At 64.0% G+C, this 46,322-nt stretch carries 38 protein-coding genes and 1 pseudogene (1 of these 39 cut by a window edge); 27 read left to right on the forward strand and 12 right to left on the reverse strand.

Annotated features, from left to right (window positions below):
• Positions 1–651, forward strand: partial view of a DUF1177 domain-containing protein gene (locus RIT73_RS06625; RefSeq protein ID WP_309131275.1) — the 3' portion only. Its footprint begins 345 nt before the window's first position; 651 of the gene's 996 nt are visible here — the last part of the coding sequence; the start codon falls outside the window, past its left edge; the stop codon is at positions 649–651.
• 110 nt (positions 652–761) lie between these two features.
• Here the strand turns inward: RIT73_RS06625 and RIT73_RS06630 are convergent, their stop codons facing one another.
• The 3 genes from RIT73_RS06630 to RIT73_RS06640 are packed head-to-tail and all read right to left on the reverse strand — an operon-like array spanning position 762 to position 3,599.
• Positions 762–1,511 carry an enoyl-CoA hydratase/isomerase family protein gene (locus RIT73_RS06630; protein ID WP_309131276.1) on the reverse strand — a complete coding sequence of 250 codons (750 nt, stop codon included), beginning with the start codon at positions 1,509–1,511 and terminating at the stop codon, positions 762–764.
• A 41-nt stretch (positions 1,512–1,552) separates the two neighbouring features.
• Positions 1,553–2,368, reverse strand: a complete 816-nt coding sequence (locus RIT73_RS06635; RefSeq protein WP_309131277.1) for an enoyl-CoA hydratase-related protein — start codon at positions 2,366–2,368, stop codon at positions 1,553–1,555.
• Positions 2,361–3,599, reverse strand: a complete 1,239-nt coding sequence (locus RIT73_RS06640) for a CoA transferase (RefSeq protein ID WP_309131278.1) — start codon at positions 3,597–3,599, stop codon at positions 2,361–2,363. The genes RIT73_RS06635 and RIT73_RS06640 overlap by 8 nt, the downstream gene beginning before the upstream one ends.
• Positions 3,600–3,725: 126 nt before the next feature.
• On the opposite strand from RIT73_RS06640, the gene RIT73_RS06645 reads away from it, so the two are divergent.
• The 11 genes from RIT73_RS06645 to RIT73_RS06695 all read left to right on the forward strand — a co-directional run bounded on the left by RIT73_RS06645 (position 3,726) and on the right by RIT73_RS06695 (position 16,760).
• Positions 3,726–4,631, forward strand: a complete 906-nt coding sequence (locus RIT73_RS06645; protein ID WP_309131279.1) for a LysR family transcriptional regulator — start codon at positions 3,726–3,728, stop codon at positions 4,629–4,631.
• A 339-nt stretch (positions 4,632–4,970) separates the two neighbouring features.
• On the forward strand, positions 4,971–6,548 hold the full coding sequence (locus RIT73_RS06650; RefSeq protein ID WP_309131280.1) for an ABC transporter substrate-binding protein: 1,578 nt from the start codon (positions 4,971–4,973) through the stop codon (positions 6,546–6,548).
• 350 nt (positions 6,549–6,898) lie between these two features.
• Positions 6,899–7,825: an ABC transporter permease gene (locus RIT73_RS06655; protein ID WP_309131281.1), complete on the forward strand. Its 927-nt coding sequence runs from the start codon at positions 6,899–6,901 to the stop codon at positions 7,823–7,825.
• A gap of 31 nt (positions 7,826–7,856) precedes the next feature.
• A complete protein-coding gene (locus RIT73_RS06660) occupies positions 7,857–8,831 on the forward strand; it encodes an ABC transporter permease (RefSeq protein ID WP_309131282.1) in 975 nt (324 codons plus the stop codon).
• 28 nt (positions 8,832–8,859) lie between these two features.
• Entirely contained in the window at positions 8,860–9,798 is a 939-nt protein-coding gene (locus RIT73_RS06665) for an ABC transporter ATP-binding protein (RefSeq protein ID WP_309131283.1), read from the forward strand.
• Positions 9,795–10,814 (forward strand): oligopeptide/dipeptide ABC transporter ATP-binding protein, encoded by a 1,020-nt coding sequence (locus tag RIT73_RS06670; protein ID WP_309131284.1) that lies wholly within the window; start codon positions 9,795–9,797, stop codon positions 10,812–10,814. The genes RIT73_RS06665 and RIT73_RS06670 overlap by 4 nt, the downstream gene beginning before the upstream one ends.
• Position 10,815: 1 nt before the next feature.
• Positions 10,816–11,862 (forward strand): serine hydrolase, encoded by a 1,047-nt coding sequence (locus RIT73_RS06675; protein WP_309131285.1) that lies wholly within the window; start codon positions 10,816–10,818, stop codon positions 11,860–11,862.
• The gene (locus RIT73_RS06680) at positions 11,859–13,166 is read left to right on the forward strand and encodes an MmgE/PrpD family protein (protein WP_309131286.1); all 1,308 of its coding nucleotides are present in this window, start codon (positions 11,859–11,861) and stop codon (positions 13,164–13,166) included. The genes RIT73_RS06675 and RIT73_RS06680 overlap by 4 nt, the downstream gene beginning before the upstream one ends.
• Entirely contained in the window at positions 13,163–14,587 is a 1,425-nt protein-coding gene (locus tag RIT73_RS06685; protein ID WP_309131287.1) for an MmgE/PrpD family protein, read from the forward strand. The genes RIT73_RS06680 and RIT73_RS06685 overlap by 4 nt, the downstream gene beginning before the upstream one ends.
• On the forward strand, positions 14,584–15,720 hold the full coding sequence (locus RIT73_RS06690) for a serine hydrolase (protein WP_309131288.1): 1,137 nt from the start codon (positions 14,584–14,586) through the stop codon (positions 15,718–15,720). The genes RIT73_RS06685 and RIT73_RS06690 overlap by 4 nt, the downstream gene beginning before the upstream one ends.
• Positions 15,720–16,760: a serine hydrolase gene (locus RIT73_RS06695; RefSeq protein WP_309131289.1), complete on the forward strand. Its 1,041-nt coding sequence runs from the start codon at positions 15,720–15,722 to the stop codon at positions 16,758–16,760. Before RIT73_RS06690 ends, RIT73_RS06695 begins: the two co-directional genes overlap by 1 nt.
• Before the next feature lie 51 nt (positions 16,761–16,811).
• On the opposite strand, the gene RIT73_RS06700 is transcribed toward RIT73_RS06695, so the two are convergent.
• Positions 16,812–17,711 (reverse strand): LysR family transcriptional regulator, encoded by a 900-nt coding sequence (locus RIT73_RS06700; protein WP_309131290.1) that lies wholly within the window; start codon positions 17,709–17,711, stop codon positions 16,812–16,814.
• 170 nt (positions 17,712–17,881) lie between these two features.
• Between RIT73_RS06700 and RIT73_RS06705 the strand changes: the two genes are divergently transcribed.
• The 3 genes from RIT73_RS06705 (at position 17,882) to RIT73_RS06715 (ending at position 21,889) form a co-directional block, all read left to right on the forward strand.
• Positions 17,882–19,393, forward strand: a complete 1,512-nt coding sequence (locus tag RIT73_RS06705; protein ID WP_309131291.1) for a sodium/proline symporter — start codon at positions 17,882–17,884, stop codon at positions 19,391–19,393.
• 109 nt (positions 19,394–19,502) lie between these two features.
• Complete coding sequence (locus tag RIT73_RS06710; protein ID WP_309131292.1) at positions 19,503–20,264, forward strand: enoyl-CoA hydratase/isomerase family protein; 762 nt, start codon at positions 19,503–19,505, stop codon at positions 20,262–20,264.
• A 59-nt stretch (positions 20,265–20,323) separates the two neighbouring features.
• A complete protein-coding gene (locus RIT73_RS06715) occupies positions 20,324–21,889 on the forward strand; it encodes an AMP-binding protein (protein ID WP_309131293.1) in 1,566 nt (521 codons plus the stop codon).
• Positions 21,890–21,899: 10 nt separating this feature from the next.
• Here RIT73_RS06715 and RIT73_RS06720 read toward each other — a convergent pair whose 3' ends face one another.
• Complete coding sequence (locus RIT73_RS06720; RefSeq protein WP_309131294.1) at positions 21,900–24,923, reverse strand: DEAD/DEAH box helicase; 3,024 nt, start codon at positions 24,921–24,923, stop codon at positions 21,900–21,902.
• A gap of 115 nt (positions 24,924–25,038) precedes the next feature.
• Between RIT73_RS06720 and RIT73_RS06725 the strand changes: the two genes are divergently transcribed.
• Together RIT73_RS06725 and RIT73_RS06730 are read left to right on the forward strand one after the other, a co-directional pair.
• On the forward strand, positions 25,039–25,347 hold the full coding sequence (locus RIT73_RS06725) for a biopolymer transporter Tol (protein ID WP_309131295.1): 309 nt from the start codon (positions 25,039–25,041) through the stop codon (positions 25,345–25,347).
• 48 nt (positions 25,348–25,395) lie between these two features.
• Positions 25,396–26,043: a homing endonuclease associated repeat-containing protein gene (locus tag RIT73_RS06730; protein WP_309131296.1), complete on the forward strand. Its 648-nt coding sequence runs from the start codon at positions 25,396–25,398 to the stop codon at positions 26,041–26,043.
• 26 nt (positions 26,044–26,069) lie between these two features.
• On the opposite strand, the gene RIT73_RS06735 is transcribed toward RIT73_RS06730, so the two are convergent.
• A complete protein-coding gene (locus RIT73_RS06735; RefSeq protein WP_309131297.1) occupies positions 26,070–27,524 on the reverse strand; it encodes an FAD-dependent oxidoreductase in 1,455 nt (484 codons plus the stop codon).
• Positions 27,525–27,704: 180 nt separating this feature from the next.
• Here RIT73_RS06735 and RIT73_RS06740 point away from each other — a divergent pair, with 180 nt between their 5' ends.
• The 5 genes from RIT73_RS06740 (at position 27,705) to RIT73_RS06760 (ending at position 33,511) form a co-directional block, all read left to right on the forward strand.
• Positions 27,705–28,094 carry a cupin domain-containing protein gene (locus tag RIT73_RS06740; RefSeq protein ID WP_309131298.1) on the forward strand — a complete coding sequence of 130 codons (390 nt, stop codon included), beginning with the start codon at positions 27,705–27,707 and terminating at the stop codon, positions 28,092–28,094.
• A gap of 61 nt (positions 28,095–28,155) precedes the next feature.
• Complete coding sequence (locus tag RIT73_RS06745) at positions 28,156–29,073, forward strand: LysR substrate-binding domain-containing protein (protein ID WP_309131299.1); 918 nt, start codon at positions 28,156–28,158, stop codon at positions 29,071–29,073.
• A 159-nt stretch (positions 29,074–29,232) separates the two neighbouring features.
• Positions 29,233–30,534 (forward strand): MFS transporter, encoded by a 1,302-nt coding sequence (locus tag RIT73_RS06750; RefSeq protein ID WP_309131300.1) that lies wholly within the window; start codon positions 29,233–29,235, stop codon positions 30,532–30,534.
• Positions 30,535–30,638: 104 nt separating this feature from the next.
• Positions 30,639–31,985 (forward strand): M20 family metallo-hydrolase, encoded by a 1,347-nt coding sequence (locus RIT73_RS06755; RefSeq protein WP_309131301.1) that lies wholly within the window; start codon positions 30,639–30,641, stop codon positions 31,983–31,985.
• Complete coding sequence (locus tag RIT73_RS06760) at positions 31,982–33,511, forward strand: amidase (protein ID WP_309131302.1); 1,530 nt, start codon at positions 31,982–31,984, stop codon at positions 33,509–33,511. The genes RIT73_RS06755 and RIT73_RS06760 overlap by 4 nt, the downstream gene beginning before the upstream one ends.
• Positions 33,512–33,518: 7 nt before the next feature.
• On the opposite strand, the gene RIT73_RS06765 is transcribed toward RIT73_RS06760, so the two are convergent.
• Positions 33,519–34,244 carry a sulfite exporter TauE/SafE family protein gene (locus RIT73_RS06765; protein ID WP_309131303.1) on the reverse strand — a complete coding sequence of 242 codons (726 nt, stop codon included), beginning with the start codon at positions 34,242–34,244 and terminating at the stop codon, positions 33,519–33,521.
• 260 nt (positions 34,245–34,504) lie between these two features.
• Between RIT73_RS06765 and RIT73_RS06770 the strand changes: the two genes are divergently transcribed.
• Both RIT73_RS06770 and RIT73_RS06775 read left to right on the forward strand, forming a co-directional pair.
• Positions 34,505–35,878, forward strand: coding sequence for an Nramp family divalent metal transporter (locus RIT73_RS06770; RefSeq protein ID WP_309131304.1), 1,374 nt, complete (start codon positions 34,505–34,507; stop codon positions 35,876–35,878).
• A gap of 38 nt (positions 35,879–35,916) precedes the next feature.
• Positions 35,917–37,086, forward strand: a complete 1,170-nt coding sequence (locus RIT73_RS06775) for a sialidase family protein (RefSeq protein WP_309131305.1) — start codon at positions 35,917–35,919, stop codon at positions 37,084–37,086.
• Between the two features lie 10 nt (positions 37,087–37,096).
• Here the strand turns inward: RIT73_RS06775 and RIT73_RS06780 are convergent, their stop codons facing one another.
• A complete protein-coding gene (locus tag RIT73_RS06780) occupies positions 37,097–37,879 on the reverse strand; it encodes a DeoR/GlpR family DNA-binding transcription regulator (protein ID WP_309131306.1) in 783 nt (260 codons plus the stop codon).
• Positions 37,880–38,065: 186 nt separating this feature from the next.
• Complete coding sequence (gene pdxA, locus RIT73_RS06785; RefSeq protein ID WP_309131307.1) at positions 38,066–40,366, reverse strand: 4-hydroxythreonine-4-phosphate dehydrogenase PdxA; 2,301 nt, start codon at positions 40,364–40,366, stop codon at positions 38,066–38,068.
• A gap of 140 nt (positions 40,367–40,506) precedes the next feature.
• Here pdxA and RIT73_RS06790 point away from each other — a divergent pair, with 140 nt between their 5' ends.
• Together RIT73_RS06790 and RIT73_RS06795 are read left to right on the forward strand one after the other, a co-directional pair.
• Positions 40,507–41,487, forward strand: a complete 981-nt coding sequence (locus tag RIT73_RS06790) for an aldo/keto reductase (RefSeq protein ID WP_309131308.1) — start codon at positions 40,507–40,509, stop codon at positions 41,485–41,487.
• 88 nt (positions 41,488–41,575) lie between these two features.
• Positions 41,576–42,469: a dihydrodipicolinate synthase family protein gene (locus RIT73_RS06795; protein ID WP_309131309.1), complete on the forward strand. Its 894-nt coding sequence runs from the start codon at positions 41,576–41,578 to the stop codon at positions 42,467–42,469.
• A 123-nt stretch (positions 42,470–42,592) separates the two neighbouring features.
• Here the strand turns inward: RIT73_RS06795 and RIT73_RS06800 are convergent, their stop codons facing one another.
• Both RIT73_RS06800 and RIT73_RS06805 read right to left on the reverse strand, forming a co-directional pair.
• Entirely contained in the window at positions 42,593–43,537 is a 945-nt protein-coding gene (locus tag RIT73_RS06800) for a phosphoglycerate dehydrogenase (RefSeq protein WP_309131310.1), read from the reverse strand.
• Complete coding sequence (locus tag RIT73_RS06805; protein ID WP_309131311.1) at positions 43,537–44,967, reverse strand: Nramp family divalent metal transporter; 1,431 nt, start codon at positions 44,965–44,967, stop codon at positions 43,537–43,539. Before RIT73_RS06805 ends, RIT73_RS06800 begins: the two co-directional genes overlap by 1 nt.
• A 224-nt stretch (positions 44,968–45,191) precedes the next feature.
• Between RIT73_RS06805 and RIT73_RS06810 the strand changes: the two genes are divergently transcribed.
• The gene (locus RIT73_RS06810; protein WP_309131312.1) at positions 45,192–46,106 is read left to right on the forward strand and encodes a hypothetical protein; all 915 of its coding nucleotides are present in this window, start codon (positions 45,192–45,194) and stop codon (positions 46,104–46,106) included.
• 25 nt (positions 46,107–46,131) lie between these two features.
• Here RIT73_RS06810 and RIT73_RS06815 read toward each other — a convergent pair.
• A pseudogene (locus RIT73_RS06815) lies at positions 46,132–46,322 on the reverse strand (hypothetical protein); the annotation flags it as partial.

Below are 46,322 nucleotides of genomic sequence, written 5' to 3' on the forward strand. Positions count from 1 at the left end.
GTCGGCGACGTCATCGTCGCGACGCACATCGATCCCGATGCCCCGACTCAGCCCCATGATCCGGTGCCATTCATGAACTCCGTGGTGGAGATCGAGGAGATGAATGCCCATGAGGTCAGCTCCGAAATGGACGCGATCGTGTCGATCGACACGACGAAGGGCAACCGGCTGCTCAACCACCGCGGCATCAGCATCACGCCGACGGCGAAGGATGGGTACCTCCTCCGCGTCAGCGAAGACCTCATCGGGGTTCTCGAAACCGTAACGGGGGATCATGCTCGGGTGTTCCCGATCACCCAGCAGGACATCACGCCCTACGGCAATGGGCTGCACCACGTGAACTCGATCATGCAGCCGGCCGTCGCCACCGACGCGCCGGTGGTCGGCGTCGCACTGACCACGGTCACCGCGGTGGCCGGCTGCGCGACGGGTGCCAGCCATGCGGTCGACATCGAGGCCGCCACTCGGTTCGCGATCGAGGTCGCGAAAGGATTCGGCTCTGGAGCGGTCGACTTCTTCGATGAGGTCGAATTCGAGCGGATCGTCGACCTCTACGGTTCGAACTCGCACTTCCGGAGGCAGGGAGGAGCCGGCACATTGTGCTCTTCCTGCGGCGGCAGGATAGCCGACGAAGTCCGCGCGACGCGTTGAGATACATAGGGGTGGTCGCGGGTGAGATGGCAGCTTGGGTGATTAAGAAGGACTGTTGAGCGATCAGCTCAGGCCCGGCCGCCATCACCTCAGGCCGGGCCGCCATCACCTCAAGCCGAGGTGCCGTTGCGCAGGCTCTTCGCCACAGAGTTCACCTGGAGCTTCTTCTGGTTGTTCACCGTATCCGCGAAGGCCTGGAGGAACTCGGAATCAAAGGACTCCGCCAGTCCGATCTTGCTGCCGGCGAATGATTCGGCAGGGACTGCGGCGAACCTCCGGACAGTATCCTTGGCGGTGCTGACGACTGCCGTCGATGGCACCAGGTGAGTGACAAGACCATAATTGTGCGCCTCGTGGCCGAACAGGAGTCGACCGCTGAGGATCATTTCCTTCATCCGGGCGTACCCGACGCACATCTGCAGCAGGCGGGCACCCACTGCGCTTGCCATTCCGCTTCTCACCTCGGGTTGACCCATTCGGGCGTCGGGGTGAGAGACGATGCTGTCGGAGCACAGTGCCACTTGGAATCCGGAACCAGCTGCCACGGCGTTGATCGCCGCAACCACGGGCTTCGGGCAGAAGCGGACTGCATCATAAGTGGTCTTGAGCTCGGCCATCTCCGTCTCGATATCGGTTTCCGACCAGTCGACAGCATCGTCGAGGTCCTGACCTGCGCAGAATGCCTCGGGGGCACCACCGGTGATGACGATGCCTTGGCAGTCGACGGTCCCGTCTCCGCAGTCAGCCAGAATTCTCACGAATTCCCTGCGCATCGCACGGGTCCAGGCATTTCGCTTGCCGACGTTCGTGATCGAGACGATGGCGATCGAGTCCTCGACGGTGACAGTGACTTCTCCCATGGGGATTCCTCTCTTCTCGGCCGGCAGCCGACGTTCAATGATCAGCGACCGGTCCAGACCGGAGGCCGGTGTTCGAGGAAGGCCGTGAGGCCCTCCCGGTAGTCCGCGGATTCGAAAACGGATTGGCGGACGTCGTCGACGGCTCCTTCGGCCAGGCGCTCACGCAGCCTGCGGATCTCGGTCTTCGAGGCCTTCAGCGATAGAGGAGCGCTCGTGCTGATGCGTTCTGTCAGCTTCTTCGTGGCCTCGTCAAGTTCGACTTCGGGCACCACCTCTGCGGCAAGACCTGCAGCCACGATCTCCTGTGCCCTGATCAGGCGCGAACTCAGCAGCATGTCCAGGGCGCGGGGAATTCCCACCTGACTGGCGAGGAGCACGTACGTCGCAGGCGGCAGCGTTCCGCCGGTCGTCCGCGCCATCGGATAGCCCAGCTTCACAGAATCGGCGACAACGCGCAGATCGCAGGCGAGCGCGAGAGTCGCACCCGCGCCGACACATGGCCCAGCGATGGCTGCAACGGTCGGAATCGAGAGATTCTGGATGGCAGAGATGATCTCGCTGATGCCGTCTTCGTAGTCGCGGTAGGTCTCCCAGTCGAGGATGTCGGCGACAGCAGTGATGTCGGATCCCGCGGCGAACGAGCGTCGACTTCCGTCAACTCCGCCGAAGACTAAGGACGTGACGGTTGGATCCGATTCGGCTCTTCTGCATGCCTGCCGAATTCCCTCGTACATGTCCGAAGTCAGCGCATTGAGCGACTCGGGACGGTTGAACGTCACCCACAGACTCGAGCCGACGTGTGTGGTGAAGTAATCCTGGGACCGTGTGTCCAGCGATCTGTCGACTGTTTCATGCATGTGCTGGAACCGCTTCCTGCTCCTGGGCAGTCGGAACCTCGGCCTGAGCGATGACTTCACTCTCCAGCAGCATGTCAATGCGATCGGGTGCATATCCGAGATCACTGAGGACCGAGCGGGTGTGCTCTCCGAGCATCGGCCCGGCGCTGTCCCTTCGAGTCGGAGTCTCCGAGAAGCTCATCGCCGAACCCATCTGCCTGACTCGTCCGGCGGCTGGATGTTCTGAATCCCAGAAGAATTCACGGGCGAGGAGATGCTCGTCGTTGAACGACTGGTCATACGACTGGACGGGAGCGCAGGGCACCCCCGCCTTCTCGAGCTCGGCGACCCAATGCGATGCCGGCTTCGTCGTCGTGGCGGCCTCCAACGCTGCCACGAGTTCGTTCCGATGCGCTCGGCGCGTGTTCTTGTCAACATATCGTTCGTCATCGAGGAGCTCGGTCGTTCCGGTCACCGTGCACAGTGCCTCAAATGCGGAGGGGGTGACGGCGCCCACCGCAAATGAAGAGGAGCCGGCGGCCTTGAGGACTTGGTAGGGGGCGCTGATGGCATGCGCGGTTCCCTGCGGGACCGGAACATCTCCGTTGGCGAAATAGCGAGCGGCCTCCCAGACGGCTAGCGACATTCCTGATTCGAAGAGATTGACGTCGATGTGCTGGCCGAGCCCCGTTTCGTTCCGAGCCTGCAGCGCAGCAACTGCTCCGAGCGCACCGTAGATCCCACATACCAGATCGCAGACCGGAAAACCGACCTTGACGCCTTCCCCGCCTTCTGGGCCCGTCACGCTGATCATCCCGCTGCGCGCCTGAGCCATGATGTCGAGGCCGGGGTGCAATGCCAACGGTCCCGACTGACCCCAGCCAGAGGCTGAGATGTAGATGAGTTCCGGATTGCGGGCATGCATCGCCTCGTAGCCGAGTCCCAGCCTGTTCATTGAGCCGGGGCGAAGGTTCTGGACGAGGATGTCGGCTTCGTCGATGAGCTTACAGGTGGTCTCAATGCCTTCCTCCGTTTTGAGGTCGATGGCCACTGACCGCTTGTTGCGATTGAAGCGCATGAATCCTGAACCCTCACCGTTGATGAAGGGAGCGGACGCACGTTCCTTGTCGCCGCCGTTCGGGGGTTCGACCTTGATCACGTCGGCACCGAGGTCTGCCAACTGCATCGAGCAGAACGGCCCGGCAAGAAAATTGGCGATCTCGACGACTCGTATGTTGCTGAGTGGGTGCATGAGAAATCCTTCATCTGAGAATCGGGGAACTTCGGGCTGGTCGTCAGCCTTTGTTACGACGATAGGGAGCAGAATTCCTCCGGTCTATAGTTGTTTGAGTCCTATTCTTCATGTATTGATATAGCTATGGCTATTGATCCGACGTTCTCGCAACTCAAGGCCTACATCGCGGTGTGCGAAGAGCTGCATTTCGGCAGGGCCGCCGATCGCCTTCACATCACCCAGCCACCGCTGAGCAAGATGATCCGAACGTTGGAGAAGTCTCTCGAGACTCAGCTGCTCGAACGAACCTCCCGTCGAGTGGAGATCACTCCTGCGGGTCAGGCGTTCCTCAAAGATGCGCGTCTGCTCGTCGAGCATCTCGACCGCGCCAAGCGCACGGCACGGGAAGTCAGCCAGGGGTTGGGCGCCACCTATCGAGTTGGTTACATCGAGAGCGCGGGACTCGACATACTCGGCAGTGCTCTGACGGCTTTCAGGCTCCTGCATCCCGATACCCACCTCGAGCTCCACGAAATGCACACCACCGAACAGGTGGAACGGCTGCGGGACCATCATCTCGATCTTGGACAGGTGCGGGCCGGCGCTGTCGGTGAGCCGGGGATCGAACTTGAGGACGCATACGAGGATGAGCTCGTCCTGGCGGTGCCCGACCAGTTCCCGATCGTCGGCGAATCGGTGGAGTTGGCGAGGCTCGCGCTGGAGAAATTCGTCGTCTATCATCCCAGCCTCGGGGGAGGAACTCTCAATGCCACCTTGGAGGCGACGTCCAAGGCGGGATTCACGCCGCGGATCGAACACATGGCCACAAGCACCCCGATGCTGTTCAGCCTCGTTGCGGCCGGCGAAGGTGTTGCGCTCGTGGTCGAGCGGACTGTGCGACCGGGTCGCCCAGGTATTCGCACGGTCAGGGTGACGAACCCTGTCCCGTACATTCAGGTCTACCACGCGTGGCGGAGCGGGGAAGACAATGATGTACTCAGGAGTTTCCGCAACCTCGTCAACAAGTACGGTGCGATGAACTCCCACTGATTGAACCAACGGGAATCAGCCATTCCCTAGAGGCAATCAATGATTGCGAAATGGGACACGGTAAGTCATAGACCTTGGTCCTCGGAACTTCTAGTGTGGAGACACATCAGATGCACCTCGCTGGAAGTGACGTCGATTGCGACCAGGCAGCCGGACACGGTCTGCCGAAGCATTCGAAGTCAGAGCTCGACGCTGAGCAGCCGCTTTCACGTTCTCGACTCAATCACGTTATTCGGACGATCGAGGCACCGCGGGGGCCGGTGGATCCAACCCGCGCGAGGCGACAGCTGATCGAATCGTGAAGAACTACTTCTCCTGCTCTCAATGAAGGGAACCATCATGATCAACCTCAGGAGGCCAGTCCTGCGCTCTCCGGTCAAACGGACCGTCGCGGCGGCCGGGACAGCCGCCCTGGTCGCCGGGCTGGCGGCCTGTGGAGGCTCGTCGTCGGCGACGACCGACCAGAATCCCGAGCAGCTGACCATCGCTGCGAGCACTGAACCGAAGAGCTTGGACCCAGCCGATGCCGCGGACTATGCCAACTATGCCCTCAACGGTCTGATCTACTCGCCCCTGTTCATGAAGGACGAAAAGGGCGAACCGCAGCCGGTGCTCGCCAAGGACTACTCGGTCAGCGAAGACAAGACGAAATGGACGATCAACCTGAAGGAGGGAATCTCCTTCAGCGACGGAACGCCGTTCAACGCCGAAGCCGTCTGCTACAACGTCGATCGGCTCATCGACCCTGAATCCTCATACGGAGCGTCGGCCCGGTGGAATGTCGTGGACGGTTGCGAGACCATCTCGGATTCTCAGGTCGTCCTCGATACGGGTGAGCCGTACGCGCTGCTCATGACCTCGATTCTCTCCCATCCGCCGATGTCGCAGATGGTGTCTCCGTCCATGGAGGAGTTCGGGGATGAGAAAGGCAGCAATCCGGTCGGCACAGGGCCATACAAGATCACGAACTGGGCCAACGGATCCAAGGTCAGCCTGGAGAAGAATCCTGAGTACAACGCGGAGGTGCTGGGAGAAGCGCCCGTCTTCGACACAGTCGAATGGCGGATTGTTGCAGAGGACACCACGCGCGTACTGCAGCTGGAATCCGGAGAGGTCGACTTCGCCTACAACATTCCGTCGACAAGCACGGATCAGCTGGAGTCGAATGGCAATGTCGAACTGATCAAGGTGGCAGGGCGCTTCGCCCAGTACTCTCTCAATGCGACGAAGGAGCCCTTCGACGATGTCAAGGTGCGTCAGGCCGCAAACCATGCGGTGAACAAGGAGCAGATCGCCAAAGAACTTCTCAATGGAGAGGCCAAGGTGGCGACGGGCTCGGCCGGCAGCGCTGCACAGGGCTTCGCGCCGGTCGGGCAGTACGAGTACGATCCGGAGAAAGCGAAGAAGCTTCTTGAGGAGGCCGGTGCGGTCGGCGCAGAAGTCGCGATCACCACACCGGTGGGCCGCTACCCTCAGGACAAGGTGGTTGCTGAGGCAGTGACTCAGCAGCTCAACGAGGTGGGCTTCAAGGCGACGACCAACGCCATCGGCGACTGGCCGACACTGCAGAAGGATATGTTCTCCGACAAGCTCCAAACTGCCTATATGGCTTGGTCTCCGGGAGCGGTCGAAGCACTGTACGAGCAATGGGACGGCTGTACGAAGTCCCAGTGGGCACTCGGTCACCACTGTGTGCCGAAGCTGACTGAGCTGCGAGAAGAGGCGTCAGCAGAATTCGATGAGGGGAAGCGCGCGGCCCTCGAAGAGGAGCTCCAACAGACTGCTTTCGACCAGGCGCTCGGTCTCTATATGTTCGAGATCAACGATGTCAACGGTCAGTCGACGGCGCTGGAAACCATCTATGAGGATCCCATGACCTACGTCAACTTCCTCACCGCGAAGCCGAAGGAAGGGTGATGAGGGCGGGCTTGAACCGAACACCTCACTGACGAATCCGCACGGCCGGCCATCGTCCTTCCGAGGCGTCTTCATCGCTGAGACATCCAGCGATGAAGGCGCTTCGTTTTCGTAAGCTGGACCACTGTCAAGATCGATCTCCCTTCCATTGATCAAGCTTCAATTGATACCTGAATGGATATTGAAGTTATGCAAACAGGACATGCTCTGCCATAGACGGAAGTCTTGGCGTTGCCTAGCCTGGAATCTATGAAGGCACTGCTCCGGCGGTGTCGTGACAGCTCAACTCAAGGACGAGAAATGACTCTTCACTCACCCAGCGAAGCCCACGGTCGGCGAGGTGGCCGACCATGACGACGTACATCGTCAGACGGGTGATGCAGGCGCTGCCGATCATGATCGCTGTCTCGTTCCTCGTATTCATGATGAGCCGACTCATGCCAGGCGACCCTGCTGCAATGATCGCTGGGCCCCAAGCCACACCAGAACTTGTCGAGAACATCCGCCAGGAGCTCGGCCTCGACGAACCGATGCTCACCCAGTACTGGGCATTCCTGACAGGATTGCTGCAGGGAGACCTCGGCAACTCGATCCTCACCAAGGCGCCGGTCACCGCAGAGATCGGCAGCCGCCTCGGTGCTTCGCTCCAGCTCGCCGCTGTTGCTCTCGTGTTCTCATCCGTCATCGGACTCAGCCTCGGACTCATCGCCGGATCGCGTCCGGGAAGCAGATTCGACAAGGCGATCCTGGTCGGCTCGGTGGGGACACTCTCGATTCCGAACTTCTGGCTGGGCCTGACCCTTCTCGTCTACCTGGCAGGACAGCTCGGCTGGTTCCCCGTGGGCGGCAACAATGCGCCCTCGAGCGTGATACTGCCAGCCATCACACTGGCGTTGCCTCCGTCAGTGATGGTCGCGCGACTGACTCGGGCCAGCGTTGCCGGCGAAGTCGGCAAGGCCTACGTCTGGAGCGCAAGGGCGAAAGGCGCTTCGAACCGACGCGTCATGGGCCACCACGTGCTGCGCAACGCCCTCCTGCCGGCGGTCACGATGATCGGTTTGGAGGCGGGATCACTGCTCTCCGGGGTCATCGTCATCGAAACCGTGTTCGCTTGGCCGGGAATCGGCACACTGCTCATCAACTCCCTCATGGTCCGTGACTACCCCGTGATCCAGGGACTCATTCTCTTCTTCTCCTTCGTGTACATCTTCGTCAACCTCGCTGTCGATGTTCTCTACGGCGTGCTCGACCCACGAACTGCGCACGCCTCCTCATGAGCGCAGTGCACTCACAACCGATCGGTATGTCATGACTTCACCCACAGAAGATCACACGCGACCCACTCAGGCGGAAGGGCTCTCGACTCCCGGCTCAACTGTCGAGCCGGTCCCGACAGTCGTCCTCAGAAGGTCGAAGAGCGCGCGGCTCAAAGGCGCCCAGAACGACGAGTCGATCCGCTACGCGTTCGCGAGGATGGTGCGCAAACCACTCCCCGCGCTGTCGCTGATGATACTGACGTTCATGGGAATCATGGTGGTGTTCCCGGATCTGTTCACCCAGTTCAAACCGGGTCAACAGGACCTGTCAGCTGTCATGCAGGACCCCAGCCCAGAGCATTGGCTGGGAACAGATGCGCTCGGACGCGATCTGTGGTCGCGGATAGTCCATGGAGCTCGCTACACGCTGGGGCTGGCTCTGGTGGCCAATATCATCGCATCGGTCGTCGGCGGGCTCCTCGGCACCTTCGCCGGGTACATCGGTGGAATCGTCGATAACGCGCTGATGCGAATCCTCGACGTCTTCCTGTCGTTCCCAGGCATCGTTCTCGCCATCGCCTTCATGGCGGTGGCAGGGTCGGGAACCCCCAGCCTCGTCTTCGGAGTCGTACTCTACACATTCCCGCTCTACGCCCGGGTCGCTCGCGCCGCCACGCTGTCCGTGCGATCCCACGACTTCCTCGCTTCCGCACGGCTCAGCGGAAGGCGCACTTTGACAATCATGTTCGACCATGTGGTCCCCAACATCAGCGCCACGATGACAGCTCTGGCCGTGGTGCGCATGGCCGAGTGCATTCTCACGATCTCCGCGCTCAGCTTCCTTGGAATCGGGCTCGAGCCGGGGGTCCCCGAATGGGGTCAGATGCTCAGCGACGGTCGGCAGTACATGCTGAGTCGACCGGACGCCGTCCTCTATCCGGGGCTGGCGATCATGTTGGCAGTGCTCGCGATCAACGTCCTGGGACAGTACCTCACCGACATCTTCGATCCCTATCAGAAGTCCTGAGCCCGGACACATTCATGAAAGTGAACCGATGAACACTGTGAAACAGCGGCACCTGCCTCGGACTCAGCCGCGCAAGACGAATGACGACTTCGAGGGACCACTTCTTTCCGTGGAGAACCTGACGGTGCGCTACGGCGGCTCCGACTCCTCGACTCAGGCAGTGAAGGGAATCAGCTTCACCGTGGAGAAGGGTGAGACCGTCGCCGTCGTCGGGGAGTCCGGCAGCGGCAAATCCACCGCGGTCCTCGGCAGCGTGGGTCTCATCTCCTGTCCTCCCGACGGGGTCACCGGCCGAGTGACGTTTCAGGGCATCGACCTGCAGAGTCTGTCCGTGCCTGAGCTCAACCGGATCCGCGGTCGCGACTTCGGAGTGGTCTTCCAGGACGCCTTGGGTTCGCCGAACCCCGTGCTCACAGTCGGAGAACAAGTCGCCGAACCACTCATCATCCACGGCTTGGCTTCCAAGAGAGAGGCGAGAGCCCGCGCGATCGAACTTCTCGACTCGGTCGGGATCCCGGACGCGGCCGGCCGCATCGATGACTATCCGCACCAGATGTCGGGCGGGATGCGGCAACGAGTCATGATGGCCACAGCACTGTCGTGCGACCCGACGCTGCTCATCGCCGACGAACCGACCACCGCACTCGACGTGACCGTCCAAGCCGAAATCCTCGCCCTCATCAAGCGTGAACGCCAACGGCGAGGCATGAGTGTGCTCATCGTGTCCCACGATCTCGGAGTGGTGGCCGGATTGGCAGATCGAGTCATCGTCATGTACCAGGGTTCCATCGTCGAGGATGCCGACGTCGACTCCCTGTATCGAGATCCGCAGCACCCGTACACGCGTTCATTGCTGGACTCGATTCCCAAGCCGGACCGGCCGCGCAGATCCCATCTCGAGGTTCCGACGAAGGCCACCATCGAATCGTGGGCGGCTGCTCCGACACCATCCAAGGAGATTCCATGAGCACGCTCGCTCCACCACCAAGCAGGGACGCGGTCCTGGAGATCCGGGACCTCGTCAAGACATTCCGGCGCAGCTCCGGGCTGTTCGGGAAGAAGAAAGCGATCCACGCCGTCCGCGGAGTCAGCCTCGATGTGCGAAGGGGAGAGACCCTCGGCATCGTCGGCGAATCGGGAAGCGGCAAGTCCACCATGGCTCGTATGGCGACTCGACTGCACAAGCCGACGGAAGGAAGCATCTTCTTCAATGGCAGGGATCTCACGTCACTGCGGGGCAGCACCCTGATCGAGGCTCGACGCGGAATGCAGATGGTATTCCAGGACCCACTGGGCTGTCTCGATCCGCGCAAACCTGTGATCAGCCTCGTTGAGGAGCCGCTGCTGGTGACCGGCGCGAGCAAGGCCGAGCGTCGAAGGCGGGTCGCCGAAGTCCTCGGCGCAGTCGGTCTCGATCCGGCCTTCTATCAGCGGCGTGCCCACGAACTCTCGGGAGGCCAACGACAGAGGGTGGCGATCGCCCGTGCCATCGCGCTGGTGCCGGACCTCGTGGTCTGCGACGAACCCACTTCTGCGCTCGATGTGACCTCACAGGCGCATGTTCTCAACCTGTTGCTGGACATGCAGTCGCAGAACGATCTGAGCATGATCTTCATCAGCCACAATCTCGACGTCGTTCGGCACATGGCCGATCGTGTAGCCGTGATGTATCGGGGACAGATCGTGGAACTCGCTCCCGCAGACGATCTCTACGAGCGCACGACGCATCCGTACACGCGGTGTCTCATCTCCGCTATTCCGATCGCCGACCCCGAAGCCGAACGGGCACGGGTGCCCTTGTCAATGAAGGAGCTGGCAGCAGAGCACCCGCCGCTGGGCTCGTGTCCGTTCGATGACCGGGACTGCACGCCGGAGGAACCGTACCTTCACGAAGTCTGGCCTGATCACTGGGTACGATGCTTCCCTGGGCTGGCGCACGCGGCCCAGCAGCGCCCTCACCGTGCGACACCGGTGAGCGGCTGAAATGTCGACATTGATCGAAGCCGGCAAATTCGCGAGCGCTCACCAGGTTCCCTCGCGCGATCTGCGCGCGCTGCACCGGGGCAACATCGAGCACGAACCTCACAACGACGACCTCGGGGAGGTCAAGGCGCTGCGATGCGAAAGCAATGGAGTGATCTGGCACGACGGGGAGATCAGACATGCATGGGGGCCGACCGACGCACCCGACACCTGCATGTCGGTGACCAAGAGCTTCCTCTCCGTCCTCACGGGGGTCGCAGAGCGTACCGGTGTCATTGCGAGCATCGATTCGCAGGTGGCCCATTACGTTGAGAATGTGTCACCGACTGTCTCCGCACTCGAAGGGGTGACATTCAGGCATCTGCTGCAGCAGACGAGCAATTGGCAGGGGTCTCTGTGGGGCAAGCCACACTGGATTGTCGACCTGCTCCCGGGCATCGGAGCCGAGAGACACGACGACGCCGGTGCCGTGCCGCCTGGCCGGATCTGGCAGTACAACGATGTGCGGGTCAACCTCCTCGCCTTCATTCTCACGGCAGCATTCGGCGAGGAGCTTCCTGCGGTTCTGCAGAGAGAGGTCCTCGACCCGATCGGGGTCGGCACGGATTGGGAGTGGGGAGCCTATCGCAATGCACGGCTGACCATCCCCGGAGGGGAGGAGCTGCGCAGCGTCAGCGGCGGAGGCCATTGGGGCGGTGGTCTGGTGATGTCGTCGCTTGATCTGCTCCGTTTCGGTCGCCTGTGCCTCGGCCATGGCACTTGGCACGGCGCCGAGGTGGTGACCCGGGACTACTTCAACGCAGCCGTGACGCCGTGCGACCTCAACCCTGGATACGGGCTGATGTTCTGGCTCAATCCGAATGGGGAACTGCACTCTACAGCGCCCGCGACGGCATTCGCCGCCAGAGGAGGCGGCCGTGCCAGCGGCAGCAACTTCGTCTACGTCGACCCCGACAACGACCTCGTCTTAGTCGTGAGGTGGCTGGTCAACGGTGCGTTCGAGGCGTTTGCCGACCTGGTCTACTCAAGTCTGGACCTGCGACGATGACCGATGGACTGCCGGAGCTCGGTTTGCAGGAGGCAGCCGCGGAATTCTGCGCAGGGTTCGAGCTCAACCCAAGCAGCCCGGATGTCAGTGTCGTGCGGCGTGCATTCTTCGACACCATCGCAGTCGCCGCAGCCGGATCGACCGAGCCGTCGATGTCAGCGCTGCGGGAGAACGTGGACGTTGTCGAAGGACCATGCCTGATCTACGGAACCGACCACCATGCCGACCTCCTCACCGCAGTCCGGCTCAATGCCGCAGCCGCTTCGGTGCTCGACCTCGACGACACCTCGGATGAACTCCGCGGACATCCCAGCGCGGTCATGATTCCGGTCATCGATGCCGCAACTCAGCTGATCGGTGCGGAACCGCTCGAACAGTGCGAAGCCTACGTCGTCGGGTATCGAGTGCAGAGAGTGCTTGCTCGAGCAGTGGACATCGACCTCCACCGAAGTCAGCGGTGGAACACGGCAAGCACGATCGCTCGCCTCGGCGCCGTTGCCGCTCTGTCGAAGCTGTACGGATTCACTGCCGAGGAGATGATGCGGGCCTTCACGGTCGCGGGTTGGACCCCCGGCACGAAACTGCACACCCACGAGGCGATCCCTGCCCAGACCGCCATTGCGGCGACGAATGCCGTTCAAGCGGTACAACTGGCGGCCGCCGGTTTCGGGGGAGGCGAAGCCCTTGTGCCGCCGGTCCCCGCCATCTGGGCACCGAGGGAACAGACCGCCTCTGCAGCTTTCGCAGCGTTGAGGTCGGAACAGCCGATCATGCTCAACATCAAGAAGTACCCGACCTGCTCGAACCTCCACGCCGCGATCGAATGTCTCGCGAGCAGCGAACTTCCTGCAGCCTCGGACATCGCCTCCATTGAGATCTGCGTCGAGCCCGGCGGGACGGGTCCGTTGCTCGATCATCTTCCCGCGACAGTTTCCGAGGCCCGATTCAGCATGGAGTATGTGGTGGCCGGAGCGATCCTCGATGGTCGCGTCGGCCTCGATTCCTTCAGCCTGGACAAGCTGCGCGAACCCGCGAGACAGGCGTTGATGCAGACCATCTGTGTGCGGGAGGCTCCTGTACCGGAGACCGGTCCCGGTGATTATGACGGGCACTTCACGACCATACGGACCACGACCGGAGACGGCCGGACCGTTTCTCTGCGCAACGATACGTGGGCGGGACACGCAGGCACTCCGCTCAATTTGGACGGTCTGAACCAGAAGATCCGCTGGTGCCGAGAGTGGACGGCTTCACACGGAGGGTCTGCGCACCATCTCACCGAGGAAGGACACCTGGCTTCATGACCATCGCCGACACGTGGGCCGTTCACTGCAGCACAGTCACGATCGACAACCTTCCCGTCCGTGTCCGGCAGCGCACGACGACGTTGCTGCTCGACACCATCGTGTGCGCACTCGTTTCGGCTGACGTTCCCGAAGGCGGGCGAACAGTGGCACTCGCGGAGGCCAGCGGAATGCCGATTGGGTCAGCACCAGGGACAGCCTACGTCCTCGGTCGGCTGGCGGGTCTCCTCGACTTCGAGGATTCCTCTCCCGGCGGCTGTCACCTCGGGCCGAGCATCGTCGGCTCAGCCCTGTCCGTCGGGCGGTCGAGGTCTGTCTCGGGTGCAGAGCTCATCTCCGCGATCGCGGTGGGCTTCGACCTCGGCGTTCGGACCTCCTCGGCGATGGGTAGCTACCTGCGAACCATCGACGGGACCATCGTCGGCTATGCGGACATCTGGGGTATCACTGCCCCCTCGGTGATGGGAGCGGCGGGGGCCGCGGCATCCGCAGGACGACTCTCAACCGAAGCTGCGGCACGAGCGCTCACTCTGGCGGGCAGCTGCTCACCGGTGCCCATCGGTCATCTGTGGAATCGCGAAATGGATCTTCCGAGCACCAAGTTCGGGGATTCCGGATGGTGCGCGCACGTTGGCTCCTTCGCCGCAATCGCGGCAACCCATGAGGTCAGCGCCCCGGCGACAGTTCTCGATGACCTGGACGGCCTGTTGAGAATCGGCGGCGGAAACGAGCGGGACCCGAGTCTGATGGTCAGAGATCTGGGACGGGACTGGGCAGTCACCTCGGCGATACTCAAACAGCGACCTTGCTGCGGCTCTATCGATCCGGCCGCCCATCTGCTCGACCGAATCGTTCGCGATCACGGGATGCTGCCAGCCGACATCGATCAGATCACCGTCGAAGTCGGGGCCGAGGCGACTTCGCCGAGATTCCTCAACCCCGATCCGCGGACCCTGGCCTCCCTGCAGTTCAGCATCCCTCACATCATGGCCGTGGTGGCTGCAGGGATCCCGGCGGGATCGAGATGGTTCGACGCCGATGTCGTCGAGAACTCGGAGATCGCCGGGCTGCGAGCTCGGGTGGAAGTGACCACTGCTTCGGAGGGAGACGCCTACCCGACAACCCAGGGGCCGGCCCGCGCTCCGGTCACGGTGAGCGTCCGAACACGCGACGGAATTGTGGTCTCAGACAGCATCCACCCTGCCCGGACACCAACGCGAATGACTGACCCCGATGACGCCGTCCGCACGAAAGCGGCCGAGCAGCTCACTGCGACCGAGGCAGACATTCTGCTCCCCCTTCTCGACAAGGTGGAGAAGCTCGACGACATCACGGCGCTTCTGGACATGATCGTCGGCTGCATCCTCGAACGAGCAGAGACCAGGAGCAGCTCCCGCCCACGAAAGGTGCAGATTCCATGAAGAGATCCGGCTCAACTCTGAGTGCACGAATGGCGAAGTACGCGCGCTCGATCGAATCACCCGAGTTCGACGTCATCGAGTCCCTTGCCCGTACCACTGCCATCGAGGACAGTCCGGAACCCATCGGCGCCGTCTACCCTCATCGACACCCCACCAACGGAATCATCGTCAAGCACGGTGACACCATCGCCCAATGGGGTGAGACGCAGGTGCCCGATATGGCATTCAGCATCTCCAAGGAGTTTCTGGTCCTCGCCGTCGGAGTGGCCCTGCGGCAGGGGCTGATCGCATCGACCACCGAACTCGTGGCACCCGTGATCCTGAAACTGGACCTGCCACCTGAGCAGATGACTGGGTCCGAAACGCTCGGTGACACGACTTGGCGACACCTGCTCGACAACACGTCGGGATGGAAGGGATCGCTGTGGGGAAAGCACACGGACATCGACCGGCAGATGACTCGACGGGGGATGGGCCAGCTGACCAGCGGTTTTCCCAACGGCAGCCGGTGGAGCCTCAACAACATCCGTGTGAACCTCCTGGCGCTGGCGCTCACCGCGGTGTTCGAGGAGTCCCTGGAAGCGGTAATGCGCCGTGAAATCATGGACCCGATCGGAGCCAGTGACACCTGGCGCTGGAACGGGTATGTCAACTCGTTCATCTCTTTGGGCACAGAAGCAGTTCCCGTGGTCTCCGGAGGTGCCCACTGGGGTGGCGGCATCTACATCTCTTCGTCCGATCTGGCACTCGTGGGCAGACTGTGTGCCGCGCGAGGACAGTGGAATGGACAGTCGCTCGTCCCCTCCACATGGTTCGAAGAATCGTGGGCTCTCGTCGAGAAAGCGCCGATGCCAATGGGCTACATGTGGCAGACGAACATCAACGGCGACTTCGCGCCCGGCGCTCCCAGGAGCGGGTTCGCAGCCACCGGCGGCACTCAGGCTCTGGGACACAATCTGCTGTGGGTCGACCCGGAGAACGAGATCGTCGCGGTATCGCGTTGGATGCGATCCGATCGCATGGCTGAGTTCCTCGAACGGATGACACAGTACCTGAACGATGACCCTGACTACCGAGCCGGTGCCTGTGCAGGTGCGGAGACCCTCATCGAAACGCAGCCGGGTGATCACTGATGACCTCTGATTTCGTCGAGTTCGTCGCCACTCTCGAATCACCGGAATTCGACGTTGTGAATGCCCTTAAGGCGACGACCGCCGAGGAGAGTGATCCCGAGCCGATCGGAGTGCTCTACCCGCGCCGACAGCCTGCGAACGGAGTCGTCGTTCGCGACGGGCGCACCATCGCACGCTGGGGTGACATCCGTGTGCCGGACATGGCATTCAGCGTGTCGAAGGCGCTTCTGTCCCTTTGCGCCGGTTTGGCCTGGACGAAGGGTCTGATCACCGATATGCATGAACCCGTGGGCGGATGGGTGAGCAGACTTGAACTCGGCCCGGACCAACTGACCGGGATTGAGGACCTCGGCGACACGAGCTGGCACCATCTCCTGCAGCAGACGGGCTCCTGGGAGGGGGCGGTCTGGGGAAAGCACACAAGCATCGACCGGCAGATGGATCGCTACGGCCACGCGGCCAATGCTTCAGGATTCGCTCCCGGAACGAGATGGAACATGAACAACGTCAGAGTGAACCTTCTGGCCCTGGCACTCTCCAGTGTCTTCGAAGATTCGCTCGAATCCGTGTTGCGCCGCGACATCATGAACCCTCTCGGCGGCAGCGGCAGTTGGCGCTGGAACGGATACGCGAACTCGTACTGCCGCCTGGGCGGAAGGATGAGGCAGGTGGTATCGGGGGGAGCGCACTGGGGCGGCGGAATCTACATATCGTCCGCCGACCTCGCCCTCATCGGCAAGCTGTGCGCCGGGCGCGGACGGTTCGGCGCACAGCAGCTTCTTTCCCCTGAATGGTTCGACATGGCGTGGGACCCGTGCCCGGTAGCGCCGGAAGGGAGCGGATATCTGTGGCACCTCAACACCGGACATGAGTTGTCGGCGTTGGCTCCCGCCTCGGGCGTCGCGGCCTTGGGTGGAACCCACGCCCTCGGCGTGAATATGCTCTGGGTCGATCCGGACACCGACGTCGTCGCGGTGTCGCGATGGATGGCCTTCGATCGTATCGGGAACTTCCTCGACCGTATGAGCGCGAATGTGTGACCAGAACATGACACCTCGACTGTCCGACCCGGCGAACGGTCCCGGTCCGCCTCAGACCCCGGCCGCCGCCTTCCGCAGCGCTTCGAGGAACGCCGTCGCCAGAGGAGTGGTGTCGGTGCTGCGCATGGCGGAGACGATGTGGCGCTGCGGCATCGGACGAGTGAGGGGAAGCGCCACTGTGTCGGACTCTCGGGTGAGAGCGATTTCCGGGATCATCGCCACTCCGAGACCGGCGGCGACGATGCCCTGCACGGTACCCAGATTGTTGCTCCGGAAAGCGATGCGAGGAGTGAACCCGTGCTGAGCGCACAGCGAAGTCAGACATTGGTGGGATGCCGTCTCAGGTCGATGGGCAACCCAGGTTTCCAGGGCGAGCTCTTCGATGTCGACGGCGGATTTGGTCGCCAGCCGATGTCTTCGGGCCACCACGATGAAGAGATCCTCCGTCATCACCTTGTTCAGTCGCAGATTCTCCGGAAAGCGCGGCGGGACGAGATCGTAGCTGAAGCCCAACGCGATATCGAGACTCCCGTCCGCGACTCGGGGGAACAGTTCGTAGGGCTCGCCCTCGTCAAGGGTGATCTCAACCTCTCGTCTGCGGAACAGGAAACGCGCCATGGCTCGCCCCAGTATCGGGCCTCCGGCGGAATCGAAGGTGCCCACCCGGAGCGTTCCGGATTGACCAGCGCCGAGACGAGCGACATCGATCTCGATCTGATTGAGGAGGTCCATCACCTCGTCAGCACGCTGATGAAGGTGATGAGCAGCCTCGGTGGGCACTGCCTTCTTCGCGTGACGTTCGAAGAGTACGATCCCGAGTCTCCGCTCGAGTGCGGACATCTGCTGCGAAACGGCGGAGGCCGTGAACCCGAGTTCGCGGGCGGCCCCGGCGAACGAGCCGTGCGCCATCACCGCATGCAGGGTGGAGAGCATCTTCGTATCGATGACCATAAGTGAAGTCTAGCCAAATTCACGATTGAGCATCAGGGAAATTGATGCTCGATGATCGGAAGTCTGAGTCTTGGCCGGTGTTCGCGGCGTGGACGTTTTCCTAGTCTGGAGAAGGAACGGGCTCAACCCGACTTCGAATTCCGGCCACGACAAAGAAGTGTGGAGCAACCATGACAACCAACTCCGACGCGTCGACGATCATCGTCTTTCTCGTCTATCTCATCGCCGTGCTCGCCATCGGGATCTGGGCGTACAGGAAGAACACCGACATGGGTGACTTCGCCATCGGTGGACGCCGACTGGGCACCTTCGTCACCACGATCAGCGCGAAAGCCACCGATTCCAGCCAGTGGGTCTTCTTCGGTCTGCCCGGAGCGTTCTACATCAGCGGTATGAGCAATATCTGGCTGATCGTCGGACTCACTCTCGGCTTCTACCTCAGCTGGAGACTGATCGCAGGTCGGTTGCGCAAGTACTCGGCGGAAGTCACCGACTGGCGCGACGGCGAATCCGGGGAATCGGTGACTCTGCCCGGATTCTTCGCCAATCGGTTCCGGCACGACTCCCTGCGCTGGGTTTCTGCGATCTTCATCATCATCTTCTACGTCGTGTACCTCGGTTCCGCCTTCATCGCGACCGGAGTCATCTTCTCCCAGATCTTCGGCACCTCCGTCACCACCGGGACCATCGTCGGTGCGATCGTCGTCATGGTCTACTCCTCGCTGGGCGGATACCTGGCGAGCAGCTACACCGATGTGGTCCAGGGCTTCATCATGTTCTTCAGCCTGTTGATCCTTGCGGTGGCTGCCATCATCAAGCTCGGAGGGCTGGGCGGATTCGTCGGCGCCATCACCGCGCAGAATTCCGACCTCGGCTCACCGTTCGCGGGAGTTGAACTCATCGACGGCAACTGGGTGACGACGAGCTCGGTGTCGTTCATCGCCATCATCTCCTCGCTGGCATGGGCCGTCGGCTACTTCGGTTCCCCGCACATCCTCGCCCGCTTCATGGGCATGCGGAAGGTGGAATCGGCGAAGAACGGTGCACGACTCGGCATCTTCCTCTCGATCACGCTGCTCGGCTTCGCCGGAGTGATCGGCTTCGCTGCTCTCGCTCTCTTCGGCCCCGATCTGACCAATCCGGAGGACGCCTACATGTCCCTGGTGGCAGAGCTGATGCCGACCTGGCTGGCCGGAATCTTCCTCGCCGGAGTCCTCTCAGCAGTCATGAGCACCGCAGACTCCCAGCTCGTCGTCGCCTCGACCACACTGACCGAAGACTTCTACCGGGCGTTCATCAACCGCAAGGCCCCCGACAAGGTCCTCGTATGGCTGAGCCGCCTCGCGGTGGGATTCTGCACCCTGATCGGCATCATCGTCGCCCTGCGCGGGGGCACCATCCTCGACCTCGTCGGCTACGCCTGGGCGGGATTCGGCGCCAGCTTCGGACCCGTGCTCCTGGCCGCTCTGTACTCGAAGAAGACCACCTGGTTCGGCGCGCTGCTCAGCATCATCGCGGGCGGATCGACGGTCATCATCTACCGTCAGCTCGACACGATCGGACTCTACGAACTCATCCCAGGATTCCTGGCGGGACTCATCGCATTGTGGATCGGCAATCGCTTCGGACCCAAACCGAAGGCAGAAGTGGTCGACCGGTTCGAGAGCGTCTCGGCCAAGTAGGGCCCGAATGCCACCCCATGAACGCGCAGTGGCACTCGCTGCGACCCAGAAGACCGGAGGAAGCACCTCCGACAACAGAGCGGCTCAGCCCGCACGAAGGAGAATCATCATGGCCACGACCGATGTGCACGTCACCGACGGAATCGGAATCATCACCCTCAACAACCCGCAGGCGCTCAACGCGTGGACGCAGGAGATGCAGCGCGACGTTGCGAAGTCGTTGAACATGCTGGATGCGGACTCCGAGGTCAAGGGCATCATCATCACCGGGGAGGGCGAACGGGCATTCTGCGCGGGCCAGGACCTCAACGAGGTCTCGCACTTCTCGGAGGACCATGTCAAGGAATGGCTCGACACCTTCTATGAGGTCTACGACGCTGTGCTGTCGAACTCGAAGCCGGTCATCGCCGCCCTCAACGGAGTGACCGCCGGATCGGGATACCAGTTGGCGCTCCTCTGCGACCTCCGCATCGCTCATCCGGGTGTGCGGATCGGGCAGCCCGAGGTGAAGTCGGGCATTCCGAGCATCACCGGCATGTACCTCACCTGGCAGTCCCTGGGCCATTCGAAGACCGCGGAGATGATGCTCACCGGTCGACTCCTCGACGCGGAGGAAGCGCACCATGCCGGCCTCATCGCCGAGGTGGTCCCCGCCGAAGAAGTGCTGTCACGAAGCATCGCGCTGGCCACCGAACTCTCCGAATTGCCCGCGCAGGCCTTCGCTATGACGAAGCAGCGGATCCGGGCGACCCTCATGCCCGGCCTCAAGGAGGCCTTCGACGCCGCGCTCGAGATCGACAAGCAGGCCTACGGTGATGGCGAACCGCAGCGCACCGCATCTGAATTCGTCGCCAAAAAGGCTGCTCGGTAACAGTGTCCGTCAACAGCTCGAAGGTGAATGAGGCAGCTCGATTCATCCACGGTCCAGCATTGTCCGACGCTCTCGCGCAGCTTGCCGCCGATGATCCCGCCCGGGTCTATCTGCGCACTCGGGATCGGTCGCAGACCGTGGCGGAGCTCAACGGGCGTGTCGACGCAGCAGTCGAGATGCTGCGTCGGCACGGGATCGGCAGCGAGTCTCGGGTGGCGCTCGCTGCGGATGTCGGAATCGATCATGTGGCGCTGATCTTTGCGCTGCTGCGCATCGGTGCCCTGTGGATCCCCACGAACACCCAGCTCAAGGGCGAGCCGCTGCGGCACCACCTCGGCGATTCCGGGGCCACCATGCTCATCGTCCAACGATCGAGCATTCTTGTCGAGGAACTCCCGGAGACCGTCGCGATGGAAGGCCTGGAGCTGCCGGATCGCACCGGACCGGAACTGGTCCTGATCAGTCCGCAGAGCCTTCTCCCAGAGAACATCATGCCGGCCGGTGGCGACCGGGAGGATGCGTGCCTGCTCATGTACACCTCGGGCACCACGGGCCCGCCCAAGGGCGCCTTGGTCAGTGAGACCATGCTCAGAGCCGCGGTCCTCGGCGCTCTCGAAGTCACCGAACCCCATGCCGGGGACGTGTTCTATGTCTGGGAGCCGCTCTTCCACATCGGCGGTGCCCAAGTGGTCTTCGTCCCCCTGTTCTGCGACATCTCCTTGGCACTGGTCCCGAAGTTCTCGGCATCGCGCTTCTGGCGTGACATCGTCGATTTCGACGTCACGCACATCCACTACCTCGGCGGCGTGCTGCAGATCCTTCTCCAGCTGCCACCCGTTCCGGAGGAGAGGGACAACCGGGTGCGGGTCGCGTGGGGGGCCGGAGCGACGCCCGAGGTCCGCGCGGCCTGTCACTCCCGGTACGACTTCGCCCTCCACGAGTGCTATGGGATGACCGAAGCGTCGAGCATCGTCACCGTCAACCGCAACGATCCCGACGGAGGAGTGGGTGTGCCGTTCCCCTGGGTGGAGATCGCCATCGACTCCTCGGCCAGGAATTCCTCTCACAGGGATTCCTCATCCAGGGAATCAGGTGTCGACGGCCCGTCCTCCGTCCCGGAAGATTCACCGATAGCGGGGGAGATCCTCGTGAAGGGCCGAGTGGAGGGGTTGCTCACCGCCGGCTATCTGGGGAACCCCGAAGCGACTGCCAGGGCGCGGGATGGCCAATTGTTCAGGACAGGAGACTTCGGTCGTCTCGATGAGAACGGGAACCTCCATTTCGAGGGTCGCGGAAGCGACAGCATCCGGGTCAGGGGTGAAAATGTCTCGGCATGGCAGGTCGAAAGCGTCTTCGGACTCCACCCGCACGTCGATCGCTGTGCGGTGATCGGTGTCGACGCCGAGGTGGGGGAGCAGGAGATGATGTTGATCGTCACAGAGGGGGAGGGGCAGGAGCTGTCTCCGGAGACCCTCATCGAGTGGGGTCGTGGCCAACTCGCGAAGTTCCAAGTTCCTCGGTACGTCAAGGTCGTCCCGGAGATGCCGTTGACTCCGAGTCAGAGGATCGCCAAGCACCGACTGCCGAAGGATCTGGAGGGGGCTTTCGACACATCGTTGTCATGACAGCCCCGACCTACCCTTCGAACAGCCCCCGGATGTCGTCGACCGACACCGCGTCGCCGAACTTCTGCCCGTCGTTCATCAGGGAGTCGAAGAGCTCGGACTTCTTCCGCTGAAGGGCGAGCACCTTCTCCTCGATCGTGCCCTCGGCGACATACCGGTAGACCATGACGTTCTTCGTCTGCCCGATCCGGTGGGCCCGGTCGATCGCCTGATTCTCCGAAGCCGGGTTCCACCACGGGTCCATGAGGAATACGTAGTCCGCCTCGGTGAGGTTGAGGCCGAACCCGCCGGCCTTGAGGCTGATGAGGAACACGGGCGCCGCACCTTGGCGGAACTCCTCGACGACTTTCCCCCGGTTCCGGGTCGAGCCATCGAGCACAACGTGGGGGACACCTCGGCGGTCGAGCTCTTCGCCCACCTTGTCGAGGAACGAGGTGAACTGGCTGAACACGATCGACCGGTGGCCCTCGGCGATGACGTCGTCGAGGCGCTCCATCAGAGCGGCGAGCTTGCTCGAGCGCACATTGTCGTGTTCGACATCGACGATCCGTGGGTCCAAGGCGAGCATCCGCAGCAGCGTCAACGACCGGAACACGATGAACCGCTGCTTGTCGTAGTCGCTGTCGATGAAGCCGAGGATCTTCTTGCGCTCCTTCTGCAGCACCCGGTCGTAGAGGTTGCGGTGCGCGGCATTGAGCTCGACAGTGATCACCTGCTCCTGCTTCTCCGGCAGATCGGCCGCGACCAGATCCTTGTTCCGGCGCATCATGAACGGCCGGATCCGGCGCTGCAGGCGTTCCATCCGCCCGGGATTCTCGCCGCTCTCGATCGGGCGGACGTACTCCTGCTCGAACCGGTGCGCGCTGGGGAACAGTCCCGGCGCCGTGATCGACAGCAGCGACCACAGATCATTGAGAGAGTTCTCCATCGGCGTGCCGGTCAGCGCCAACCGGAACGGGGCGACGACGGACTTCGCGGCGAGGTGCACCTGGGAACTGCTGTTCTTGACGAACTGCGCCTCATCGAGGATGAAGCCCGCCCATCTCATCCGGGAGATCGGGTCCTCGTCGAGACGCATCACCGCGTACGACATGACGATGACATCGGCGCCGGCGACCACCTCGGCGAGGGGCTTCTGTCTCTTCTTCGTCGACTCCGCGACAACTCGCACGTTGAGGTCGGGCGTGAACTTCGCCGCCTCCTTCGCCCAGTTCGGGACCACCGAGGTGGGGGCGACGACGAGGAACGGCAACTGCGGTTCCTCGGCACGACGGTCGGCCTTCGCGTGGGCGATGAGGGCGAGCGTCTGCAGAGTCTTGCCCAGGCCCATGTCATCGGCAAGGATCCCGCCGAGGTGACAGCGGTAGAGCAGCGCCAGCCATCGGAAGCCCTGCACTTGATAGGGGCGCATCGTCGCCCCGTTGAGTGCCGGCACCTCGGTGGCGGGAAGGTGCTCGAGGTCGCGCAGTGCCTGCGCGGTTTCCTGCCAGGTGCGGGCGGGCTCGGATTCGTCGGCGAGGTCCTCGAACTCCGACCACAGGCCGACGTGGAGGCGGCTGATGCGCGGAGCCTCGGGTTGCCACTCGGGGATGAGGTCCGCCTCGGCGAGGAGGGCCTTGATCCGGTCGAAGACCGGTCGGTTGAGGTTGAGGAAGGTGTTGTCGGAGAGCTTGAGCTTCTTCTGCCCGGAGGCCAGCGCCTTGAACAGTTTGACGAAGGGCACGCTGCGACCGGCGACGGTGATCTGGAACCCGAGGTCGAACCAATCGTTCTTGTCGGATTCGACGGCGGTGATCTTGACGTTCGGTTCTCCGCCGAGCTCCCGGTACGGCTGCTTCTTCCCGCGTTCGATGATCTTCACGTGCTCGATGTCGTCGAGCTCCGGGACCACGTTGACGACGAAGTTTGCGGTGTCGACGTCGTGGAGGTCGGTGTCCTTCGGGACCCCCGCCAGGGGAGTGTCGACCAGCTGCGCTTCGACCTTCTCGAGGACGGCGAGCTCGTGGTCGACGTCGCGGTTGTCGCGTGATTCGGGTGCGGAGTTCGAGCCGGCGGCGGCGTTCGCGCAGTCGGTCAGCTTCGAGCGGGGGATGACGGGCAGGGTTCGGCGCGGGCCCGAGTACTCCCAGTACCACTGCAGGTTGACTTTGTCGTTGGCACCATAGGTGAGGAACAGGACCAGGCGCGGGTCTCTGTACTGAGGGAACTGCACGGATTCGTCGGTGCTGACGACCTCGGTGCTCGAGCGCAGCAGGGGGTAGTACTCCTCGAAGAACTCCTCGGTCTCCTCGTCGGGGATCACGATGGGGTCGGGAGAGTCGAACACGGGCAGGGCCGCCTGTGTCGTCTCCTTGGCCGCTCGGGCCAGCGTCACGGCGAATCCGGAGCGGAGGTCGATGCCGAAGAAGCCGTGCGTCCAGACGGGTTTGATCAGGCCTGGGGTGAACTCGCGTTCGTCGATGGTCACGCGTGGCTGAACCTGGAGGCGGTTGGGCAATTGGAGGACATCGACGACGGCCTTCGCCTCCCGGCCGAGGCGCACGCTCATGCCCTGGTTGACGCCGACGAACTCGATCCCGAGCTTGGCCCCTTGCGCGAAGAGCTCCCACAGCAGAGGAGTGCGGAAGTCGCGGAGGTTGTAGGGCGCGGCGTCGGGGGTGAAGTCGGTGCGATCGCGGAACTTCAGTCCGGCAAGCTGGGCGAACCATTCCTGATGCCGGGGGTCGATGCCGAACTGGCTAGAGAAACGGTCGACGTTGCGCCAGGTCAGGGAGCCTTTGACCCAGTTGCCGGAGGTGCTGAGGATGAGTGGGCGAACCGCCAGCTGTGGGTTGATCCCCGGTGTGACCTCCTGCTTCTTGAGGATCACCGTGTGCTTGGGTTCGAACCAGGTGCGATCGACGACTTCGACGAGCTCGAACCCCAGGGCCACGGGCGTGTGCTGCTTCGCGGTCGCCTCGGCGAGGCCGGCGAAGGCGTCGCGCCACCCGGACGCGGTGGCGGATCGAGATGTGGCAGGGGGATTGTCGGGCACGATTCGATTGTCTCATTGAGCGCTGACGCGAGGGACCGTCTCGGACCCAGGGGACGTTGCCTGTGTGGTGGAGTCGAGGACGAAGTGGCGGTGCTGCCGGACTACAGTGAGGTTCATGGGAGCAGCTCCGGACGCAACTTACTCCGACGACGAGAAGTGGATGGTGATTCGCGGCCGTCGCTGGCGGCGGACAGATCCGGATCTTCCCGCCGAGGTGGTCGAGGAACTCAAGAGTCACCTCGGCAAGGCGCGCAGCGGTGTCCGAGTCGCCAAGAAGTCAGGCGACGAGGACGAGCTGCGAGCCGTGCGGAATAGGGTGAACACCGCCAAGCACGGCCTCGGTGAGCGAGGCGACTACTGGTGGGAGATGAGCGTCGAGGACCGCCGATGTCGCGCCGACGAAGCACTGGACCGCCTGCGGTGATCAGCGAGAGGCGCGATCCCATCCCTGCAATTGTGCCGCGGACATAGGATGGTGGCCGTGAACGAGGTTGCGAACGGGAAGTCCCACACGTCCACGCCCGCAGTGTTGGGGGCGCTGCTCTACGTGGCGGCGAAAGAGCGAGGCGTGGTCTCGGCGGGCGCTGACGCCTCTTCGCTGAGCGCAGATGATCGGGAGATCCTCGCCGAGGTGGACGTGGCTCTGCGTCATCAATCGTCCGATGAGGTGTTCATCGAATCGACCCTCGCCGAGGTGACACTTATGATCGCAGCTCTGCGCGGGCTGAGTGAGCCCGTGCCGCTGGCCGCGGCCAGGTACGAGGCGCGTCGCAGCGAGGTGCTGTCGGGACTCGGCGTCACGTCATCCAGAGGCACCAGCATCTGGCCTCCGACGAGTCAGACTGCCGTCCAGCGGTTCGGCTCCTGGAACGAAGCGTTGAAGGCTGCCGGATTGGCGACGAGTTCCACAGGGCGGGCAAAGGGCCAGTTGCGCTTCGATGCCGCCGCCTACGACCGCACCCTCGGTGTGTTCGTCGCGGACTGTGAGAAGCGCGGGGTTCCCGCGACCTACAAGGAGTACAGCGCCTTCGCCGCCGAGCGCAAGGGCGAAGTGCCCTCGGCTGCGGCGGTGCGGAAGTTCTACGGCAGCTGGAACAAGGCGCTCGCCTCGGCGGGCTGACGCACCTTCACCAAGGCGGACTCGCCTTACTCCGCGAGACCCGCCAGCTTCCCGCCGAACTGAGCAAGCAGGCTCGTCTTCTTCGCGCCGGTCCTGCGTTCCCATTCATCGGCGACGTTGAAGATCTTGTACATCGAGCGGATGCCCAACCACCGGATAGGCTCGGGCTCCCACTGACCGGAGTAGTGATCGTTCCAGGGCAGGGATGTCAGCGGAGTCGACGCGCCGGAGGCCCGATCGAGCAGGGTCTTCGCCGCCAGGTGCGTTGCCGTCACGCCATGGCCCGCGTAGCCGCGCGCGACGCCGATCCGCTGCTCCTTGTCGAAGAAGATCCCCGCACACCAGTCGCGAGTGACACCGAGCGCGCCGCGCCAGGCATGAGCGACGTCGAAGTCAAGGTCGGGGAAGAGTGAGCTGAGGCGGTCGCGGAGGAGGTCGACCACCTCGGCGGGGATCTCACCCTGACCGGGCAGCCCCGACCTGAAGGCATACGGCGCACCCCGACCGCCGAGTGCGATCCGGTCATCGGCGGTGCGCTGGGCGTAGATGAAAGTGTGCGCGGCATCGCCGAGGCACTCGCGGCCCTCCCAGCCGATGGCCTCCCAAGCCCCCGCGGGGAGCGGGTTCGTCGCGATCATCGAAGAGAACACCGGGATGACCTGGCGTCCCTCGAGCCCGGGCAGGTCACCGGTGACGGTGTCGGAATAGCCCTCGAGACAGACGAAGATCGTCTCACCTCGGACTGGTCCGCGGTTCGTGGCGACTGCACCCTTGCCGATGTGAGCAGCGGCCGTGTGCTCGCAGATCGTCACACCCTGCTGCCGGAGCACGCGGGCGAGTCCGTGGACGAGGAGCGCGGGGTCGATGCGGGCGGTGCCCGGGACGAAGAGTCCTCCGCGGGCGTTGTCGACGTTGATGTGAGCCGCGGTCTCCTCGGCGCCGAGGAGCTCCATGTCCTTGGGGCCGTAGCCGTACTTCTCATTGGCTTCGAAGAGCTCCTCGATGCGCGTCATCCCGGACTGTGTCTGCGCGACATCGAGGTGACCGCCGCGCACCTGATGCGCGTCGATCGACTCCTGGTCGAGGACCTCGAGCACCTCATCGATGGAGTCGAACAAGGCTGATTGGAACGCTTTCACGGACTCGACGCCGTCGAGCCCCGCCGCACCGACAGGACCGTCGGGGTCGGTCGAGCGGGCCCGGTCGACCGCCTCGGCGAATTTGGCCCTGTTACCGGGCAGCAGGGTCGAGAGCCAGCCGCCGTTGCGGCCCGACGCCCCGTAGCCGATGTGCTCGGCTTCGATGACCGTGATCTGCCAATCGGGATGGGCCTGGCGCGCGTAGTACGCCGACCACAGCCCGGTCATGCCACCGCCGACGATGACGAGATCCTGCTTTTCGGTGGGGAGCGGAGTCGGAGGGGCGGGGTCGGCGGGGGACTGTGCCAGCCAGTGTGCGGCCTCGCCGTTGAGGTATGACATCGGAGATCTCCTGATCACGGTGCTTGAGGGGAAATGCACGTACGGATTCAGTTCTATCTCACGGAGGAGTCGATGTAAATGGTGGTCAGCAATCGTTCTGCCATATGGAATCCGCCGAGCGCACGGAAGATTCCACAGTCTCATCTGCTGGCGGCAGTGGTTCCTCGATAGACTGACTCCATGAGTGCAATGGAGCCGAACCGCAGCGACGAAACCGTCCTCGACACCCACGCCGTCACCTTCGACCATCAGCCAGTGGAGGAGTGGCAGAGCCTCGAGGGTCCAGATGCTCCCAGGTCGGCGACGACCGGTGTCGCCGATCTCGGGCACATCGGCGGTGCCGAGTATGGGCTGTGGGAGATGAGCCGCGGCGCGATGCGCGACATCGAAGGCGAGGAGGTCTTCGTCGTCCTCTCGGGAACGGGGCGCATCGAATTCGACGAGCCCGCCCGTGAGCCCATCAATCTCGAACCGGGGACGCTCGTGCGCCTCAGCGATGGAATGAAGACCCGCTGGTACGTCGCGGGTGAGCCGCTGCGCAAGCTCTACATTGCGCCCAGTGAGGGGTGAGGGCGCGAGGTCGCTGAATCCCCGCTCAACGCTCCTTGTCCCCCGTGCGATGATGTGAGCCATGGCTCTTGACTACACTCTCGTGCAGCTGCGGTACTTCCAGGAGGTTGCGCGTCGGGAGAACATGACCGAGGCGGCGAAGAAGCTCAGCGTCACCCAGTCCGCGATCTCGACAGCGATGGCGCAGCTCGAGCGGACTCTCGGAATCGATCTCTTCATCCGACAGAAGAACCGCGCCGTCGTGCTCTCACCGGCGGGGCGCAGATTCCTGTCCGAGGTCACCACATTCCTCGAGGCCTCCGATGCCCTCGGCGAGACCGCTCAGGGGCTCGGACGCTCAGTCAGCGGGAGGCTCACCGTCGGGGTGTTCTCTCCGATCGCTCCCGTCCGGCTTCCGCTCATCCACCACGAGTTCGAGAAGCGCTATCCGAAGGTCACCGTCAACTACTTCGAAGCCGATCTCGACACCCTGCAGCGGGCGCTGCTCGCGGGGGAATGCGACATCGCGCTCATGTACACCCTCGGGCTGACGAGCCGGTTCGACAGGTATCTTGTCGACGTCGTGCGCCCGCACGCCCTCGTGTCGACGACGCACCACCTCGGCGGGGGAGAGGGGCCACCGCAGCCGATCCACCTGCGCGAGCTGGCCGACGAGAACTACATCCAGCTCGACATGCCCTACAGCAGGCAGTACTACGACGAGCTCTTCCGCATCGCCGGCGTCACCCCGAAGGTGCGGCACCGGTTCTCCGGGTATGAGACCGTGCGGTCATTCGTCGCCATGGGGCACGGGTACAGCGTGCTCAACCAGAGTGTCTCGGCCGACACCTACGTCGGCACGCGGACCGTCGACATCCCCCTGCTCGATGACTTCCCGAGCATCGACCTCGCCCTCGTCTGGCCCGAGGGTCTGCGGTTGAGCCGCCGAGCCCAAGCGTTCTGTGAGCTGAGCAAGGAGATCCTCGGTTCCCAGTCGTAGGTGCGGGTTTCACCGCGCCCGACTCCCAGCTGTAAGCGTCGACCTACCGGCCCCTCATCGAACCAATCAATGGCGAATGGAACAAGTATCTGTTGGACTGATGCACGGCCCTGGGGGCAGACTGGTCACCACTAAGGACGCCTGAGCAAGGGAGCTTTCATGTCCGCAACACGCGTGGACCAGCGCACTTCGACGACGAGCATGCAGAAGAAGGTGCTCGTCGGTGGCAGCATCGGCCAGTTCGTCGAGTTCTACGACTTCACCCTCTACGGCCTCTCCGCCGTCATCCTCTCCGAGCACTTCTTCCCGCAGGGCGACAAGATCACCGGCCTGCTCGTCATCTTCGCGACCTTCGGCGTCGCCTTCGTCATGCGGCCCCTGGGCGGACTCTTCTTCGGCGCCCTCGGCGACAAGATCGGCCGCCGCAAGACCTTGACCATCACGATCTTCCTCGTCGGCATCTGCACCGCGCTCATCGGCGTCCTGCCCAGCTTCGAGTCGATCGGCTGGGTGGCTCCGATCCTGCTCATCCTCGCCCGCCTCGGCCAGGGCTTCTCGGCCGGCGGCGAATCCGTCGGTGGGCCGTCCTTCGTCTACGAACACGCACCCGTGAACAAGCGCGGGCTGTGGATCAACATCACCCTGGCCGCGACTGCTCTGCCTTCGGTGTGCGCCGGTGGACTCATCCTCCTGCTCAGCTCGATGATGAGCGACGCGTCGTTCGACAGCTGGGGCTGGCGCATCCCGTTCCTCCTCGCGCTGCCCCTGTCGGCGGTCGGCCTGTGGATCCGCTCGCGCACCGACGAGAGCGACCTGTTCAAAGCCGTGGCCAAGGAACGGCCGAAGGAGTTCAGCCCCATCAAGGAGTCCTTCCAGCAGAACTGGGTCGGCATGCTCCAGGTGTTCTTCGTCCTCGGGCTGACCGCGCTCGGCTTCTACATGCTCTCGGCCTACTTCGTCACCTACATACAGACGACCGGCGAGCTCAGCCGCGAACAGGCGCTGCTCACCAACGCCCTGGCCATGGCCAGCTACACGATCCTCCTGCCGTTCTTCGGCCATCTGTCCGACCGCTTCGGCCGCAAACCGCTGCTCATCACCGGGTCGGCACTGCTGGCGCTGACCTCGATCCCCGCCTTCGGGATGGTGACCAGCGGCAACCTCGGTCTCGCCTATGTCGGTCAGACACTCTTCGTCCTCTCCCTGACCTGCTACGGCGGTGGCTGCTACACCTTCTTCTGCGAGCGCTTCTCCACGAACACCCGGTTCACCTCGGCGGCCATCAGCTACAACATCGCCTACGCCGTGATGGGCGGGTCCGCGCCGTTCGTCGGGACTTGGCTCGTCGACACCACCGGCGTCAACACCGCCCCCGGGTTCTACATGAGTGTGTGCGCGGCCATCGTCCTCGCGCTCATCTTCATCACTCGCCTCCCCGAGACCCGCGGCCGCCTTGGCTGACCCGGAGCCACACGCGGACCCAGCCGTCCTCGACTGACCCGGAGCCACCTCGGCGCCGCCGCGCTACATTTGACGTCATCACCGTGCACGAGAAGGAAACCATCATGACCGACACCGCAGCAGCCTCGTCCGACGCGACTTTCCTCCGCGATTTCCACCACGTCGCCACGATCGGCGCGACCGACAACAACGGCGTTGACCGCCAGGCCGCCACTCCAGAAGACGCCCAGACCCGGGACTGGATGCGCACCTGGGCCCAGGACCACGGCTTCGAGGTCCGCGTCGACGCGATCGGGAACATGTTCGCCTGCGTCGAGTTCGTGCCGGGCGCCCCCTACGTCCTCATCGGCTCGCATCTCGACTCGCAGCCGCTGGGTGGGCGCTTCGACGGCGCCTACGGCGTCATCGCCGCCCTGTTCGCGGCCCTGCGGATCAAGGAGGACATCGCCGAGGCGGGCCCGACACCTGCGTACAACCTCGCCGTCGTCAACTGGTTCAACGAGGAGGGCGGCCGCTTCGCCCCCTCGATCATGGGCAGCTCCGTCTACGCCGGCCTGTTCGACCTCGATCAGATGCTCGCCGTGCGCGACCTCGAGGGAACCTCCGTCGCCGAGGCGCTCGCCGCCATCGGCTACGCCGGCACCGACACCCCGCCCGAAGCAATCTCCTACGCCGAGATTCACATCGAACAGGGCCGGATCCTCGAACGCGAGGCGATCGACATCGGCGTCGTCGAATCCAGCTGGTACACGCAGAAGCTCGACATCGACGTCGTCGGCGAGCAGTCCCACACCGGAGCCACCGCGATGGCCGACCGTCATGACGCCCTCGTGTCCGGGGCCAAAGTGGTCCTCGCCGTCCACGACGTCACGAACGAGTTCGAGGAGGGGGCGCTCGTCTCCTCCGTCGGCCAGCACGTCGTCGAGCCGAACTCGCCGATCGTCGTGCCCCGCCGGGTGCACATGGTTGCCGACCTCCGCTCCTCCGACCCGGAGATCGTCAAGACTGCCCGTGAGATCCTGCTCGGCCAGATCGACGACATCGCCCGCGCCCACGACATCACCATCAACGTCGAGGACTTCGACATCCGCGAGAAGCGCTTCTTCCCGGAGGCCGGCGTGGAGCTGGCGGAGAAGGCCGTCGCCAACGAGGGCCTGACGATCCGCCGGCTGGAGACCATGGCCGGTCACGACTCGGTCGCGATGAATGCGCGCGTGCCGGCGGTGATGATGTTCGTGCCCAGCGTCGACGGCGTCTCCCACTGCGAACGCGAGTTCACCACCGACGACGACATGGTCCGCGGCGTCGCCGTCCTCACCCGCGTGGCCTCCGCACTCGTCCACGGTGAGCTCGCCGGCATCGGCGGGGAGCTTCCCGCGGAGCCTGCCGACGGTCCCGCCGAGGTGTGGGTGGGCAGGTCCGTGCCCGCCGGAGTCGAGGCCGCATCGTGAGCGAGTCGACCGTCACCTCGGCGAACGACGGCTCCACCGCAACGCCCGAGCCCACCTCGGCGACGGGTGTGTGCGCGTCCGAACCCTGGGCGTGGACCGCCACCGAGGCGCTCGCCGCCTTCCGCGCCAGGGACCTCTCCCCGGTCGACTACCTCGACGCGCTCACCGTCCGCATCGCCGAACGCGAGCCCGACGTCAACGCGGTCACCGAGATCGTCGAGGAGGCCCGGACCCACGCCGTCGACGCCGAGAAGATCTACACCTCGTCATCACCTGAGACCCTCGCCGAGGTGCTCGCCGTCCAGCCTCTGCTCGGACTGCCCGTGCTCGCCAAGGAGAAGCACGCCCTGGCCGCTCACACGCTCAGCCAAGGCATGGTGCACCTGCGCGACGAGGTGGCCGACGAGGACTCGACGATCATCTCCCGCATCCGTGCCGCCGGTGGGTACGTCCACGCTCGCGTCACCTCGCCCGAGTTCAGCTGCGCGACCTTCACCCACAGCCCGCTGTGGGGCGTGACTCGCAACCCGTGGAACCTCGAACTCTCCCCGGGCGGATCCTCGGGCGGATCGGGGGCGGGGCTCGCCGCCGGGTACGGTCCGCTGGCCACCGCCTCGGACATCGCCGGCTCCACCCGGCTGCCCGCCGCGTTCACCGGCACGGTCGGATACAAGGCGCCCTACGGTCGCATTCCGGGAGCCGCGCCGCTCGCCCTCGACTGGTACCGCGGTGACGGGCCGATGGCGAGAACCGTCGCCGACACCGCGCTGCTGGCCCGAGTCCTGGTCGGAATCAGCCCCAGCGACCACATGACCGTGCCGTCCCCTGACTTCCTCACCGGTTTCGATGCGTCGTCAGATGGGGTGGTCGAGGCGCTGGCCGGCCGGCGCATCGCGCTGTGCGTCCGATTGGGCGACTTCCCGGTCGCCCCTGATATCGAGCGCAACACACGCGCAGTGGCCGATCTCCTCGCATCCGTCGGGGCGGTCGTCGAAGAGATCGAACTGCCGTGGACGGTCGAGCGCATCTTCGACACCGCGTTCACTCACTTCGGCAACTACCTCGCACCTCTCATGCGCCAGGCGACCGCGGGGCACGAGGACACGCTCGCTCCGTACACGCTGCGATTCATGGAGGTCGCCGAGGCGGCCGCCGCCAAACGCGGTCTCGCCGAGGGGCTGGCGATGGAGGCACGGATGCAGGCGGACCTCGCCGAGGCGATGGCCGGGTTCGACGTCCTCCTCGCCCCCACCTCGGCGGTGGCGGCTCTGCAGGCGGACGGCGCCTACCTCGACGGACTCACGGTGGGTCAGCGCTCGCTCGAGCACTATTGGCAGGGGCATATGACGGTGCCGTTCAACATCGCCAATCGGGTGCCCGTCGTCAACGTTCCCTCCGGGATGGCCGACTGCGGCATTCCGACCGGCCTGCAGATCGTCGGCCATCCGTTCGCGGACCGGAATGCCTTCGAGGTCGCTGCCGCAGTCGAGCAGCTGCAGCCGTGGACGGGACTCGCGCCGGGGTGAGGCGGGCTCACCCGCGGAGCAGCGCCAGGCCCGCCTCGCCGATGACGAGCAGCGCGCCCACGATCGAGGCGCAGACCGCGATGCGGTAGAGCAGTCTGCGGTCGGCGCGGCGGATGACGAAGTTCGACAGCCACAGTCCCACGATCATGAAGGGCAGCAGGGTCGCGGCTGCTGTGAGGTGCGTCGTGGTCACCTCGCCGCTGAGGGTCAGGCCCGTCAGCGACAGGATCGTGCCGAGGGTGAAGTACGCGCTCATCGTCGACCGCATCGGTGAGGGATCGAGCGACCGGAGCACCAGAGCTATGGGTGGGCCGCCGATGCTGGTGGCGGTGCCGAAGATGCCCGAGACTCCGCTCGCGAAGGCCATGTTCCGGTTCGTTGCCGCGGGGGACCAACCGACCAGACTGAAGGCGACGCCGCCGATCACGGTCAGTGCCAGCAGAATGGACAGGCCGGTCTGCGGCAGGAGCACCACAGCGGCGGTTCCCACCGCGATGCCCGGCAGTCGGCCGAGAAGCCCCCAGCCGACGAGCGCCCAGTCGACATCGGACCGCTCACGCAGAAACGCGGTGAGTGACGTCAGGACGGCGAGCAGCAGCAGTGCGGAGGGCAGCAGGTCTGGGCGCAGGAGCACCAGGACCGGCGCGGTGATCATGCCGAGTCCGAAACCGATCGAGCCCTGCAGGCACGACGAGCTCAGCACCACCAACCCGATGACAGTGTAGTGGGCCATCTCCACGGGGATCCTGCTCCTTCGCGTTGCACGATTGCCAGTGCGCACACTGCACCGATTACTCTCCAACTCTGCCACAGAACTGCGCGAGGCGTGCCGTGGAGAAGGGCGCCGCCGAAAATACTTGCGCAAACTACGCAGGAACCAGTTATAGTCTACGTAGACCGCGCAGGGCTCGTCTGTGTACGCCGTGCCTGTCCGCCACGTTGAGGTGGGCATTGTGCCGGTTGTCCAATCGTCTACCGTACGGAGCGCACGCCATGGCCAGTGACGTCCATAGCTCGACCAACTCTCTCCACTCCTCCAAACCGGAGCAGGAGCCCATCCCGCGCGGACTCGGCCTCATCACCTCAGTGGGGCCCGGACTGGTGCTGGCGATGTCATTCCTCGGCACAGGAGATCTCGTCAGTTCCTCGGTCTCCGGCGCCTCGTACGGCTACGCCTTGCTGTGGACCTTGGTGCTCTCCCTGATCGCCCGCACGTTCATCATCTCGTCCATTGCGAAGTACACGCTGATGAACAAGTACGGGGACACGCAGATCCTCGACGGGTTCGCCCGCCTATCGCCGGCACTGCCGGGCATCATGGCTGCAGTCGTCCTCATCGCCGGCTTCATCACTCAGGCGACGTTCGTCCTTGCGGCGTCCACCGGTCTCCACGAGCTCACCGGTGGTGAGTGGGGCGGAGCCTGGGGACGATTCTTCTGCGCCCTGATCATCGTGGCGCTGACGCTGACGCTGGTCATGCTGCGCAAGCAGTTCACCGTGCTCGAGTACTTCGCGCGATTCGCCTCCGTCGCGATGATCGCAGCCTTCGTATATGCGCTGGTCCAGATCGGCACCTTCGACGTGTCCGGGTTCTTCCAGGGCCTCGCCTTCGCGATTCCCGAGGAGCAGAACACCTCGGCGTTCGCTCCCATCGTCATCGCCTCGGCGACCATCGGCACGATCGCCGGAAATATGCCCAACCTGCTCTACTCCGGCTTCATGCGCGACAAGGGTTGGGTGGGGCCGAAGTACCGCAAGCTGCAGCAGTTCGACCTCATCGTGGGGATGGCGCCGCTGCTCATCATCAACCTCCTGTTCTGGATAGTTGCCGCTGAGTTCCGATCGGGAAACCCAGGCTTCTCGATTTCCGATGAGTACGACCTTTCGCATATGCTCACCGTCGCAGTCGGCCCGGTCGGTCCCTTCCTCCTGTGGATGTGCATCTTCTTCGCCGCGATGACCAGCTTCCCGCCGCAGTCGCGCGGTTTTGCCCAGTTGGCGATCAACGGAATCAACCACACATTCCCGTCGATGCGGCAGTACTTGGGCCGCGACGAGGAGAACCCGGCATTCCGGTGGATCCAGGCGATCGTCTTCATTATCGTTCCGCTGGTATCGACCATCCCCGGAGCTCCCGACCTCATCTCCCTCAACATCGTCGGCACAGCCATCTCGACAGTGCTCAGCCTCCCCATCATCGTCGTCTGCATTCTCCTGCTGACGTCGCGGAAGAAGCACATGCAGACCTATGCCGTGAACGGAATCTGGCAGACTGTTCTGCTCGTGATTCTCGGCGGCATCGCGATCATCATCGGATTCCAGATCGCCATGCAGATCCCATCCATGTTCGCCACCGCCTTCGGGTGAGGGCTAACCGTCCCTCGCCACCACTGACAGGAGTGACAATGACTCTGCTCTCCCACTCGAACCTCGACCGTGTTCCGGCGCCGCCCGCGGACGGACGACTACGGTTCTTCGAGGACGCCGGCAACGCCGCGGCCGTCATTCCCACCGACCGCAGGTCCAACCACGCTCCTTCCATCCTGGCGCTGAGCGGCGGCGGAATGCTCGCAGCCTGGTTCGGCGGCAGCGACGAGGGCAACAAGGATATCGACATCCTCGTCTCCCGCTTCGATGCGGCGACTTTGCAGTGGGCGGAGTCGAGTGCTGTCACCCATGACGAGATCCGCTCCGACCAGAACCCAGGTCTCTTCGAGGCCCCCGACGGTCAGGTGTGGCTGGTCTACACTTCTCAGCTCTCCCGCCAGTCCGGTGTGCCCGAGACGTTCAACCTTCAGCACACCTCGGTCGTCAATGTCATCAGGTCCGATGACGGCGGGATGTCGTGGACCGCTCCCGAGACGCTGTTCGATCGGGAGGGTACGTTCTGCCGACAGCCCATCCAGCTCCTCAGTGACGGCACATGGGTGCACTCTCAGTGGCTGTGCTTCGACGACGATTCGAAGAACGGCTCGGATCAGCCGGTGCTCCAGATCTCGAAGGACAGTGGTGCGACGTGGCAACAGTTCGACTTCCCCGACGCCGCCGGGCGGGTCCATCCAAATGTCGTCGAGCTCGAGCCGGGGCGACTCGTCTGCCTCTTCCGCTCACGGTTCGCCGATTGGGTCTACCTCAGCCGCTCGGAGGACGGCGGGGAGACCTGGACCGTTCCGGAGGCCACCGAGGTACCGAACAACAATGCCGGCCTCAGTGCTTTCCGCCTGCCATCGGGGAGACTGGCGCTGGTGTCGAACGAACACCAGGTTGCCGAGGCGCCGGGTGAGGTCGTGTGGCCGTACGAGCGCATGCGCATCGTCATCGCCGTCTCGGCCGACGAGGGCCGCACGTGGCCGGTGCGCCGAGTGATCGAGCCCGGCGATGGCTTCAGCGGGGAGGGCAACCTGCGCAGCAACCGCCGCCAGGAGTACCCGCACGGGATCGTCGACGCCGACGGACTCATCCACGTCGTCTATGCCTACAGTTCGCGCCGAGCCGTTCGCCATGTCGTCTTCGCCGAGGACTGGATCTCCGGCGTCGAGGATCAGGTCCACACCGACTGCAAACTCTGGGGCTGAGGCGACCGGTTCAGTCGGTGCGCTGTCCCGCGGAGTCCACTCGAACGACCGTGATGCCACGGACTGCGAAGGGCTCGATCTGCTCGGGTGTGGCGGAGGAATCGGTCACAAGGGTCCATCCATTGCCCAGATCCGCCCACGCGTGGAATGGTCGCTGACCGAGCTTGGCGGAGTGGGCGACGACGAAGACATGTGCCGCTCGTCGACTCATCAGCTCTTTGAGGCGAACCTGCTCCAAGGACGCCTCGCAGACTCCGTCCTCCGCCGTGACGGCATCGGCTCCGAGGAATGCGAAGTCGAAGGTGAACTTCTCCAGTCCGGTCTCGGTGACTGGGCCGATGAAGCCCTGGCTGATCGGGCGGTAGCGTCCGCCAAGGAGGGTGAACTCCACGTCTTCGGCGTCCGCCATCTGCTGCAGTGACGTCAGCCCTGTGGAGACGACCGTGAGAGGGCCGACAGTGGACAGCGCGCGGGCGACCTGTGCGATGGTGCTGCCGGCGTCGAGGAGCACCTGCGAGCTCGCGGGAACCTGCCGGGCGCACCACATGCCCAGCGCCTGCTTGACTTCGGGGGCCTCGTGGGACCGTTCGTCCAGTGAGCTCTCGGAATGAGCCGGAACGGCGATGACGCCTCCATAGGTCCGAGCCAGATCTCCGGACTCGGTCAGCCGCGCGAGGTCCCGCCGGATCGTCGACGCGGTCACGCCCAGCATCGCGGACAGCGATTCGACGCTCATCTCGCCCTGGGTCCTCACGAGTTGGACGATCTGTTCACGCCTGGCGCCTGCGTTCATCTCTCTCCCAGCATTGTCAGTCAGCACCCTGATCCTGGCTGATGAGGGGCCGGTTCAGGGTGCCGAGGGTGTGCTGCTGCGTTCAGCGGCCTCTGCTCTGCGGCCACTGTATCCCGAAACCCGGTGTGCTTCGCAGGTGTCGACGGTTCGGTTCAGCCGCAAGTCCGCTTCCGCCAGCGGTTCGATTCAGTGGCCGACGGGCGATGGCTCCGTTGAGGCCGATGCCAATGCGGCCGCCTGGCGCATTGCCTCGCTCATGCTGGCTGTATCGGCCTTGCCGGTGCCGGCGATGTCGAACGCTGTGCCGTGGTCGACGGAGGTGCGGATGACGGGCAGGCCCACGGTGATGTTCACGCCGGCTTCGATGCCGAGCACCTTGATCGGGCCGTGGCCCTGGTCGTGGTACATCGCGACGATCAGGTCGTAGTCTCCACGGCCCGCAAGGAAGAACGCCGTATCGGCCGGCAGCGGGCCCACGGCGTCGATGCCGTCAGCGGTGAGCACCTCAATGGCGGGGATGATCTTCTCCGCTTCCTCGCCGTAGCCGAAGAGACCGTTCTCGCCGGCGTGTGGGTTGATTGCGCAGACTCCGATGCGCGGCCGTTCGATACCTGCCCTCACGAGTGCCTCGTGGCCCCGGCGCACGGTTCGCTCGACCAAACCGGGCTCAATCTTCGCGATGGCATCGATGAGTCCGATATGGGTCGTGACGTGGATGACCCGCAGTTTGGGCGACGACAGCATCATCGAGACCTCTTCGGTGCCTGTGAGGGCAGCGAGCATCTCCGTGTGTCCCGGGTAGTTATGCCCGGCCGCGTGCAGCGCCTCCTTGTTGAGGGGAGCTGTGCAGATCGACTGCACCTCGCCGGACATGGCGAGGCTCGCCGCACGCTCGATGTAGCGGAAGGCGGCGTCTCCGGCGATAGGCGACAGCTCACCCCAGGCCAGGTCGGCCGGGAGCAGGTCGAGATCGATGACGTTGATGACGCCCGGAGCGTGTTCGGCATCAGCGGGAGAGTCGACGACACGGAATGTTGCTTCCCGACCGAGGATCGTCGCGGCCTGTTCGAGGCGGGCCGCATCACCGATGATCACCGGCTTCGCCACGGCGAGCACCGTGGGATCGAGGCATGCGGCGACGCAGATCTCGGGGCCGACTCCGGCCCCGTCACCCATCGTGACGGCAACAGTGGGAAGCGCGTTCATATATTCTCCTTCAAGGGTCAGACGGTGGAAGTCGAGTGGTTGTGCGGGCGCTGCGGTCAGCGCGGCGTGGATGAGTGTCAGTGAGTCCTTGTCGCCGTGACCTCCCGGCCGGGTGACGAAGTTGCCCACGATGGCGCTGTCGACTTCGGAGAGGACCGCCCCGGGATGGACCTCGCTTCGCGCGGTCAGGGTCGTGATGCCGAGGCGGTCGAGCACAGCCCGAGCGGTCTCCCCGCCGGCCGCGACGAGGTGGACGGGCTCGGTCTCACAGAGAACCTGGGATGTGAGTTCGGCGAGCAGTCCCGGAAGGGGGCGGGGATCGACGGTCATTCCGTCAGAGGTCAGCCGGACGGCGAGGTCGCCCCTGGCCAGCCGGGCCCGCACCTCGTCGCTCATGCGAGTCAGGGCGGCAGGGTTCTCGCTCCAACTCGCGACCTGGGCCGCGGGAATGTCGAGTACCTGCACCTCGGCATGGGCGCCGAGGTGAGCGATCTGCTCGTGCACCCGCTCCGCCGCAGTTCCGAGGACCATAAGCACTCGTGAGCCCCTGGCCCCTGCGGCGCTCGAGCCGAACCGTGTGTGCTGGTGGTTGGATCGTGTGGCGCGTCGATCGGTGAAGGCGCGAGCGAGTGCCGCTGAACCGACGAGCGCTGCCCCGCTTGCCTGCGCCAGGTCGACGATGCGATTCAGATCGACCATCGTGGCGGCATCGGCAGTGACTAGTCGGGATCCGATGAGAGAGGCAAGTTCAGCTGGATCCGTCGACCGCAGATGCTCGAGGTCGATGTGCTTCGGCGGTTCAGGGCAGAGATCGCTGAGATGCGCGGGGGCGGCGCTGTCCTCGATGCTCCACGCGGAAGTGGCGGCCAGAGGTGCGCCGTCGTTGAGCGGGACTCCCTCGACGACAATGCGATCGAGCTGGGGCAGGGACGGTGCGAAGATCACCGGGCCCGGGCCGGATTCGAGCGCAGCGCGAATCTGGGCCCGGATGTTCCCGCGCAGCAGCGAATCGACTTTGATGAAGATCGTACGACCGGAGCCTAAGGCGGTGAGGGCGGACGAAGTGCGAGCCGCTGCCACGGCGGGGGAGAGGTAACGGCAGTCGAGATCCACGGCGAGATCGGACACGACGTGGTGCTCGGTGGTGCTGCGTGCGAACTTGCCGATCGCCTCGGCGTCTGTGAGCAGGATGCGCACGGGCGGGTTGAGTGTGGCGGCGGCCTCTGCGGCCCCACTGAGGTCGTCGGCGAGCACGAGAAGGCCGGTGTCGACAGTTGTCATGGCACTCCTTTGCGTCCGTTGTCAGGGATCTCCAGAATGCCATAGCTGCGCGAAATACGCAAGATATTGCACAGTGCGCGCAGAGATGGGAAGATGAGGTGAGAGTGAAGTGCATTTCAAGACTCGACGAGGAGAATCGTATGACCGCAGACAGGAACCTCACCATCGACGGAGTCCCGGTTCCGCTGACGCCGCTGGTGCTTGGCACCATGACTTTCGGCGACACCGTTGACGAGGCGACGGCCCATGAGGTGATTGAGGCTGCCATCGCGGCGGGGATCACGGGCATCGACACCGCGAACGGCTACGCTAAGTCGACCACGGAGGAGCTGATCTCCCCTCTGGTGAAGAAGCATCGGGACAAGATCGTGCTCGCGACCAAAGCCGGCATGCCCCACGCGGATGCGGGTGAGAACTCTCCTCTTTCGGCCCCAGGGCTGCGCGCCAGCGTCGAAGGTTCGCTGCGCCGCCTCGACGTCGACTCCATCGATCTCTTCTACCTCCATCAGCCGGATCGTGCCGCGAGCACGGCTGAAACGCTCGACACTGTCGCCGCCCTGCATGCCGAAGGCAAGATCACCGCTTTGGGCATCTCGAACTTTGCGGCGTGGCAGGCGGTCGACCTCCAGATGGCAGCGGTTGCGGCGGGCGCCCCGCGCCCCGTCATCGCGCAGAATGTCTACAGTGTCCTGGCGCGGCGGATCGAGGACGAATGGCTCGAGTGCGCGAGTGAGCACGGTATCGCGACGATGGCCTACAACCCGCTGGCCGGCGGACTGTTGGCCAGACGGCCGTCCGTCGAGGGCACGCCGGATCGCTTCACCGGTTCGGTGCTCGCCCAGATGTACTCCCAGCGCTACCTCTCCGACGCGGTTCTCACCGCCGTCGAGGCCTTCGCCGAGGTGGCTGACGAAGCCGGCATTCCGCAGGCAGAGCTGGCGCTGCGCTGGTTGGCCGGAGCGGACGGCATCGACTCACTGCTGCTGGGCGCGAGTCGGGTCTCCCAGCTCGAGGCGAACCTCGCCGCGATCGCCAAGGGGCCGCTGCCGGACGACGTGCTCGCAGCGATCGACTCCGCCACCGCCGTTGTCCGTGGCTCGCAGCCGAAGTACAACCGCTGACCTGAGCGTCCACGCTCATCCGCGCTTCTGCGCCGAATCGCGTACGCCTGCCATGAAGCGCCCACCACCATTTCGATAGGAAACCACTATGTCCTCCATCAAGGGAATTCTCGCCGCGGTCGCCACGCCGTTCGACGACGATGAGCAGATCGCCGAGACGGCCCTGCGCGCACACGTGCGCCGTCAGCTCGACGCCGGAATCCACGGCATCTTCGCCTTGGGCACCAACGGCGAGTTCTACGCCCAGTCCGCCGCAGAACGCGCCGAGGCGGCCCGCATCGTCATCGACGAGGTTGCGGGCCAGGTGCCTGTCGTCATCGGCGCCGGCGCCGCCACCACGCTCGAGACAATCCGCATTGCCAAGGACGCCGCTGCGGCAGGCGCAGACGCACTCTCGATCATCACCCCTTACTTCGCCGCTGCCTCGCAGGCGGAGATCGAGAACCACTTCCGCGCAGTCGCCGACTCCGTGGACACTCCGGTGGTCGTTTACAACATTCCCGCCCGAACCGGCAACGCGGTCGCTCCCGCCACGCTCGAGAAGCTCGCGGCCGTCGACAACATCACCGCGGTCAAGGACTCGAGCGGCAACTTCGATACGATCCTGCAGTACCTGGAACGCACGGATCGGGACAGCTTCGACGTGATCTCCGGTAATGATTCGCTGATCCTGTGGACCCTCATCGCCGGTGGTGGCGGCGGCATCAGTGGCATCGCGAACATCTACCCGAAGACCATGGCATCGATCTACGATCTCTTCCTTGCAGGGGACGCAGAGGCGGCTCGGGCCGCGCAGGACAGTATCCGTCCGATCCGCAACTGCCTGGCCCTCGGCAACCCCAACACGGTCGTCAAACATGCCGCGAACGCCCGTGGCTTCGGTTTGGGACCCGCTCGCGCCCCCTTCAACGCACTGTCGGTCGACGCCAAGCAGCAGATCGAGGACACGGTCGCGGCAGACCTGGAGCGCGGCCTGGCCTGACCTCCTGATCCGGTTCCCTTCCTCGCGCGGAACCGGATCGTTTCGTCTTCCAACGCAATCTGCCCCTGTTCCCGCCGTGACAACGGTGGGAACAGGGGCAGACTGCTGGGGCTGGATGGGGCGTCAGCGCACGGGGAAGCGCGGTTCCTCGCCCTTCAGCACTCGAACCACGTCCTCGACGGCCCATGTCCCCATGTTCGCATTCGCGATATCGGAGTAGGCGCCGATATGCGGTGTGGCGATGAGGTTCGGTGCGCGCAGTAGCGGGTCGTCCACGGCCGGCGGCTCGCTGGCGAAGGCGTCGAGGGCCGCGAACGCCAATCGCCCCTCGTGAAGCGCCGCAGCGAGGGCGGCTTCGTCGACAAGACCGCCTCGGGCGGCATTGATGAGTCCTGAACTGGCAGGCATCAACTCGATGAGGTCACGAGTGAGCAGGGGTTCGTCTCCGGCGGGCAGATGCAGGGACAGGAAGTCGGATCCGGCGACAACCTCGGCGAGGCTCATCGGGATGGCACCCGCCTCGGCGATGGCGTGGTCCGGAACGAAGGGGTCGTACGCAGCGATCCGCATTCCGAACCCGGCCGCCCGCCTCGCCACCGCACGACCTATCCGGCCGAAGCCGAGGATGCCGAGCTGCTTTCCGGTGAGTTCGGTGCCGAAGAAGACCTCCCACCTGCCGGCCCGCAGCGAATCCTCTGCTTCCCGGATGCGGCGCGCTCCCATGATCAGCAGGCCGAATGTCAGGTCAGCGACGGAATCCGCATTGGCACCGGGAGTGTTGACGACGGTGACACCTGAGGCAGCCGCGGCATCGAGATCGATGTTGTCCACCCCGGCACCATGCTTGGCGACGACCTTGAGCTCAGGGCACGCGGCGAACACCTCGGCGTCGACCGTGTCGAGTCCGACGATGGCCGCCTCCGCTCCGGTCAGGGCATCGATGAGCTCCTGACCGGATTTCGGGTGGTTCTCGGTCCGATGTTCGAGCTCGAGGTCGAGCTCCGCGGCACGGGCGACAGGGTTCGACGAGAGCTTCCCGAACGAAGGGGTGAGGACTGCCAGACGCATCAGGCACCGATCTCGATGCCGAAGGTCTCGAACACGGAGTAGATGCCGAGGAGGGCGATCGCCAGCGAAGCGAAGACGAGCATGACCGTGAAGAAGTTGTTCGACTTGAAGTCGGCGGGCATCTCATGTTTGCGGAGGTGCCACACGGCGATGACCACAGCGACGAGGAAGATGCCGCTGGCAACGCCGCCGATCTGGACCATGATGACTGGCGACTGGATGACCAGGTAGCTCAGTGCCCAGATGATGGGGAAGACCACCGTGAGCACGCGGATGATCCGTGTCCGGGTGGCTGCGTTCTGCCAGTCGAAGATCCCGAGGATGGAGATCGTGTTGGTCCAGAGCCTGGGGACACTCGCAGACGAGGCGATGAAGGTCGAGAAGAGGACGGCGAACGCTCCGATCAGGAAGATCCAACGGCCGGCCTCGCCCATTGTGGAGGAGTACATGGACGACAGAGTCGTGATCATGTCGTTGCCTTCGGGCACGAGGCCCTGCGGGTGGAGAATGGCAGCACCGATGACGTAGAAGCACATGGTGCAGATCGTGGAGATGATCCAGGAGACGAGGACGTCCGTGCGCATCACGGAGACCCAGCCTCGGGCACGGCGTGCGCGCTCTGGAGTGCCGTCGTTCGGCCCGGTGTAGCGACCGTAGCCCTTCTCGAGAACCCAGTAGGTGTAGGTGGTCATTTCATCGGCGCCGACCCCGGTGATGCCGAACATCGCGACTGCGAAGCCGAGGGTGCCCGCAGGAATGGCGAAGGTGAGTCCGCTGAGGACGTCCGTCGAGGTGTAGGCGAAATCAGTGAAGGGCAGAGAGAGGGCAAGACCGACGGTGGAGACGGTGAAGATGATGACGGCACCCACCGAGAGCTTCTCGACGACGCTGTACTTGTTGGTGACCAGCAACGCGATGACAACGGCCAGGGCGACGACTGTCCAGAAGACGAGGGAAGGAGTGGAGAGCGGTTCGCCGAAGACAGGGAGCATGATGCTCAGGGCTCCGACAGCACCGCCGATGATGCCTCCACGCTGGAGGACCTTGGCGAAGTCCATGAGGATCCACAGCAGATTTATCCACCCGGCACGGCCGATGAGGCGGGGGCCGACGTGGCCATAACCTTCAAGGGCCGGTTTCCCCGAGAGGATGGTCCACTGCGCGATCTCTAGCTGGACCCAGACCTTGACGCCTGTGGAGATGATTACGAGCCAGAGAAGGACGAGCCCGGCCTTGGCCCCAAGCGCGGTGGTGGCGATGAGTTCTCCGGAGCCGATGACAGCTGCGGAGATGACCAGACCAGGACCGAGGTACTTGAGCTTGCCGACGAAAGTGGTCGGCGGTTCAAGGACATCTTTGGCATCGAGCCGGTAGGGGTCGACCTTTGTCTGGGAGGCCAACTGCTCGGCACTCGTGCGATTCGTTGTCATGCTCGGCTTCCTTGCGCGAAAAGTGATTGCCTGCCTTTGGGAACGCCAGCGGTCCGCGTGAATTGCGCTCCGCGGCCAGGCCCGTCAGTGCAATCCTGCCAGTATTGCGTGTTATACGCAACATAAATGCATGAAATGCGCACTCGGGCGCTGCCTACGCCCAAGAACGTGTCTATTACGCTTGGAGTTGGTCGGACAGGCTTCATTGGCGAAAGGGACAAGCGTTGGACTCGAAGATCGGCATCTCCTGGAAGTCCCATCTGAGATGGTTCATTCCGCTCCTGCTGATCCCGATTTCGATCTTTGTGCTGGCTCTTCTGGCGCTCGACCGCCTGGGGGCTTTCAACGGCGATTCAGGGACGGGGCAGACCGTCCTGATCGTAGTCCTCAGCATCGGCGCAGTCGTGATCCCCATTGTCTGCCTGGTGTACTTCATCACTGGCGCGCAAATGGTTTACAGGTCGAGCGGGGCATACGCGCGGAAGATGCAGAAGAGGAATGAACTCGCCGCCCGCAAACTTGAACAGCAGATCGTGCGCGAGGGCGGACCTGCCTGCGACTTCCAGGCTCGAACCATCGAGGCGGTCCGTGCGACTCGGTGGTATGAGGCTTTGTCGCGAGGTGAGGGCATCGGATCGGTGGACAACCACAACATCAATCTGGAGCCGGGCGAGACCATCCACCATGTCTTTCGTGCGAAGTATGCCCGTTTCTACGGAATGAACGTGACTTACCAGACCGGCGGAGTCTTCGCCATGGGCAGTCCACTCTTCGTGGCGGGGGCGCTCATCGGCTCGGCTATCGGCAATGCGAATGCCCGTACGAACGCACAGCGCACAGCGGCTCAGCAGTGGCGCGAGATCCAGTATGTTGACGTCTTCGCGACCGACCGGAGATTCATCATTCCGGTCGGGGGACGGACTCTTTCCTTCTACTACAGTGCCGTCGTGGCGTTCTATCCGGAACTGGAGGCGATGACCCTGACCCTCGACTTCGGTGATCAGACCGAGCCCCTGCAGCTCTTTTCGCCGAGCGTTTCGCCGGCGGCAGTGCTCCTCATCAATCACCTTCGGGGGCACGACGGTCTGCGTGCTCATCCAGCACTCAGCTCGATCAGGAGCAACGCGATCGCCAGTTGACGATGAAGCGACTCAGTCGATGACCTCAGCTCAGCAGAGCCACCATCCCGGCTGCGAGCAGCCCGCTGATCGTGACTGCGGCAGCCATCGCTGCGGTCGCCCTCCAGCCGAGGGCCTTTCCGACCATGACCATCGACGGAATGCTCAGGGCGGGAAGCGTGACCAGGAGCGCTCCCGTGGTGCCTGCCCCGGCGCCGACGGCGAGCAGTGCGACGA

It is taken from the genome of Brevibacterium sp. (genome assembly GCF_031179145.1).
Classification (GTDB): Bacteria; Actinomycetota; Actinomycetes; order Actinomycetales; family Brevibacteriaceae; genus Brevibacterium.

Bases quoted from the DNA above. Each gene is read 5' to 3' on its own strand.
- RIT73_RS06730 (WP_309131296.1), top strand. From the start codon at position 25,396: ATGGTGGCCGTGAACGAGGTTGCGAACGGGAAGTCCCACACGTCCACG.
- RIT73_RS06705 (WP_309131291.1), top strand. From the start codon at position 17,882: ATGACAACCAACTCCGACGCGTCGACGATCATCGTCTTTCTCGTCTAT.
- RIT73_RS06655 (WP_309131281.1), top strand. From the start codon at position 6,899: ATGACGACGTACATCGTCAGACGGGTGATGCAGGCGCTGCCGATCATG.
- RIT73_RS06725 (WP_309131295.1), top strand. From the start codon at position 25,039: ATGGGAGCAGCTCCGGACGCAACTTACTCCGACGACGAGAAGTGGATG.
- RIT73_RS06755 (WP_309131301.1), top strand. From the start codon at position 30,639: ATGACCGACACCGCAGCAGCCTCGTCCGACGCGACTTTCCTCCGCGAT.
- RIT73_RS06770 (WP_309131304.1), top strand. From the start codon at position 34,505: ATGGCCAGTGACGTCCATAGCTCGACCAACTCTCTCCACTCCTCCAAA.
- RIT73_RS06710 (WP_309131292.1), top strand. From the start codon at position 19,503: ATGGCCACGACCGATGTGCACGTCACCGACGGAATCGGAATCATCACC.
- RIT73_RS06680 (WP_309131286.1), top strand. From the start codon at position 11,859: ATGACCGATGGACTGCCGGAGCTCGGTTTGCAGGAGGCAGCCGCGGAA.
- RIT73_RS06805 (WP_309131311.1), bottom strand. From the start codon at position 44,967: ATGACAACGAATCGCACGAGTGCCGAGCAGTTGGCCTCCCAGACAAAG.
- RIT73_RS06740 (WP_309131298.1), top strand. From the start codon at position 27,705: ATGAGTGCAATGGAGCCGAACCGCAGCGACGAAACCGTCCTCGACACC.
- RIT73_RS06735 (WP_309131297.1), bottom strand. From the start codon at position 27,524: ATGTCATACCTCAACGGCGAGGCCGCACACTGGCTGGCACAGTCCCCC.
- RIT73_RS06690 (WP_309131288.1), top strand. From the start codon at position 14,584: ATGAAGAGATCCGGCTCAACTCTGAGTGCACGAATGGCGAAGTACGCG.
- RIT73_RS06675 (WP_309131285.1), top strand. From the start codon at position 10,816: ATGTCGACATTGATCGAAGCCGGCAAATTCGCGAGCGCTCACCAGGTT.
- RIT73_RS06700 (WP_309131290.1), bottom strand. From the start codon at position 17,711: ATGGTCATCGATACGAAGATGCTCTCCACCCTGCATGCGGTGATGGCG.
- RIT73_RS06645 (WP_309131279.1), top strand. From the start codon at position 3,726: ATGGCTATTGATCCGACGTTCTCGCAACTCAAGGCCTACATCGCGGTG.
- RIT73_RS06780 (WP_309131306.1), bottom strand. From the start codon at position 37,879: ATGAACGCAGGCGCCAGGCGTGAACAGATCGTCCAACTCGTGAGGACC.
- RIT73_RS06695 (WP_309131289.1), top strand. From the start codon at position 15,720: ATGACCTCTGATTTCGTCGAGTTCGTCGCCACTCTCGAATCACCGGAA.
- RIT73_RS06775 (WP_309131305.1), top strand. From the start codon at position 35,917: ATGACTCTGCTCTCCCACTCGAACCTCGACCGTGTTCCGGCGCCGCCC.
- RIT73_RS06670 (WP_309131284.1), top strand. From the start codon at position 9,795: ATGAGCACGCTCGCTCCACCACCAAGCAGGGACGCGGTCCTGGAGATC.
- RIT73_RS06765 (WP_309131303.1), bottom strand. From the start codon at position 34,244: ATGGCCCACTACACTGTCATCGGGTTGGTGGTGCTGAGCTCGTCGTGC.
- RIT73_RS06660 (WP_309131282.1), top strand. From the start codon at position 7,857: ATGACTTCACCCACAGAAGATCACACGCGACCCACTCAGGCGGAAGGG.
- RIT73_RS06790 (WP_309131308.1), top strand. From the start codon at position 40,507: ATGACCGCAGACAGGAACCTCACCATCGACGGAGTCCCGGTTCCGCTG.
- RIT73_RS06795 (WP_309131309.1), top strand. From the start codon at position 41,576: ATGTCCTCCATCAAGGGAATTCTCGCCGCGGTCGCCACGCCGTTCGAC.
- RIT73_RS06800 (WP_309131310.1), bottom strand. From the start codon at position 43,537: ATGCGTCTGGCAGTCCTCACCCCTTCGTTCGGGAAGCTCTCGTCGAAC.
- RIT73_RS06630 (WP_309131276.1), bottom strand. From the start codon at position 1,511: ATGGGAGAAGTCACTGTCACCGTCGAGGACTCGATCGCCATCGTCTCG.
- RIT73_RS06750 (WP_309131300.1), top strand. From the start codon at position 29,233: ATGTCCGCAACACGCGTGGACCAGCGCACTTCGACGACGAGCATGCAG.
- RIT73_RS06640 (WP_309131278.1), bottom strand. From the start codon at position 3,599: ATGCACCCACTCAGCAACATACGAGTCGTCGAGATCGCCAATTTTCTT.
- RIT73_RS06745 (WP_309131299.1), top strand. From the start codon at position 28,156: ATGGCTCTTGACTACACTCTCGTGCAGCTGCGGTACTTCCAGGAGGTT.
- pdxA (WP_309131307.1), bottom strand. From the start codon at position 40,366: ATGACAACTGTCGACACCGGCCTTCTCGTGCTCGCCGACGACCTCAGT.
- RIT73_RS06635 (WP_309131277.1), bottom strand. From the start codon at position 2,368: ATGCATGAAACAGTCGACAGATCGCTGGACACACGGTCCCAGGATTAC.
- RIT73_RS06685 (WP_309131287.1), top strand. From the start codon at position 13,163: ATGACCATCGCCGACACGTGGGCCGTTCACTGCAGCACAGTCACGATC.
- RIT73_RS06650 (WP_309131280.1), top strand. From the start codon at position 4,971: ATGATCAACCTCAGGAGGCCAGTCCTGCGCTCTCCGGTCAAACGGACC.
- RIT73_RS06665 (WP_309131283.1), top strand. From the start codon at position 8,860: ATGAACACTGTGAAACAGCGGCACCTGCCTCGGACTCAGCCGCGCAAG.